Origin of the sequence: Bacillus paralicheniformis (assembly GCF_001042485.2) — a bacterium.
In the GTDB taxonomy this organism is placed as follows: domain Bacteria; phylum Bacillota; class Bacilli; order Bacillales; family Bacillaceae; genus Bacillus; species Bacillus paralicheniformis.
The window spans coordinates 1-57,671 of record NZ_LBMN02000035.1; the positions used below are offsets into that span (position 1 = coordinate 1).

General features: G+C 48.8%; 56 protein-coding genes, 1 riboswitch and 1 other annotated feature (1 of these 58 running past the window's edge). Of the genes, 54 read left to right on the plus strand and 2 right to left on the minus strand.

Annotated elements, in window-relative coordinates; all coding sequences use genetic code 11:
* The first annotated feature begins 166 nt into the window (after positions 1–166).
* The 35 genes from ACH97_RS16850 (at position 167) to ACH97_RS17015 (ending at position 37,041) form a co-directional block, all read left to right on the plus strand.
* Entirely contained in the window at positions 167–4,465 is a 4,299-nt protein-coding gene (locus tag ACH97_RS16850; protein WP_048350610.1) for a S8 family peptidase, read from the plus strand.
* Between the two features lie 184 nt (positions 4,466–4,649).
* Positions 4,650–5,579 (plus strand): sigma-E processing peptidase SpoIIGA, encoded by a 930-nt coding sequence (spoIIGA, locus tag ACH97_RS16855; RefSeq protein ID WP_020451312.1) that lies wholly within the window; start codon positions 4,650–4,652, stop codon positions 5,577–5,579.
* A gap of 59 nt (positions 5,580–5,638) precedes the next feature.
* Positions 5,639–6,358: an RNA polymerase sporulation sigma factor SigE gene (gene sigE, locus ACH97_RS16860; RefSeq protein ID WP_003181573.1), complete on the plus strand. Its 720-nt coding sequence runs from the start codon at positions 5,639–5,641 to the stop codon at positions 6,356–6,358.
* A gap of 139 nt (positions 6,359–6,497) precedes the next feature.
* A complete protein-coding gene (gene sigG, locus ACH97_RS16865) occupies positions 6,498–7,277 on the plus strand; it encodes an RNA polymerase sporulation sigma factor SigG (RefSeq protein ID WP_003181576.1) in 780 nt (259 codons plus the stop codon).
* 133 nt (positions 7,278–7,410) lie between these two features.
* The gene (locus ACH97_RS16870; protein ID WP_020451313.1) at positions 7,411–8,208 is read left to right on the plus strand and encodes an ABC transporter ATP-binding protein; all 798 of its coding nucleotides are present in this window, start codon (positions 7,411–7,413) and stop codon (positions 8,206–8,208) included.
* Between the two features lie 264 nt (positions 8,209–8,472).
* Entirely contained in the window at positions 8,473–9,360 is an 888-nt protein-coding gene (locus ACH97_RS16875; RefSeq protein ID WP_020451314.1) for a putative RNA methyltransferase, read from the plus strand.
* A gap of 83 nt (positions 9,361–9,443) precedes the next feature.
* Positions 9,444–9,677 (plus strand): YlmC/YmxH family sporulation protein, encoded by a 234-nt coding sequence (locus ACH97_RS16880; RefSeq protein WP_011197962.1) that lies wholly within the window; start codon positions 9,444–9,446, stop codon positions 9,675–9,677.
* A 222-nt stretch (positions 9,678–9,899) separates the two neighbouring features.
* The gene (gene pgeF, locus ACH97_RS16885; protein WP_020451315.1) at positions 9,900–10,739 is read left to right on the plus strand and encodes a peptidoglycan editing factor PgeF; all 840 of its coding nucleotides are present in this window, start codon (positions 9,900–9,902) and stop codon (positions 10,737–10,739) included.
* 7 nt (positions 10,740–10,746) lie between these two features.
* Positions 10,747–11,442 carry a YggS family pyridoxal phosphate-dependent enzyme gene (locus ACH97_RS16890; protein WP_020451316.1) on the plus strand — a complete coding sequence of 232 codons (696 nt, stop codon included), beginning with the start codon at positions 10,747–10,749 and terminating at the stop codon, positions 11,440–11,442.
* Positions 11,439–11,891 carry a cell division protein SepF gene (gene sepF / locus ACH97_RS16895; RefSeq protein ID WP_003181594.1) on the plus strand — a complete coding sequence of 151 codons (453 nt, stop codon included), beginning with the start codon at positions 11,439–11,441 and terminating at the stop codon, positions 11,889–11,891. Before ACH97_RS16890 ends, sepF begins: the two co-directional genes overlap by 4 nt.
* 10 nt (positions 11,892–11,901) lie before the next feature.
* Positions 11,902–12,168 carry a YggT family protein gene (locus tag ACH97_RS16900; RefSeq protein ID WP_025811370.1) on the plus strand — a complete coding sequence of 89 codons (267 nt, stop codon included), beginning with the start codon at positions 11,902–11,904 and terminating at the stop codon, positions 12,166–12,168.
* 134 nt (positions 12,169–12,302) lie between these two features.
* On the plus strand, positions 12,303–13,079 hold the full coding sequence (locus ACH97_RS16905; protein ID WP_020451318.1) for a YlmH family RNA-binding protein: 777 nt from the start codon (positions 12,303–12,305) through the stop codon (positions 13,077–13,079).
* Positions 13,080–13,175: 96 nt separating this feature from the next.
* A complete protein-coding gene (locus ACH97_RS16910) occupies positions 13,176–13,670 on the plus strand; it encodes a DivIVA domain-containing protein (protein ID WP_020451319.1) in 495 nt (164 codons plus the stop codon).
* Between the two features lie 62 nt (positions 13,671–13,732).
* Positions 13,733–13,962: a binding site (T-box leader), on the plus strand.
* Between the two features lie 51 nt (positions 13,963–14,013).
* Entirely contained in the window at positions 14,014–16,782 is a 2,769-nt protein-coding gene (gene ileS, locus ACH97_RS16915; protein ID WP_048350284.1) for an isoleucine--tRNA ligase, read from the plus strand.
* A gap of 223 nt (positions 16,783–17,005) precedes the next feature.
* Positions 17,006–17,371, plus strand: a complete 366-nt coding sequence (locus ACH97_RS16920; protein ID WP_023857244.1) for a TraR/DksA family transcriptional regulator — start codon at positions 17,006–17,008, stop codon at positions 17,369–17,371.
* Between the two features lie 44 nt (positions 17,372–17,415).
* The gene (gene lspA, locus ACH97_RS16925) at positions 17,416–17,955 is read left to right on the plus strand and encodes a signal peptidase II (RefSeq protein ID WP_020451322.1); all 540 of its coding nucleotides are present in this window, start codon (positions 17,416–17,418) and stop codon (positions 17,953–17,955) included.
* Position 17,956: 1 nt separating this feature from the next.
* Positions 17,957–18,871, plus strand: coding sequence for an RluA family pseudouridine synthase (locus ACH97_RS16930; protein ID WP_020451323.1), 915 nt, complete (start codon positions 17,957–17,959; stop codon positions 18,869–18,871).
* Positions 18,872–19,047: 176 nt separating this feature from the next.
* Positions 19,048–19,596 carry a bifunctional pyr operon transcriptional regulator/uracil phosphoribosyltransferase PyrR gene (pyrR, locus tag ACH97_RS16935; RefSeq protein ID WP_020451324.1) on the plus strand — a complete coding sequence of 183 codons (549 nt, stop codon included), beginning with the start codon at positions 19,048–19,050 and terminating at the stop codon, positions 19,594–19,596.
* A gap of 193 nt (positions 19,597–19,789) precedes the next feature.
* Positions 19,790–21,094 (plus strand): uracil permease PyrP, encoded by a 1,305-nt coding sequence (gene pyrP / locus ACH97_RS16940; RefSeq protein ID WP_020451325.1) that lies wholly within the window; start codon positions 19,790–19,792, stop codon positions 21,092–21,094.
* Between the two features lie 144 nt (positions 21,095–21,238).
* Positions 21,239–22,159 (plus strand): aspartate carbamoyltransferase catalytic subunit, encoded by a 921-nt coding sequence (locus ACH97_RS16945; RefSeq protein WP_020451326.1) that lies wholly within the window; start codon positions 21,239–21,241, stop codon positions 22,157–22,159.
* Positions 22,143–23,429, plus strand: a complete 1,287-nt coding sequence (locus ACH97_RS16950; RefSeq protein ID WP_020451327.1) for a dihydroorotase — start codon at positions 22,143–22,145, stop codon at positions 23,427–23,429. The genes ACH97_RS16945 and ACH97_RS16950 overlap by 17 nt, the downstream gene beginning before the upstream one ends.
* Positions 23,426–24,520: a carbamoyl phosphate synthase small subunit gene (locus tag ACH97_RS16955; RefSeq protein ID WP_043054306.1), complete on the plus strand. Its 1,095-nt coding sequence runs from the start codon at positions 23,426–23,428 to the stop codon at positions 24,518–24,520. Before ACH97_RS16950 ends, ACH97_RS16955 begins: the two co-directional genes overlap by 4 nt.
* Entirely contained in the window at positions 24,505–27,717 is a 3,213-nt protein-coding gene (gene carB / locus ACH97_RS16960) for a carbamoyl-phosphate synthase large subunit (RefSeq protein WP_020451329.1), read from the plus strand. The genes ACH97_RS16955 and carB overlap by 16 nt, the downstream gene beginning before the upstream one ends.
* Positions 27,714–28,484, plus strand: coding sequence for a dihydroorotate dehydrogenase electron transfer subunit (locus ACH97_RS16965; protein ID WP_023857236.1), 771 nt, complete (start codon positions 27,714–27,716; stop codon positions 28,482–28,484). The genes carB and ACH97_RS16965 overlap by 4 nt, the downstream gene beginning before the upstream one ends.
* Positions 28,484–29,419: a dihydroorotate dehydrogenase gene (locus ACH97_RS16970; RefSeq protein WP_023857235.1), complete on the plus strand. Its 936-nt coding sequence runs from the start codon at positions 28,484–28,486 to the stop codon at positions 29,417–29,419. The genes ACH97_RS16965 and ACH97_RS16970 overlap by 1 nt, the downstream gene beginning before the upstream one ends.
* Positions 29,388–30,107: an orotidine-5'-phosphate decarboxylase gene (gene pyrF / locus ACH97_RS16975; protein ID WP_020451332.1), complete on the plus strand. Its 720-nt coding sequence runs from the start codon at positions 29,388–29,390 to the stop codon at positions 30,105–30,107. The genes ACH97_RS16970 and pyrF overlap by 32 nt, the downstream gene beginning before the upstream one ends.
* Positions 30,104–30,733, plus strand: coding sequence for an orotate phosphoribosyltransferase (pyrE, locus tag ACH97_RS16980; protein ID WP_020451333.1), 630 nt, complete (start codon positions 30,104–30,106; stop codon positions 30,731–30,733). The genes pyrF and pyrE overlap by 4 nt, the downstream gene beginning before the upstream one ends.
* A 163-nt stretch (positions 30,734–30,896) precedes the next feature.
* A riboswitch (SAM riboswitch) is annotated at positions 30,897–31,003 on the plus strand.
* A 102-nt stretch (positions 31,004–31,105) separates the two neighbouring features.
* Positions 31,106–31,222: a YezD family protein gene (locus ACH97_RS23095; RefSeq protein ID WP_369878884.1), complete on the plus strand. Its 117-nt coding sequence runs from the start codon at positions 31,106–31,108 to the stop codon at positions 31,220–31,222.
* A gap of 85 nt (positions 31,223–31,307) precedes the next feature.
* On the plus strand, positions 31,308–32,009 hold the full coding sequence (locus tag ACH97_RS16985) for a phosphoadenylyl-sulfate reductase (protein ID WP_023857233.1): 702 nt from the start codon (positions 31,308–31,310) through the stop codon (positions 32,007–32,009).
* Positions 32,010–32,020: 11 nt separating this feature from the next.
* Positions 32,021–33,085: an inorganic phosphate transporter gene (locus ACH97_RS16990; protein ID WP_020451335.1), complete on the plus strand. Its 1,065-nt coding sequence runs from the start codon at positions 32,021–32,023 to the stop codon at positions 33,083–33,085.
* Positions 33,086–33,110: 25 nt separating this feature from the next.
* A complete protein-coding gene (sat, locus tag ACH97_RS16995; RefSeq protein ID WP_020451336.1) occupies positions 33,111–34,247 on the plus strand; it encodes a sulfate adenylyltransferase in 1,137 nt (378 codons plus the stop codon).
* 13 nt (positions 34,248–34,260) lie between these two features.
* Positions 34,261–34,854, plus strand: a complete 594-nt coding sequence (gene cysC, locus ACH97_RS17000; RefSeq protein WP_020451337.1) for an adenylyl-sulfate kinase — start codon at positions 34,261–34,263, stop codon at positions 34,852–34,854.
* A 151-nt stretch (positions 34,855–35,005) separates the two neighbouring features.
* Positions 35,006–35,779 (plus strand): uroporphyrinogen-III C-methyltransferase, encoded by a 774-nt coding sequence (gene cobA, locus ACH97_RS17005; protein WP_020451338.1) that lies wholly within the window; start codon positions 35,006–35,008, stop codon positions 35,777–35,779.
* Position 35,780: 1 nt separating this feature from the next.
* Complete coding sequence (locus ACH97_RS17010) at positions 35,781–36,566, plus strand: sirohydrochlorin chelatase (RefSeq protein ID WP_020451339.1); 786 nt, start codon at positions 35,781–35,783, stop codon at positions 36,564–36,566.
* Complete coding sequence (locus ACH97_RS17015; RefSeq protein ID WP_020451340.1) at positions 36,547–37,041, plus strand: precorrin-2 dehydrogenase/sirohydrochlorin ferrochelatase family protein; 495 nt, start codon at positions 36,547–36,549, stop codon at positions 37,039–37,041. The genes ACH97_RS17010 and ACH97_RS17015 overlap by 20 nt, the downstream gene beginning before the upstream one ends.
* 18 nt (positions 37,042–37,059) lie before the next feature.
* Here ACH97_RS17015 and ACH97_RS17020 read toward each other — a convergent pair whose 3' ends face one another.
* Positions 37,060–38,772: an Rqc2 family fibronectin-binding protein gene (locus ACH97_RS17020; protein ID WP_020451341.1), complete on the minus strand. Its 1,713-nt coding sequence runs from the start codon at positions 38,770–38,772 to the stop codon at positions 37,060–37,062.
* A 146-nt stretch (positions 38,773–38,918) separates the two neighbouring features.
* On the opposite strand from ACH97_RS17020, the gene ACH97_RS17025 reads away from it, so the two are divergent.
* From ACH97_RS17025 to spoVM, 17 genes are all read left to right on the plus strand, one after another.
* Positions 38,919–41,591 (plus strand): calcium-translocating P-type ATPase, SERCA-type, encoded by a 2,673-nt coding sequence (locus tag ACH97_RS17025; RefSeq protein ID WP_020451342.1) that lies wholly within the window; start codon positions 38,919–38,921, stop codon positions 41,589–41,591.
* A gap of 109 nt (positions 41,592–41,700) precedes the next feature.
* Positions 41,701–42,576: a YicC/YloC family endoribonuclease gene (locus tag ACH97_RS17030; protein ID WP_020451343.1), complete on the plus strand. Its 876-nt coding sequence runs from the start codon at positions 41,701–41,703 to the stop codon at positions 42,574–42,576.
* A 75-nt stretch (positions 42,577–42,651) separates the two neighbouring features.
* Positions 42,652–42,921: an extracellular matrix/biofilm regulator RemA gene (gene remA / locus ACH97_RS17035; protein ID WP_003181657.1), complete on the plus strand. Its 270-nt coding sequence runs from the start codon at positions 42,652–42,654 to the stop codon at positions 42,919–42,921.
* 7 nt (positions 42,922–42,928) lie between these two features.
* Complete coding sequence (gene gmk / locus ACH97_RS17040; RefSeq protein WP_003181659.1) at positions 42,929–43,543, plus strand: guanylate kinase; 615 nt, start codon at positions 42,929–42,931, stop codon at positions 43,541–43,543.
* Positions 43,544–43,545: 2 nt separating this feature from the next.
* Complete coding sequence (rpoZ, locus tag ACH97_RS17045; RefSeq protein WP_020451344.1) at positions 43,546–43,746, plus strand: DNA-directed RNA polymerase subunit omega; 201 nt, start codon at positions 43,546–43,548, stop codon at positions 43,744–43,746.
* Between the two features lie 81 nt (positions 43,747–43,827).
* Positions 43,828–45,045, plus strand: a complete 1,218-nt coding sequence (coaBC, locus tag ACH97_RS17050; RefSeq protein WP_020451345.1) for a bifunctional phosphopantothenoylcysteine decarboxylase/phosphopantothenate--cysteine ligase CoaBC — start codon at positions 43,828–43,830, stop codon at positions 45,043–45,045.
* Positions 45,042–47,459, plus strand: coding sequence for a primosomal protein N' (gene priA, locus ACH97_RS17055; RefSeq protein WP_020451346.1), 2,418 nt, complete (start codon positions 45,042–45,044; stop codon positions 47,457–47,459). Before coaBC ends, priA begins: the two co-directional genes overlap by 4 nt.
* 29 nt (positions 47,460–47,488) lie before the next feature.
* Positions 47,489–47,971: a peptide deformylase gene (gene def, locus ACH97_RS17060; protein WP_020451347.1), complete on the plus strand. Its 483-nt coding sequence runs from the start codon at positions 47,489–47,491 to the stop codon at positions 47,969–47,971.
* 4 nt (positions 47,972–47,975) lie between these two features.
* On the plus strand, positions 47,976–48,926 hold the full coding sequence (fmt, locus tag ACH97_RS17065) for a methionyl-tRNA formyltransferase (RefSeq protein WP_020451348.1): 951 nt from the start codon (positions 47,976–47,978) through the stop codon (positions 48,924–48,926).
* Positions 48,916–50,262, plus strand: a complete 1,347-nt coding sequence (gene rsmB, locus ACH97_RS17070) for a 16S rRNA (cytosine(967)-C(5))-methyltransferase RsmB (RefSeq protein ID WP_048350350.1) — start codon at positions 48,916–48,918, stop codon at positions 50,260–50,262. Before fmt ends, rsmB begins: the two co-directional genes overlap by 11 nt.
* Complete coding sequence (gene rlmN / locus ACH97_RS17075) at positions 50,262–51,347, plus strand: dual-specificity RNA methyltransferase RlmN (RefSeq protein WP_020451350.1); 1,086 nt, start codon at positions 50,262–50,264, stop codon at positions 51,345–51,347. Before rsmB ends, rlmN begins: the two co-directional genes overlap by 1 nt.
* Before the next feature lie 7 nt (positions 51,348–51,354).
* Positions 51,355–52,119, plus strand: a complete 765-nt coding sequence (locus ACH97_RS17080) for a Stp1/IreP family PP2C-type Ser/Thr phosphatase (RefSeq protein ID WP_020451351.1) — start codon at positions 51,355–51,357, stop codon at positions 52,117–52,119.
* On the plus strand, positions 52,113–54,086 hold the full coding sequence (gene pknB, locus ACH97_RS17085; protein WP_020451352.1) for a Stk1 family PASTA domain-containing Ser/Thr kinase: 1,974 nt from the start codon (positions 52,113–52,115) through the stop codon (positions 54,084–54,086). Before ACH97_RS17080 ends, pknB begins: the two co-directional genes overlap by 7 nt.
* Before the next feature lie 12 nt (positions 54,087–54,098).
* Positions 54,099–54,983 carry a ribosome small subunit-dependent GTPase A gene (gene rsgA / locus ACH97_RS17090; RefSeq protein ID WP_020451353.1) on the plus strand — a complete coding sequence of 295 codons (885 nt, stop codon included), beginning with the start codon at positions 54,099–54,101 and terminating at the stop codon, positions 54,981–54,983.
* A 3-nt stretch (positions 54,984–54,986) separates the two neighbouring features.
* Complete coding sequence (gene rpe / locus ACH97_RS17095) at positions 54,987–55,643, plus strand: ribulose-phosphate 3-epimerase (RefSeq protein WP_020451354.1); 657 nt, start codon at positions 54,987–54,989, stop codon at positions 55,641–55,643.
* 75 nt (positions 55,644–55,718) lie between these two features.
* On the plus strand, positions 55,719–56,363 hold the full coding sequence (locus tag ACH97_RS17100) for a thiamine diphosphokinase (protein WP_025811376.1): 645 nt from the start codon (positions 55,719–55,721) through the stop codon (positions 56,361–56,363).
* A gap of 85 nt (positions 56,364–56,448) precedes the next feature.
* Positions 56,449–56,529, plus strand: coding sequence for a stage V sporulation protein SpoVM (gene spoVM / locus ACH97_RS17105; RefSeq protein ID WP_003221545.1), 81 nt, complete (start codon positions 56,449–56,451; stop codon positions 56,527–56,529).
* A gap of 122 nt (positions 56,530–56,651) precedes the next feature.
* Here the strand turns inward: spoVM and rpmB are convergent, their stop codons facing one another.
* Positions 56,652–56,840, minus strand: a complete 189-nt coding sequence (gene rpmB / locus ACH97_RS17110) for a 50S ribosomal protein L28 (RefSeq protein ID WP_003181685.1) — start codon at positions 56,838–56,840, stop codon at positions 56,652–56,654.
* Positions 56,841–57,126: 286 nt separating this feature from the next.
* Here rpmB and ACH97_RS17115 point away from each other — a divergent pair, with 286 nt between their 5' ends.
* Together ACH97_RS17115 and ACH97_RS17120 are read left to right on the plus strand one after the other, a co-directional pair.
* Positions 57,127–57,489 carry an Asp23/Gls24 family envelope stress response protein gene (locus ACH97_RS17115; RefSeq protein ID WP_003181687.1) on the plus strand — a complete coding sequence of 121 codons (363 nt, stop codon included), beginning with the start codon at positions 57,127–57,129 and terminating at the stop codon, positions 57,487–57,489.
* Between the two features lie 17 nt (positions 57,490–57,506).
* Positions 57,507–57,671: the 5' portion of a DAK2 domain-containing protein gene (locus tag ACH97_RS17120; RefSeq protein WP_020451356.1), read on the plus strand. Its footprint extends 1,509 nt past the window's final position; 165 of the gene's 1,674 nt are visible here — the first part of the coding sequence; its start codon is at positions 57,507–57,509; its stop codon lies off the right edge, out of view.

The following is a 57,671-nucleotide window of genomic DNA, read 5'->3' on the forward strand; positions in this document are numbered from 1 at the left end:
GGTTTTGTCCTTTTTTATCTAATTTTAAACATGATCTTGACAAATACCGACAAAAAAATTAACCAGTTTTTACTATATTTAAGTTACATCAAGGTCAGACAAGGCATCCACAAGGAGAGGAGGACGGACAAGTCCAGCCAATTTCATCAAAAAGGGGGATGTTCATTTGAAAAGAAAGCTGAGAAAAAAGGCGTTTTCCACCATTTTAAGCGGTTTGTTAATCGGCTCGCTGTTCATGCCCGCCGTTTCAGATGCCGCGGCAAAGCCTGCGCTCACTTCGATGAAAGAACAAGCAGTTGCAGGGAAGGGAAAAATTTCGAAATCTCTTGTCAAACAGTTCAAAAAAGAAGATCAAGTCACATTCTTGATCAAACTGAAAGATCAAGTCGATACTCCAAAGGTGGCCAAGCAGGCGGAAAAGAATGCGAAGAAAAAGTCGCTGAGCGCGGCTAAAACAGAATATCAAAAGCGCTCGGCTGTCGTCTCCGCTTTAAGAGTCAAAGCGGATGAGACGCAAAGCGATTTGAAACGTTATTTGAAAAAGCAGGAAAAACAAGGGAAAGTAAAAAAAATCCGCTCCTATTATATTGTCAACGGGATGGCCGTCCATGCGACGAAAGAGGTCATGGAACAAGTAGCGGCTTTTCCGGAAGTAGAGAAAGTGCTCCCGAACGAAAAAAGGCAGCTGATCAAACCGGCTAAACAGTCTGTGAAAAAATCGGCAGCTAAGGATGAAAAAGAAATCGAATGGAATATCAATCGAGTCGACGCGCCAAAAGCCTGGAAATTGGGATATGACGGAACGGGCACGGTTGTCGCGTCAATTGATACGGGCGTGCAATGGGATCATCCGGCATTGAAAGAAAAATACCGCGGATATGACCCGCAGCATCCCGATCAGCCTGATCACGAATTCAGCTGGTATGATGCGGTTTCTGGCGCTTCTGAACCTTTTGACGACCTGGAGCACGGCACGCATGTAACCGGGACGATGGTCGGATCAGAGCCTGACGGCCAAAACCAAATCGGTGTGGCGCCGGGTGCAAAGTGGATTGCCGTGAAAGCTTTTTCGGATGACGGCGGAACGGACGAAGACCTCCTTGCAGCGGGTGAATGGATTTTGGCGCCGAAAGATAAAGATGGCAACCCGCACCCTGAAATGGCTCCGGATGTTGTCAATAACTCGTGGTCAGGGGGAGCCGGGATTGATGAGTTTTACAGGGATATCGTAAAAGCGTGGCGAGCTGCCGGCATCTTCCCTGAGTTCTCTGCGGGGAACGCTGATTTCACCAATCCGGGAGGACCTGCTTCGATTGCCAATCCGGCAAACTACCCCGAAGCGTTCGCGACCGGTGCGACAGACATCGATAATCGCTTAGCCGATTTTTCACTTCAAGGTCCTTCCCCGTATGATGAGACCAAGCCTGAAGTAACAGCACCTGGGGTCAACATTCGCTCTTCTGTCCCTGGAAGCGGCTATCAAGACGGCTGGGACGGCACTTCAATGGCAGGACCGCATGTCGCAGCCGCGGCCGCACTTATCAAGCAGGCCGATTCGTCGATCACCGTTGATGGGATCGAAAAGATTTTGATGGAAACCGCAACACCGCTCACAGACAGCAAATTTACCGAATCGCCGAACAACGGATACGGCCACGGGCTCGTGAACGTGTTTGACGCGGTGTCCGCCGTCACAGAAGGGTTGGGCAAAGCGGAAGGGCAAGTCGGAAAAGAAGGCGAAGACAAAAATCCGCCGGTCTTAAACCATCAAGAGATCAAGGAAATTTACTCAGGCTCAGAAACGCCTCTTTCAGTTGATGTGGAAGACGATGTCAGCATCATATCGGTCAAATTAAGCTATAAAACCGATGATTCCGATTGGGTGACGATCGCTGCCAAACAAACTTCCGGCGACTATAAAAAAGGAACGTACGAGGCGGCCGTATCCGTTTCTGAAGGGAAAACGCTTTCCTACAAATGGATTGTCACCGATTTCGGAGGAAACAAAACGGAATCCAAAGTGTACGAAATCCCGATTTCTCCGGCTGTGACCACAGGGTATAAACAAGATTTCGAGAATGCTGCCAACGGCTGGATCACATCAGGTGTGAAGAATTCATGGGAGCGCGGTATTCCTCAGTCAGGCCCGAATGCCGCAGCATCGGGAAAAAACGTATTCGCAACAAATCTGACAGGGCCGTATCAAAGTTCGGCCAATATGAATCTTCTTATGCCTCCTGTCAGCGTTCCAAAAAATCAAAAACTTTATCTCACATACAAATATTGGCACGATATTGAAGAGGACTTCGATTACGGTTTCGTTTACGTACAGCCTGAAGGGAAAGATGAATGGATCCCGGCTGCTGAGTACAGCGGCAGGACGTCAGAATGGAAAGACGGACAGATTGATTTGTCGGAGTACGGGGGACAGACGATTAAGATCATGTTCAACCTACAATCTGACGACAGCATTGAAGGTGACGGGCTTTATATCGATGATGTAGCGCTTGTGAAGGAAGTGAAGAGCGCAGGCACGAAAAAACGACTGGGCGTTGAAAAACAGCCGGCTAAAATGAAGGATAAGAAAACGAAGAAACAAACGATTGATCCGAAAAAAGCAAAACCGGCAGAAACCGTTCAAGAACATTCTGAGACGAAAAAAGCAGCTCCTGCAGTTCTTCCGGTGCGGGCTCAGGTCAGCGTGCTGGAGACGGGCAAATCGACATATTCCAACCAAGCAACAGGCGCATACAGTTTGGCTCATGCACCTGGAACGTATACGCTGAAAGCGGAAGCGTACGGATATGAATCAAATGCGCAAACCGTAAAAATCGAGGCCGACAAGACGACGACGGCAGACTTTGTCTTAAAGGAACTGAAGAAAGGGACGCTCACCGGAACGATAAAAAACAAAAAAACGGGCGAACCCGTCCGACATGCAAAGCTGTATATCGTTGAAGATGCATCCGTAAAACCGGTTCAGACGGACGGCGACGGAAGTTATTCATTAACGGCCTATGAAGGCTCGTATATGGTAAAGGTCTCTGCAAACGGATATTACAGCAGCGAGTTTTCCGTTGATTTAAAAGGAGATGTCTCGAAAGATATCGAGCTCGATCCTTTCATCGGCTATCCTGGGGAAATCGGCTATGATGACGGAACCGGGGAAAACGCCTGGGCTTTCTATGAATCCGGCAACGGGCTGGCCGTCAAAATGACGCTCGAAAACGGGCAGGAAAAAGCTATGCTGAAAGGCGGCTTGTTCAAATTCTGGGATACAGAATTCCCGGATCCGGGCGGCACTGATTTTGCAGTCGAGGTCTACGATGCGTCGGGTGAAAAAGGCTCTCCGGGCAAAAAACTCGCCGGCCCGTTCAAAGCTGAAGCGCTCCGCACAGGTGAATGGACGACCGTTGATTTGGGCGATGAAGGCATCCTCGTCGGAAAAGACTTTTACCTCGTGTACGTCCAGACAGAGGACCTGGCCAACTCACCTGGACTTGCTACAGATGAAGACGGGGAATATTCAGGCCGCAACTGGCAGTATACGGACGGCTCATGGTCGAAAGCGCCATCAGACCAAGGCAACTTCATGATCCGCGCTTTGGTCGACTATGAATTGGCGATGCCTGTGATTACGTCGCCTAAAGACGGATTCATTACCAACAAAAAGAATGCTGTCATCGAAGGGACATCGTCTCCGAACACGACCGTTCAGCTCTTTAACGGAGATGAAGAAGCCGGAACGGCGAAAACGGCGGGAGACGGCACTTTCTCAAAAGAGATTCCGCTGAATAAAGGTGAAAATGTGATCACCGCCAAATCGTCATCGGCTTCCGGAACGACGGATGCTTCAGACCCGGTCCGGATCGTCCTTGACCAGAAAAAGCCGAAGCTTACGATTGACACGCCGAAAAGCGGATCAAAACTCAATAAAGAGACTGTCACTGTGAAAGGAACAGTATCAGACGACCACTTAGAATCTGTTCATGTAAACGGCAAAAAAGCGGCTGTTGACAATGGCGAGTATTCTGCAAGGATTATGCTTGACAACGGCCAAAATGAAATCAAAGTAACGGCAGCGGATGCGGCAGGCAACAAAACGACCAAAAAAGTCACGGTGGATGTCAACTTTGAAGCGCCGCAAATCACCGGCTTGAAACCGGCTGAAGACCTCGAGCTCAAAACGGGAGAAACCGTGAAAATCGAGTTTGAAAGCGCCGCTGATTTGGATGCTGTCTTTGTGATCAGAATGCCACTTACCAATTTCAAAACGGCTGCCCAAAACGTAACAGAGCTGCCGATCAGAGAAGTCTCAAAAGGCAAGTATGAAGGATATTGGACCGCGACTTCAACCGCAAAAGCAAAAGGAGCGGAAATCGAGGTCATCGTCCGGGATGATTACGGCAATGAAACGAGACAAACGGCAAAAGGCAAACTGTACATCAATGAAAAGCTGAAATAAAGGTGAAAAGACGCTGTCTTTAATGGCAGCGTTTTTTTTCGTTTTATGATCGACAAATTCAGTACGAAAACTTCAAAAAATGTACGATTTGCGCAACATTAATTGACAGACTTTACCTTTGGGCTTGATTTATACTTAGGAAAACAAACAATATGGTCACCGAGTCCAAAGAAAGGGGAAGGATGTGGAAATCTATTTAGATGCGATATGGCTGTTAAACTTTTGTTTTGACTTGCTGCTTTTAATGATGACCGCATTTATTTTAAAGCGAAGGGTTAAAAAGCGGAGGCTGATCTTAGGGGCGTTTGTCGCGTCAAGCATCGTTCTGTTTATGTTTACACCTTTTTCGCCGTACGTCCTTCATCCTGCAGGCAAACTGTCGTTTTCGGTTGTGATCGTTCTTTTGACATTTGGTTTTAAGCGGTTCCGGTTTTTTTTGCAAAATTTGTTTTCTTTTTATTTTGCTACTTTTTTAATGGGAGGAGGGATTATTGGAGCGCATTCTTTACTTGAAACGGATTCGATCATGGAAAACGGCGTCTTTATGACGAATTGGTCCGGTTTTGGAGACCCGGTCAGCTGGCTGTTTGTCGGTGCAGGTTTTCCGGCTGTATGGCTGTTTTCAAAAAAGCGTTTTGAAGATGCTGAAGCGAAGAAAATTCAATATGAAGAACGCGTCCGCCTAGAGACCGGCATTGATGAACATACGCTTCATTTCACCGGATTGATTGACTCCGGAAACCAACTCTACGACCCGATCACAAAAACGCCCGTCATGATCGTCAATATTGAAAAATTGAAAAGTGTATTGGGAGAAGAAGCGAGTGTGATCATCAAGGAAATGAGCCCGCTTGATGCCGTCGGCAAACTTGATGAAACACTCCCGTATATCGGGCGGATCCGCCTGATTCCCTACCGCGGGGTCGGCCATCAGCATCAGTTTCTGCTCTGCCTAAAGCCGGATCATGTGCTCATTTTTTCGGAAAGGGAGGTGATTGAAGCGCCGAAATGCCTGATTGGAATAAGCACCTCACCGCTTTCCGCGGACGGCGAATTTGACGCCATCGTCCATCCGAAAATGCTCGCCGGAAACCCGGTCAAACACGTTTCTTAAACTCGAAGTCTGTTACATTATCATACTCCTGAAGACGTTTATTTAGAAGGGGGAGGAAGATGAAAAAACTAAAATTAAGGTTAACCTATCTGTGGTACAAACTTTTAATGAAACTGGGGCTGAAAAGCGACGAAATTTATTATATCGGCGGAAGCGAAGCGCTGCCCCCGCCATTGTCAAAAGATGAAGAGCAGGTGCTTCTCCATAAGCTGCCTGACGGTGATCAGGCGGCACGGGCGATTTTGATTGAACGAAATCTCAGGCTGGTCGTCTACATCGCGAGAAAATTTGAAAATACCGGCATCAATATCGAGGATTTAATCTCCATCGGCACGATCGGCCTTATCAAAGCGGTGAATACCTTTAATCCCGAGAAAAAAATCAAACTGGCTACATATGCTTCCAGATGTATTGAAAATGAAATTTTGATGTATTTAAGAAGAAACAATAAAATTCGCTCAGAGGTATCATTCGATGAACCGTTGAACATCGATTGGGACGGAAATGAACTTCTTCTCTCAGATGTGCTCGGAACAGAAAACGATATTATTACAAAAGATATCGAAGCAAACGTTGATAAGAAGCTGCTGAAAAAAGCGCTTGAACAGCTCAATGACAGAGAAAAACAGATCATGGAGCTCCGCTTCGGGCTTGTCGGAGGAGAAGAAAAAACGCAAAAAGACGTTGCCGATATGCTCGGCATCTCCCAGTCATATATTTCCCGGCTTGAAAAAAGAATTATTAAAAGGCTGCGAAAAGAATTCAACAAAATGGTTTAATTTTTTTATGAAATTTGAAGTGTTGACAGCCAAGGGTTTTCGACTTGATCTTCTTATTTTTGGAAATTAACGATGCATATTTTTCCCACCCGAGGAGATACTGAACTTTGTACAGCAGCTCCTGTAGGGAGGGAAAAAAGTGTCGAGAAATAAAGTTGAAATCTGCGGGGTTGATACATCAAAACTGCCCGTACTGAAGAACGAAGAGATGAGAAAGTTGTTCAAGCAAATGCAGGATGAAGGAGACACGACAGCAAGAGAAAAGCTTGTTAACGGTAATTTGCGCCTTGTCTTAAGCGTCATTCAAAGGTTTAACAACAGAGGAGAGTATGTTGATGACTTATTCCAAGTCGGCTGCATCGGACTAATGAAATCAATTGATAATTTTGATCTGAGCCACAATGTTAAGTTTTCAACATATGCTGTACCAATGATCATCGGAGAAATCCGCAGATATTTGCGCGATAACAACCCGATCCGCGTCTCACGGTCACTCAGGGATATCGCGTACAAGGCGCTGCAAGTGAGAGAACGGCTGATCAGTGAGACAAGCAGGGAGCCGACGGCTCAGGAGATCGCGAAAGAGCTTGAAGTGTCCCATGAAGAAATCGTTTTTGCGCTTGACGCTATTCAAGATCCCGTATCTTTGTTTGAGCCGATTTACAATGACGGAGGAGATCCGATTTATGTCATGGATCAAATCAGCGATGAGCGCAACAAGGATTCGCAATGGATCGAAGAGCTCGCCTTAAAAGAAGGTATGAGACGGCTGAATGAACGGGAAAAAATGATCCTCAGAAAACGCTTCTTCCAAGGCAAGACGCAAATGGAAGTCGCTGATGAGATCGGAATCTCCCAAGCCCAGGTGTCAAGGCTGGAAAAAGCCGCCATTAAACAAATGAATAAGAACATTCACTAAAGCCGCAGTCAATCTGCGGCTTTTCACATGCTAAAAATGGAAAATCTCTCATTCACTTTGTTATATAAATAAGCTATAATAAAAGAATTATATTTTAATTTATCAGAATATTTACATAAAAGGAGGACTTCAAATGGTTTTGCAGCTTGAGAATGCTTCACTAAAACGAAACGGAGAGTGGATATTAAAGGATATTGATTGGACGGTGGAAAAGGGGGAGCACTGGGCGTTATACGGATTGAACGGGGCCGGCAAAACCGCTCTGTTGAACATGCTGTGCGCTTATTATTTTCCGACAACAGGAAAAGTCACCGTGTTAGGGCGCGAATTTGGAAAAACGGAGCTGAACGAAAAGCTTCGCCAAAAAATCGGCCTTGTGTCAGCGGCCCTGCAGCAGAAGCTGTATCCTGAAGACAGTGCATTTGAAATTGTCTTAAGCGGCGCTTTCGCTTCGATCGGCCTTTATGAATCGCCTTCACAGTCTGTCAGGGAGAAAGCGATCGCCCTCCTGGAGGAATTCGGCTCCATCCGTTATGCGGACAGGAGATATGAAACGCTCTCTCAGGGAGAAAAACAAAAGGTGCTGATCTCAAGGGCCTTGATGGCCGATCCAGAGCTGCTCATTCTCGACGAGCCTGTAACCGGTCTTGATTTCATCGCGAGGGAGCAGGTGCTGGAGACGGTTGAACAAATTGCCAAAAAAGACAGTGCACCGTCCATGCTTTATGTTACTCACCATGCGGAAGAAATTCTCCCCGCTTTCAGCCAAACGCTGCTGCTGAAAAAAGGTGAAGTGTTTGCCTTGGGGAAGACAAGAGAGATGATGTCCGGCGAGGTTTTGTCCGAATTTTTCGATATGCCCGTCCAGGCGGTATGGACGGACGGCAGACCGTATTTGTCCAAGAAAAAGCCTCTAAACCTCAGCATTTAAAACGGCTGGTTCTTTGGCAGCCTCCTTGTTTGGAGGCTCTTTTTCAGCTTTCATCCTCTTAAAAAAGCTGGTAAGATAATAGAGAACGTCATGTTAAAGAGGGGTTCATCATTATGATCATTCAATTCATTCGCTACAGATAATGAAAGGTATAGACAAACGCTTAAACCATCCACACCTTCGTCTTTAAAAAATGCCGAAGGTGCGGGTTTATTTGTCTATGCCTTTTTCATTGATCTAAATGTGAATGAATGAGGTGTAACAATGATGAATAAAAAATTAAAAAGAGCATCGCTCATGAAAAGGCATGAAACGATGTTTCAGTGCCCGATATGCGCAACGAATATGGCGGTCACCGATTTAAAAAGCCTGATCTGTAAAAACGGACATACGTTTGATATCGCAAGAGGGGGATATGTCAATGTCACAACGCATGCTCCTTCTGTTAAATATGATAAAGAATTATTTGAAGCGAGAAGAATGTTAGCCGCCCGCGGCTTTTTTGAACCGCTTAGCGGCGCTTTGACAGATCGTCTCGAACAAGCAGGCCTCCCGTTTTGCAACTTTGTCAGCATCCTCGATGCCGGCTGCGGGGAAGGTTCGCATTTGGCGCGGATCGTTGAAAAGCTTCAAATGCGTTCCGGATCGCCTGTCCTTGGCGTCGGGCTTGATTTGGCGAAAGCCGGGATTGTGTCTGCGACTAAGCAAGAAAGAGAGGCGATCTGGTGTGTCGCCGATCTGGCTGCCGCGCCGTTTCGGAATCGTTCATTCGACGCGATCCTCAATATATTGTCGCCTTCTAATTACGCGGAATTCGAGCGGCTGTTATCGGATGACGGCATCGTTTTGAAAGTGATTCCGAAAAGCGGCTATCTGAAAGAACTGCGGGGATTTTTGTATGACGGCTTGGACAAACAAGCCTATACGAGCGAGGATGCGGCTGAGCGGTTCTCGTCTCATTTCGATCTGATCGACAGAACGGAGATCGCCTACAGCAAACGTTTAGACCAAAGCCTTCTCGCGCCGCTCATCAAGATGACGCCATTATCATGGCGCGCAGAAAAGGAGCGGATCAATGCCTTTTTAAAGAAAGAATCCGCTGTTACGACCGTCCATCTCGACATTTTAGCCGGCAGGAAAAAAACGAAATAAACCACTGAAAAGGCAGTCTAAATAAAGGACTGCCTTTCATATAATCTAAAAGGACATTTGATCAGAGGAGGCGTGCGGTGGACATGATGAACATTTCTGATTTCCAGATAAAAGATGTCGTTAACGTATCAAACGGGAAAAAGCTCGGCAGCATCGGCGATATCGATATTAATGTAACGACAGGCAAAATACAGGCGATTGTCATCGGAGGAACGGGGAAAGTTTTCGGATTTTTCGGAAAAGAAGAGGAAATCGTCATTCCGTGGCGAAATATTGTTAAAATTGGAGAAGATGTGATTCTTGTGCGTTTAAGCTGATCAAGCATATGAGATGATGCCTGATCAATCGGCGGGCCCTTATCCGCCTGCTTTTTCAACATTATTGTATACGGTGAGACCGTCTGCAAAAACGGCGATAAATGTTGCAAACAATACATTTCGTTTAGTTTTTTGAAACGAAACTAAACGAATGCATCAAGATGTGTTAAAATAGGAGCGATATGATGAAAGACTACGATGTTTGTCGAAAGGCTGATCACCATGAATACATATAACCCCTTTCGTCTTGATGCTCCGTCAATGCTTTTGATTGAGGAATGGAATCAGACGGCGGAAACCGGCGGAGCCGTCACAGCCGGATTTACGACAAAAAACGGCGGAGAAAGCGAACCGCCTTTTCACTCACTGAATACAGGGCTGCACGTTCAGGATCATGAACAGCATGTCATCAATAACAGAAAACAGATTGCCGACAACTTAAAAACCGATCTGCACGACTGGGTATTTGCCGATCAGACGCATGAAGACCGGATTCAAAAAGTGACGGATAGCGATCGCGCCAGCGGCGCTTTCCGATACGATACGGCGCTGAAGGCTACGGACGGACTTTATACAGACAGGCCAAACCTGTTTTTGGCGCTTTGCTTTGCCGACTGCGTTCCTGTTTATTTTTACGATCCGGTCCGCTCGCTGGCCGGAATCGCTCACGCGGGCTGGAAAGGCACCGCGCTCGGGATCGCAGCCAGCATGGTTGACACGTGGGTCAGCCGGGAAGGATCAAATCCCGCAGACATCCACGCCGTGATCGGGCCTGCGATCGGCTCGTGCTGCTACACTGTCGACGATCATGTAATAGACAAAATCAGGAATCTTCCTCTTCAGCAAGAAGACAAAGCCTTTTTGACGATAAAAGAAGGGGAGTACCGTCTCGAATTAAAAGAAGTGAACAGGCAGCTGCTTGTACACGCCGGAATTCCAAACGGCCAGATCAAGGTGAGTTCCCTTTGTACGAGCTGCGAGCATTCACTGTTTTTCTCCCATCGGAGAGACCGGGGAAAAACCGGACGGATGATGTCCTTCATCGGATTAAAGGAGGTATAGCTTACAGGTGGATGTGAAAAGCAATTTACGACATATAAATGACAGGATCAACGAAGCGTGTATCAAAGCGGGAAGAACGCCCGACGAAATATCCGTCATCGCTGTCACGAAATATGTTTCCCCGGAACGGGCGCAGGCAGCGCTTGATGCAGGAATCAGACATTTGGGAGAAAACCGCGATACCGGACTGCTTCACAAGCTCGACGCTCTGAAAGACAGCGAACCGGTATGGCATTTTATCGGAACCCTGCAGACGAGAAAGGTAAAAGCAATCATCGATCATGTCTCATATATCCATTCTTTAGACAGGCTTTCATTGGCCGACGAGATTCAGAAGAGGGCAAAAAAACCGATTGACTGTTTTGTTCAGGTCAACACATCTCTTGAATCTTCAAAACACGGTATGGCAAAAGAAGAGGTTCTTTCTTTTGTAAAAAAACTGTCTGCATATGAAAACATCCGGATTGCGGGATTAATGACGATGGCTCCTTTTACGGATGACGAGACGGCAATCAGAAGCTGTTTTCGCTTGCTGAGAGAGCTGCGCGACGAGGTTCGCGGGCTCGGTCAATGGAACGCCCCGTGCAGCGAGCTTTCGATGGGGATGTCTAACGACTATACGATCGCAGTCGAGGAAGGCGCGACATTCGTCAGAATCGGATCTTCCTTAGTCGGAAATGAAACTGGAGGTGGACAATCATGAGTTTGAAAAACAAATTTAAAAACTTTTTTTCCTTGGATGATGAGGAATACGAATACGAGTACATTGAAACAGACAGGGAGGAAATCCCTGAAGAGCATGAATCGAAAGACAGAACCGCCTACCAGTCTAAAGCGGCTGGGAAGCAGAATGTCGTAAGTTTGCAAAGCGTTCAGAAATCTTCTAAAGTAGTGTTAAGTGAGCCTCGGGTGTACGCGGAAGCCCAGGAAATCGCAGACCATATCAAAAACCGGCGCGCCGTCGTCGTGAACCTGCAGCGCATTCAGCACGATCAGGCGAAAAGAATCGTTGATTTCTTGAGCGGAACTGTATATGCTCTCGGCGGCGATATTCAGCGGATCGGAGCGGACATCTTTTTATGCACGCCTGAAAACGTCGATGTCTCCGGCACGATTTCCGAGCTCATAGAAGAAGAACATCAGAGGTGGTAAATCGCAGATGATCCTACTTTATCAAATTTTAAGCACGCTTATAACCGTCTATTCGTTTGCGCTCATTATTTACATTTTTATGTCTTGGGTGCCTAATGCAAGGGAGTCTTCATTCGGCCGGGTGCTTGCTTCACTTTGCGAGCCTTATCTCGAACCGTTCAGAAGGATTATTCCTCCGCTCGGGATGATTGATATTTCTCCGCTCGTGGCGATTTTCATCCTGCGGTTCGCAGATGCAGGGCTTCTTGCGGTTTTCAGAATGCTCGGCGCTTTTTAAAGACATTATGCCGATCTCCCGTAAGACTTACCGCAGGCAGCGGCGCCGTGGTTCAGGAGCGTGCCTTCAATCTTTGCGGGCCGAGTATCGGGCTTGGCTGTAGGCCAGGCCTCTTTACATAGAAAGGAAAGACAATGAGCGATATTTACCAGCATTTCAGAAAAGACGAAGAGCCGTTTATCGACCAGGCTCTTGAGTGGAAAAGAATCGTGGCGGAACAGTACCGGATGAAGCTGACCGATTTTTTGGACCCGCGGGAACAGGTGATCCTGCAATCTGTCATCGGTCAGTCGGACGAAGTGAGGCTTGAATTTTTCGGGGGCTTCCCTGAGGCCGAACGAAAGAGGGCTTTACTATTCCCTGAATATGCCGAGCCGTCTGCCGAAGATTTTCAGCTTCAGGGCTGGGAAGTCATCTATCCGCAAAAATTCGCCTCCATCGAGCATCGCGAGCTTCTCGGCTCATTGATGGGCATCGGATTGAGGCGCCAAAAGTTCGGCGACCTGATCTTTTCGGACGGGACATGGCAGTTTATCTGTTCGGAAGAAGTCGCTGATTTTGTTTTCACCCAGCTGACACAAATCGGCAAGGTGAAAGTTTCCCTTGAAAAAATTCCGCTTTCTAAGCTTAAAGTACCGGAGCAGGATGTCGAAATAAGGGATGATACGGTTTCATCTTTGAGGCTTGATGCGATTTGCTCGGCAATGAGCAGGCAATCCCGGCAAAAAGCACAGGTTCTCGTGAAAAATGGCCTCGTGAAAGTGAACTGGAAAGTCATTGAAGACCCTTCATATGAACTGGCGGAAGGGGATATGATTTCGATCCGGGGGTTTGGCCGGTTCAGGATGAAAAACATTGACGGCAAAACGAAGAAGGGCAAATGGAGATTGACGTTTGAAAAACAAAAATGACGCGTTTTAACAGTTTTTTCTCCGCCCGGTCGAATTTTGCTTTATAATGTTGACTAGGACAAGTGTACATAAAGAAAAATAATGGAGGTGGGCAGCATGCCTTTGACGCCAAATGACATTCATAATAAAACATTTACAAAAGCGTTCCGCGGCTATGACGAAGATGAAGTGAACGAGTTCCTGGCCCAGGTGAGAAAGGATTATGAGATCATTCTGCGCAAAAAAAATGAGCTTGAATCAAAGGTGAACGAGCTTGACGAGCGTCTCGGCCATTTTTCGACGATCGAAGAGACGTTGAATAAATCGATCCTTGTCGCACAGGAAGCAGCAGAAGACGTAAAGCGCAATTCCGAGAAAGAAGCGAAGCTCATCATTCGTGAAGCTGAGAAAAACGCTGACCGGATCATTAATGAATCTCTTTCAAAATCGAGAAAGATCGCGATGGAAATCGAAGAGCTGAAAAAGCAGTCAAAAGTGTTCAGAACCCGTTTCCAAATGCTGATCGAAGCGCAGCTTGACCTGTTGAAAAACGACGACTGGGATCATTTGCTTGAATACGAAGTAGACGCCGTCATGGATGAAAAAGAATAGAATTTCATTTGCGTTCTTGACATATCGTCATCCGTTCGCATATAATACGTTCATAAATTGAGTGAAAAACGTTTGAGAGGGACAGACATTGATTTCTGAAAACAATGAAAGCGACCCGGGGGCGGTGTAAGCCCGGGATTGTTGGAATCGTTGTGAATCAGCCCTCAAGTTTCCTTTCTGAACCGTCCAGTAGGAAAGGACGTCCCATCACGTTACGATGTTTGAGCGGATAAGCCGAATCGGCTTGTCTAAAAGGGTGGTACCGCGAGATCAAAGCCTTCTCGTCCCTTATGGGATGAAAAGGCTTTTTTTGTTTTAGAAAAGATGTTTTGGAGGAATGGTAATGGATTATAAAGATACGCTCTTAATGCCGAAAACAGATTTTCCGATGAGAGGAAACCTGCCGAACCGTGAACCTGAAATCCAGGGGAAATGGGAAGATATGGACATTTACAGCCTCGTTCAGAAACGAACCGAAGGCCGGCCGATGTTCGTGCTTCATGACGGACCTCCGTATGCGAACGGCGATATTCATATGGGCCATGCGCTCAACAAAGTACTGAAGGACTTCATCGTCCGTTCGAGATCGATGAGCGGCTATCATGCACCGTATGTTCCGGGCTGGGATACACACGGCCTGCCGATTGAAACAGCGCTCACGAAAAACAAAAAAGTGAAGCGCAAAGAAATGACGGTAGCCGAATTCCGCAAGCTTTGCGAAGAATACGCATGGCAGCAAATCGAAGGACAAAAAACGCAATTTAAGCGCCTCGGTGTCAGAGGAGATTGGGAAAACCCATACGTGACCCTTAAGCCGGAGTTTGAAGCGCAGCAAATTAAAGTATTCGGCGAAATGGCGAAAAAAGGCTATATTTACAAAGGGAAGAAGCCGGTTTACTGGTCCCCTTCAAGCGAATCCGCTCTGGCTGAAGCTGAAATCGAATACCATGATAAACGCTCGCCGTCTATCTATGTTGCATTCGATGTGAAAGATGGAAAAGGTGTATTAACAAACGGCGAAAAAATCGTCATTTGGACGACAACGCCGTGGACGATCCCGGCCAATCTCGGCATCGCCGTACACCCTGAATTGGAGTACAGCGTCGTTGCTGCCGGAGGCGCGCGCTATGTGATGGCAAGCGCATTGATTGAAAGCGTGGCAAAAGCGATCGGCTTTGAAGATCATGAAGTCGTTCAAACTGTTAAAGGAAAAGACCTGGAACATATCGTCGCGGTTCATCCTTTATACAGCAGAGATTCTCTTGTTATGCTCGGTGAACACGTAACTACAGATGCCGGTACAGGCTGTGTTCATACTGCTCCGGGACACGGTGAAGACGACTTTATCATCGGTCAGAAATACGGACTTGACGTGCTTTGCCCGGTTGATGAAAAAGGACATATGACGAGCGAAGCCCCTGGTTTTGAAGGACTGTTTTACGATCAGGCCAACAAACCGATTACAGAACAGCTCGAAGAAAAAGGCGCTTTGCTGAAGCTCGATTTCATCACCCACTCCTATCCGCACGACTGGAGAACGAAAAAACCGACCATTTTCCGCGCGACCTCCCAATGGTTCGCTTCTATCAAAGACTTTAGAGACGAGCTTCTTGACGCGGTGAAAGAAACAAAATGGGTGCCTGAATGGGGCGAAACGCGCCTCTACAATATGATCCGCGACCGCGGTGACTGGTGTATCTCAAGACAGCGCGCATGGGGCGTGCCGATTCCGGTATTTTATGCCGAAAATGGGGAGCCGATCATCACGGATGAAACGATCGACCACGTTTCTGAACTATTCAGGGAGCACGGTTCGAACATTTGGTTTGAAAAAGAAGCGAATGAACTGCTTCCGGAAGGCTTTACGCATCCGGGAAGTCCGAACGGCAAGTTCACAAAGGAACAGGACATCATGGATGTCTGGTTTGATTCAGGTTCGTCACATCAGGCCGTACTGGAAGAGCGCGATGATCTTGTAAGACCTGCGGACTTGTATCTGGAAGGATCTGACCAATACCGCGGCTGGTTTAACTCATCGATTTCGACAGCCGTTGCCGTAACGGGTAAAGCACCATATAAAGGCGTGCTGTCACACGGTTTTGCCCTTGACGGAGAAGGCCGCAAGATGAGCAAATCACTCGGCAATGTCGTTGTTCCGGCAAAAATCATGAATCAGTTCGGGGCCGATATTTTAAGACTGTGGGTCGCATCTGTCGACTATCAAGCAGATGTCCGCGTATCTGACGCGATCTTAAAGCAAGTCGCAGAAGTGTACCGGAAGATCCGCAACACGTTCCGTTTTCTTCACGGCAACATTGCTGATTTTGACCCGGCGAAAGATGCAATCGCTGTGGAAGAACTTCGCGAAGTCGATCAGTACATTTTGATCAAGCTGAACAGCCTTATTGAAAAAGTCAAAAAAGCATATGAAGAATATGATTTTGCGGTCATTTACCATGCTGTCCACAACTTCTGCGCGATCGAGCTCAGCTCATTCTATATGGATTTTGCCAAAGACGTCGTTTATATTGAACACGCCGATCATAAAGACCGCCGCAGCATGCAGACCGTTTTTTACGAAACGTTGCTCGGGCTTGTCAAGCTGATCGCGCCGATCCTGCCGCATACTGCTGACGAAATGTGGAGCCACTTCACATTCGTATCGGAAAAAAGCGTGCAGCTTACCGATATGCCGGAAACAAGAGACATTCCAAATGCAAAAGAGACGGAAGAGAAGTTCGACAGCTTCATGAAGCTTCGCGGCGATGTTCTTAAAGCGCTTGAAACAGCGCGTAATGAAAAGATCATCGGAAAATCTTCGGTTGCGAGCTTGACGCTGTATCCAAATGAAGAAGCAAAAGCGCTGCTTTCTTCGATCAAGGAAGACGTCAAACAGCTGTTCATCGTGTCAGAGCTTCTCATCGGCGGAACGGAAGCCGAAGCGCCTGAAGGTGCGCAGACGTTTGACACAGGAAAAATCGTCGTTGCTCAGGCAGAAGGCGAAACTTGTGAGCGGTGTCGCATGGTTTCCAAAGAAATCGGCCAGGATGCCGATCATCCGGAGCTTTGCCCTCGCTGTGCCGGAATTGTGAAGACGTATTATCAAAATTAACCACGAAGCGGTTCGGAGTTTTTCCGAACCGCTTTTAATATGCCGCCAAACCTTATCAGGCCTGCCCAGGCGTCCTGTCTGAACGCACATCCTGGGAAAGTCCGGAGAAAGGATGCCATTGCTGACATCGTTTTGTACGTCAGGAAAAATCTTTTGGGCTTGGATACCGGCTTTGTCGGTAACACTAAGGTCACAAACGATAAGAGCAGGAGTTGATGTAGGCGTGAACGATCAGCTGGCGGCAATTCATACCGAACTTCTTCAAATGAAGGAAGAACTGGAAGCAAGGCTTTTTGAATACTCCTTTTTTCAGCAGGATTCTCAAGGCATCAATTCGTATCAGCAGGTTACACTTATGTATCATGTCAAAGAAGAGCTTCAGGACGTGCTTTTGGCCCTTTCAAAAATCGAAAACGGAACATACGGCATTTGCGAAGAAACGAATCAGGCAATTCCGCTGGAAAAAATGGCTATTCTGCCGACGGCGCGCACCGCGAACGATTTTTTATATCATGCCCAGTTTGAAAAAAAGACGCTTCCTATTTGGGCTGAGACGGATGAGACGTTCAACCGGGCGCTCTACTCATAACATTCTGCAAGAGGGGAGGGCTTTTGCCCTCTTGCAGGATGTCAATGAATATTCCTTTACTCCTTTTCTTTTTCTTGTTAAAATGCTTAAATGAAGAGAAACAGAAACTGGAGGAACGGTTTGTGCCTTATTACATAATTGCAGTGCTCATTATCGGTATCGATCAATTTACAAAATGGCTGGTCGTCAGCAAAATGGAGTACGGTGAAAGCATTCTCGTCATCGACGGTTTCTTTCAAATTACGTCGCACAGAAATACAGGCGCAGCATGGGGCATTTTGGCCGGACAGATGTGGTTTTTTTACATCATTACCACGGCGGTTATCATCGGCATTGTTTACTACATTCAAAAACATGCCAAAGGACAAATCCTGCTCGGAACCGCTCTCGGATTGATGCTTGGCGGTGCTGTCGGCAATTTTATCGACCGCGTGTTCAGGCAAGAAGTTGTCGATTTTATACACGTGACGATCGTCAATTATCATTATCCGATTTTCAACATTGCCGATTCATCTTTATGCGTCGGTGTCCTGCTCTTATTTATACAAATGCTGTTAGACGGAAAGAAGAAGAAGGAGCTGTAACATGGAGCATTATGATATGACCGTTCATGAAGAACATAAAGGTGAACGGATTGACAAGTACTTGACCGCAGTTGAAGCGGATTGGTCGCGGACTCAGGTGCAGCAGTGGATTAAAGAAGACCGCGTGCTGGTTAACGGAAATGCGGTCAAAGCCAATTATAAAGTTCAGGATGGGGATGCGGTGTCAGTCCATGTTCCAGAACCGGAACCGCTTGATGTCATGGCTGAACCGATGGATCTTGATATTTATTATGAGGATCAGGACGTTCTTGTCGTCAACAAGCCGCGCGGAATGGTGGTTCATCCGGCTCCCGGCCATCTGACGGGGACGCTTGTCAACGGTTTGATGGCGCATTGTGACGATCTGTCAGGCATCAACGGCGTGATGAGGCCGGGCATCGTCCACCGGATTGATAAGGACACTTCAGGTCTGTTGATGGTTGCCAAAAACGACATGGCGCATGAATCGCTCGTGAATCAGCTTGTCAACAAAACGGTGACGAGAAAATACACCGCGCTTGTCCACGGCGTCATCCCGCATGACCACGGGACGATCGACGCGCCGATCGGCAGGGATAAAAAAGACAGGCAGAGTATGACGGTCACAAGGGAAAATGGAAAGCATGCCGTCACTCATTTTGAAGTGATCGAACGGTTCGACGATTTCACTGTTGTTGAATGCCAGCTTGAAACGGGGCGAACCCATCAAATTCGCGTGCATATGAAATATATCGGTTTTCCTCTGGCGGGAGATCCGAAATACGGCCCGAAAAAGACGGTCGATTTCAACGGCCAGGTGCTGCATGCGGGCGTATTGGGATTTGACCATCCGCGTACCGGAGAATATGTTGAATTTGAGGCGCCTCTGCCTGATGACATGAAAAATCTCCTCGACAAAATTCGAAATAAACGTTGACAGACGTTTTCTTTTTTGAAATAATAAATGCAGTTAAATCAGATTCTTTAACACAGTCCAGAGAGGCTGAGAAGGATACCGGACAAGCGAATCAATGAATTCGTTTCAAGACCCCTCTCTGCCTTTATGCAGAAGGGGTTTTTGTTTTATCCTTTAAAAGATGCGGGGTGCTGGCCATGCAGGAACAAGAAAAGGCTGTTGTGCTTGACGAACAGGCGATCAGAAGGGCGCTGACAAGAATCGCCCACGAAATGATTGAACGAAACAAAGGAATGAACAACTGTATCCTTGTCGGAATCAAAACGAGAGGCATCTATCTGGCCAAACGGCTTGCCGAACGGATTGAGCAAATCGAAGGAAACAAAGTCACCGTAGGAGAGCTCGACATTACCCTTTACAGGGATGATCTCTCCAAAAAAACGTCTAATGAAGAGCCGCTTGTCAAAGGAGCGGACATTCCGGCGGACATCACCGATCAAAAGGTGATCGTCGTCGATGATGTGCTTTACACGGGACGGACAGTCAGAGCGGCCATGGATGCGCTCGTCGATGTCGGGCGGCCTTCATCCATCCAGCTCGCGGTGCTTGTCGACCGCGGCCACAGAGAGCTGCCGATCAGAGCCGACTATATCGGGAAAAACATCCCGACATCGAAAACCGAAAAGGTCATGGTTCAATTGGAAGAAGTTGACGGACGCGACCTTGCGGCGATTTATAAAAAGTGAATGACAATCCTTTTTTAAATGCATTCCAGTGAGTTTGCAAAGAGGGATAGAACGAAAGATGCCGCCTCACCATGCGGCGGATCTTTGTCTGCCTCTTTGCGCAATTTAAGCAAAGAGGCTTTTTTAATGGGCACAATCTTTTCAGGATATAAAGACATCAAAGACAGTGAGTCAACCATCAGGAGGAAAAAATATGAGTCAGAAAAAAGTGAACCTTGGTGTCAGAGAAGTACCAAAACCTTTGAATTGGATAACTTTCAGCCTGCAGCATCTGTTTGCCATGTTCGGAGCGACGATCCTCGTGCCAAAGCTTGTAGGCTTAAGCCCAGGCGTGGCCCTTATAACGAGCGGGCTAGGAACGCTTGCATATCTCTTGATTACAAAAGGACAGATCCCGGCTTACTTAGGTTCATCCTTTGCATTTATTGCCCCGATTATCGCAGCAAAAGCCGCCGGAGGCCCTGGGGCGGCCATGATCGGCGCATTTATGGCAGGCATCGCCTACGGGCTGATCGCCCTGCTCATCCAGCAGCTGGGAACGGACTGGCTGATGAGGCTCCTGCCGCCTGTTGTCGTCGGTCCGGTCATTATCGTCATCGGACTCGGGCTGGCAAGCACGGCTGTCAATATGGCCATGTATGAAGATTCGGGAGCAAAAGTGCTCGTCTACAGCGCCAAACATTTTGGCGTTGCAGGATTCACACTCGCGCTCACCATAATCTGCGCGATTTTCTTAAGAGGATTTTTCAGCCTGATTCCTGTCTTGATCGGAATTATCGGCGGATACTTGTTCGCCCTGACCCAAGGCATCGTCGACTTCCAGATGGTCCTTGACGCCAAATGGTTTGCTGTTCCAGATTTCGTCATTCCGTTTGTCGACTATACGCCGAGCGCGGCGGCTGTCGGAATTGGAATCGCCATGGTGCCCGTTGCTTTCGTGACAATGTCAGAACATATCGGCCACCAAATGGTATTAAGCAAAGTCGTCGGTCAGGATTTCATTAAGAAGCCCGGGCTTCACCGCTCGATTTTCGGCGACAGTGTCGCAACGATGCTGGCATCATGCATCGGCGGACCGCCGACAACGACCTACGGAGAAAACATCGGCGTACTCGCCATCACAAGAGTATTCAGCGTATTTGTCATCGGCGGAGCGGCTGTTATTGCACTGTGCTTCGGGTTTATCGGCAAAATTTCGGCCCTGATCAGCTCTGTCCCTTCTGCAGTCATGGGAGGCGTTTCCTTCCTGCTGTTCGGTATCATCGCATCAAGCGGACTGCGCATGCTGATTGATAACAAAATTGACTTGGAAAATAAGCGAAACCTGATCATCTCATCCGTCATTCTCGTCATCGGAGTGGGCGGCGCATTTATCAAAATCTCAGGGTTCGAGCTGTCAAGCATGGCGCTTGCAGCGATCGTCGGAGTGATTTTAAACCTTGTCCTGCCTGAATCAAAGGGAGATCAGGACGGGATTGAAATAGAAGAGCATATTTAAAAACCTTTTAAATGAAGTCCAGAGAGGCTTGAAAGGGTTACGGAGAGAGAAGTGCAAAAAAGCGCATTCTCTGGTTCACTGTACCCCAAGCCGTTGTGGCTTGGGGTTTTTTCACAGGAAATTAAAGCCTGAGGGGGAGAAAAAATGAAACACTTGACCGCAATGAATGAGCTTAGTCTTGAGGATATTCACGAGCTGATTGAAGAGGCGAGAGAGCTGAAAAAAAGGAAATTCGATTCCGTCCTCTCCGGAAAGTTTGCTGCCAATCTGTTTTTTGAACCGAGCACAAGAACGCGCTTCAGCTTCGAAGTGGCTGAAAAGAAACTCGGCATGAATGTGCTGAACCTGGACGGTGTTTCAACAAGCGTACAAAAAGGAGAATCGTTGTACGATACCGTCAAGACACTCGAATCCATCGGCGCTGATGTATGTGTGATCAGACACTCTCAGGATCATTATTACGATGAACTTATCGGACATGTCGGCATTCCGGTGATCAATGCCGGAGACGGCTGCGGTCAGCATCCCACTCAATCTTTGCTCGATTTGCTGACGATTTACGAGGAATGGGGCGGATTTGCCGGACTGACGGTATCCATACACGGAGATATCAAACACAGCAGAGTGGCAAGATCGAATGCCGAAGTGCTGACAAGGCTCGGAGCAAAGGTTCTTTTCTCAGGTCCGGAAGAATGGCGGGATGACAACAATCCTTACGGGACATATGTGTCGCCTGATGAAGCGGTCGCAAGTTCGGATGTCGTGATGCTTCTCCGAATTCAGCACGAACGTCATGAGAAAAAGGCGGCAGAACGCGATTATCTTGAAACTTTTGGACTGTCGCTGAAGCGGGCGGAGCTCCTGAAAAAAGACGCGGTCATCATGCATCCTGCGCCTGTTAACAGAGGCGTCGAGATTGACAGTGCGCTGGTCGAATCCACTCAGTCGAGAATTTTCAAACAAATGGAAAACGGTGTATATATCAGAATGGCGGTTTTAAAAAGAGCGCTTCTAAACGGCGAAAACAAAAAAAGGGGAGATCAGGCTTATGTCTTATTTAATTAAAAACGGCTTCATACTCGACGAAAAAGGTGAAAAAGTACAGTGCGACATCAGGGTTGAAGGCGATGCAATCAGCGAAATCGGAAGCCTTGAGGCCGCTTTGGGAGAAACGGTCATCAATGCGGATGGGCTTTTCGTCTCGCCGGGGCTTGTTGACCTTCACGTTCACTTCAGAGAGCCGGGCGGCGAGAAGAAAGAAACGATCGAAACAGGTGCAAAAGCCGCGGCAAGAGGCGGGTTTACAACTGTCGCCGCAATGCCGAATACGCGGCCTGTCCCCGATACGAAAGAGCAGATGGAGTGGCTCGTCAACCGCATTGACGAAACGGCATCTGTCAGAGTGCTGCCGTACGCTTCCATCACCATCAGACAAACAGGTCAGGAAATGACCGACTTCGAAGGGCTGAAAGACGCAGGTGCGTTTGCGTTTACTGATGACGGCGTCGGCGTTCAAACGGCGGGGATGATGTATGAAGCGATGAAAAAAGCGGCTTCGATCGATAAAGCAATTGTTGCCCACTGTGAAGACAATTCACTGATCTACGGCGGCAGTGTCCACGATGGGAAATTTGCCAAAGCCAACGGTTTAAACGGGATTCCTTCGATATGCGAAGCCGTTCACATCGCAAGGGACGTTCTTCTGGCCGAAGCGGCAGGCTGCCATTACCATGTCTGTCATATCAGCACGAAGGAATCGGTCAGGGTCGTCCGCGACGCCAAAAAAGCGGGAATCCGTGTGACAGCGGAAGTGACGCCTCACCATCTGCTCCTTTCAGACAGCGACATTCCCGGTCTTGATACAAATTATAAAATGAATCCGCCGCTCAGAAGTCCGGAAGACAGAGAAGCGCTCCTTGAGGGGCTTACAGACGGAACAATCGATTTTATCGCTACGGATCATGCCCCTCATACAGAAGATGAAAAACAACAGACAATGAGCCTGGCGCCATTTGGGATTGTCGGCTTGGAGACGGCTTTTCCGCTTCTTTATACGCACTTTGTCAAAACGGGAAACTGGACGCTGAAACAGCTCCTCGATTATATGACGGTCAAACCTTGCGAGGCGTTCGGACTTCCTTACGGTAAGCTTGAAGCCGGGCGGTCCGCGGATATTACGCTGATAGATCTTGAACGCGAAGAAAAAATTGATAAAAACACCTTTCTTTCTAAAGGGAAAAACACGCCGTTTGACGGCATCAGCTGCTTCGGCTGGCCGGTTATGACAATGGCAAAGGGAAAACTCGTTTACCAAGAGGGGAGACTTGTAAAATGAAAAGACGTCTTGTACTAGAAAACGGAACAATTTTTGAAGGGGAAGCTTTCGGCAGCCTGGAAAACACCATGGGAGAAGTCGTCTTCAACACGGGGATGACAGGCTATCAAGAAATCCTCTCAGACCCGTCATACTGCGGACAAATTGTCACACTGACCTACCCGCTGATCGGGAACTACGGAATCAACAGAGACGACTTTGAATCTATCACCCCTTATGTGAAAGGGTTTATCGTAAAAGAGTTATGTCAACTTCCGTCAAACTGGCGCTCTGCTTATACCCTTGATGAATATTTAAAAATGAAAAACATCCCGGGACTCTCGGGAATTGACACGAGAAAGCTGACAAGAATGATCAGAACGGCAGGTACGCTGAAAGGGGTTTTTGCCGGCCCGAAAGAAGATGCTGAGGCTTTGGTTCAAAAGCTGAAAGAAACGAACCTTCCGACCGATCAGGTCAGCCAAGTTTCAACAAAAACGGCATATCCGAGCCCTGGGAGGGGGAAGCGAATCGTGCTTGTCGATTTCGGAATGAAGCACGGCATCTTAAGAGAGCTGAACAAGCGCAAATGCGATGTGATCGTCGTTCCTCACAATGTAACGGCAGAAGAAGTGATGCAGCTGAAGCCTGACGGCGTAATGCTGTCAAACGGACCCGGAGATCCAACGGACGTACCCGAAGCAATTGCCATGATTCAAAACATTCTCGGCAAGGTTCCATTGTTCGGCATCTGTCTCGGCCATCAGCTGTTTGCCCTCGCCTGCGGAGCAAAGACGGCGAAAATGAAATTCGGACACCGCGGTTCCAACCATCCGGTTAAAGAGCTTGCAACCGGAAGAGTATCAATTACGGCTCAAAACCACGGCTATACCGTATCGACCGTTGAAAACACGCCGCTTGAAGTGACGCATGTGGCGATTAATGACGACACAATCGAAGGGCTTAAACATAAACACGAACCGGCTTTCACGGTTCAATACCATCCGGAAGCTTCACCGGGACCGGAAGACGCCAACCATTTATTTGATCAATTTTTACACATGATTGAAACCACAGAGAAAGAAGGGGAAGCGGTATGCCTAAACGCGTAGATATCAAAAAGATTTTGGTGATCGGATCAGGGCCGATTATTATCGGGCAGGCGGCGGAATTTGATTATGCGGGTACACAGGCCTGCCTCGCTTTAAAAGAAGAAGGCTATGAAGTCATTCTCGTCAACTCGAATCCGGCGACGATCATGACGGATACGGAAATGGCCGACCGCGTATATATCGAACCGCTGACGCTTGAATTCTTAACACGTATCATCCGCAAAGAGCGGCCGGACGCCATTTTGCCGACATTGGGCGGGCAGACGGGCCTCAACTTGGCGGTCGAACTGTCCGAGCACGGCATCCTGGCTGAGTGCGGTGTTGAAGTGCTCGGCACGAAATTGGCTGCGATCCAACAAGCGGAGGACCGCGACTTGTTCAGAAGCCTGATGAATGAGTTGAATGAACCGGTTCCGGAAAGCGAGATTATCCACTCGCTCGAGGAAGCGCGCGAGTTCGTCGAGCGCATCGGCTTCCCCGTCATCGTCCGGCCGGCATACACGCTCGGCGGAACAGGCGGAGGCATCTGCTCAAACGAAGACGAGCTGAAGGAAATTGTTGAAAACGGCTTAAAAATGAGCCCGGTTCACCAATGTCTGCTTGAAAAGAGCATCGCCGGCTACAAAGAAATCGAGTATGAAGTCATGAGAGACTCGAGCGATCACGCGATCGTCGTCTGCAATATGGAAAACATCGATCCGGTCGGGATTCATACCGGGGACAGCATCGTTGTAGCGCCGAGCCAGACGCTGAGCGACCGCGAATACCAAATGCTTCGCAATGTATCGCTGAAAATCATCCGCGCGCTTGAAATCGAAGGCGGCTGTAATGTTCAGCTGGCGCTTGACCCGGACAGCTTTCAGTACTACATCATCGAGGTAAACCCGCGGGTCAGCCGTTCATCAGCGCTTGCCTCAAAAGCGACTGGCTATCCGATCGCAAAGCTTGCCGCTAAAATTGCCGTCGGTTTGTCTCTTGACGAAATGATGAATCCTGTGACAGGAAAAACGTACGCGTCTTTCGAACCTGCACTCGACTATGTCGTTTCAAAAATACCGCGCTGGCCGTTTGATAAATTCGAATCGGCAAACCGCAAGCTCGGCACGCAGATGAAAGCGACAGGCGAAGTGATGGCGATCGGAAGAACGTGGGAGGAATCTCTCCTGAAAGCGGTCCGTTCTCTTGAAGCGGATGTCTATCACCTGGAGCTGAAAGATGCCGGTGAGATCTCGAATGAAGTGCTTGAAAAACGGATTAAAAAAGCGGGAGACGAACGTCTCTTTTACTTGGCCGAAGCGTTTAGAAGAGGATACACGGTCAGCGATCTCCACGAATTTTCGGCAATTGACCTGTTCTTCCTGCACAAGCTTGAGGGAATCATTCGCTTTGAAGAAAAGCTGAAAGCCGGGCGCGGTGACCTGGGTCTTTTGAAAGAAGCGAAAGAGCTCGGTTTTTCAGACCGCTTCATCAGCCTTCTCTGGGAGATGCCTGAAAGAAAGCTTTATGATCTTAGAAAAGAAACAGGCATCACGCCTGTTTATAAAATGGTTGATACATGTGCGGCCGAATTTGAATCGGAGACACCTTATTTCTACAGCACATATGAAGAGGAAAACGAATCGGTCAGAACAGACAAAAACAGCGTTATCGTTCTTGGCTCCGGCCCGATCCGGATCGGCCAGGGGGTCGAATTCGATTATGCGACTGTGCATTCGGTTTGGGCGATCAAAGAAGCCGGCTATGAAGCAATCATTATTAACAACAATCCTGAGACGGTTTCAACAGACTTCAGCATCTCCGACAAGCTCTACTTTGAGCCGCTTACTGTTGAAGATGTCATGCATATCATCGATTTGGAGCAGCCGAAAGGCGTCGTCGTTCAGTTTGGCGGACAGACTGCGATCAACCTTGCCGACGAGCTCGCGGAGCGGGGCGTCGCCATTCTTGGAACATCCCTTGAGGATTTGGACCGCGCCGAGGACCGCGACAAGTTCGAACAGACGCTTGAAACGCTGCATGTGCCTCAGCCGCTCGGAAAAACGGCGACATCTGTGGAAGGCGCTGTTGAAATCGCAGCCAACATCGGCTATCCGGTGCTTGTCCGCCCATCGTATGTACTTGGGGGGCGTGCGATGGAGATCGTCTACCATGAAACAGAGCTTCTCCATTATATGAAGAATGCAGTGAAAATCAATCCGCAGCACCCTGTCTTGATCGATAAATATTTGACCGGAAAGGAAATTGAAGTGGATGCGATTTCTGACGGTGAAACGGTCGTCATTCCGGGGATTATGGAGCACATTGAACGGGCCGGCGTCCACTCAGGGGATTCGATTGCCGTTTACCCGCCGCAATCCCTTTCAGAGGACATCAAGAAAAAGATTGAAGCATACACGATTAAGCTTGCAAAAGGCTTAAACATCGTCGGCCTGCTCAACATTCAGTTTGTCCTTTCAAAAGATGAGGTTTACGTCCTTGAAGTCAACCCGAGATCGAGCCGCACGGTGCCGTTTCTCAGCAAAATCACCGGCATTCCGATGGCCAATCTCGCAACAAAAGTGATTCTCGGCGGGAAGCTTGCCGATATGGGCTATACTGAAGGCCTTCAAAAAGAGCAGGAAGGCGTATATGTGAAAGTGCCGGTCTTCTCGTTTGCAAAGCTGAGGAGAGTGGATATCACGCTCGGACCGGAAATGAAATCGACCGGGGAAGTCATGGGCAAAGACAGTACTTTGGAAAAAGCGCTGTACAAAGGACTGATCGCTTCAGGCATCCAAATTCCGAATTACGGCTCTGTTCTCCTGACAGTTGCTGATAAAGATAAAGAGGAAGGTCTATTGATCGCCAAGCGGTTCCATGCGATCGGCTATAAAATATTGGCTACGGAAGGAACGGCCGGCTATTTAAGAGACGCATCCGTACCTGTTAAAACCGTCGGGAAAATCGGCGAAGAAGGCACAAATCTCCTTGATGTCATTCGAAACGGGGAAGCGCAGTTCGTCGTCAATACGCTGACAAAAGGGAAGCAGCCGGCAAGGGACGGCTTCAGAATCAGACGCGAATCCGTTGAAAACGGCGTTGCCTGCCTGACATCCCTTGATACGGCGGAAGCGATTTTGCGGGTGCTTGAAAGCATGAGCTTCCGCGCCGATCATATGCCGGCGATTAGAATTGAGCAAAAGGCGGCCGTCAGATGAGAAAAGGGTATATGACAGTCCGTTCAAACAAGTGTATCGCGGATCATATTTATCAAATGGTACTGGAAGGGGAGATTGCCGAAGTTTGCGGCGCTCCCGGCCAGTTTCTTCACATCAAGGTCTCAGATTCCCTCACGCCGCTTTTGAGGCGGCCGATCAGCATCGCCGACATCAACAGAGCTGCCCGGCAGGTGACCATCATCTTTCGCAAGGATGGGGAAGGCACGAGTCTCCTGTCTTTAAAACAGGAAGGAGATCAGATCGATGTCCTTGGTCCGCTCGGCAACGGTTTTCCGGCTGAATCGCTTGAACCGGGGAAAACGGCTCTTCTTGTCGGAGGGGGGATCGGTGTTCCGCCGCTTTACGAGCTGAGCAAACAGCTGACAAATAGAGGGGTGCACGCGATCCATGTGTTAGGATTTGCTTCTGCAAAAGACGTCTTTTACGAACAGGAATTCAGCCGTTTCGGGCGTGTGTATGTGGCAACCGCAGACGGCACCCGAGGTTCAAAGGGATTTGTTACAGATGTCATTGAAAACGAGGGGCTTCAGTTTGACTGCATAATGGCCTGCGGACCGACGCCGATGCTGAAAGCTTTAAAACAGCGCTATCCGGATAAAGAGGTTTATCTGTCAATGGAAGAGCGCATGGGATGCGGGATCGGCGCTTGCTTTGCCTGTGTCTGCCATACGGAAGAAAGCGAAACATCTTATGTGAAGGTATGCCTTGACGGTCCTGTTTTCAAAGCCCAGGAGGTGCTGTTATGATGCTAGAAGTCAATTTGCCGGGCCTTCAATTGAAAAATCCGATCATGCCGGCTTCAGGCTGCTTCGGATTCGGGAGAGAATTTGCGAACTTTTACGATCTTTCACGTCTCGGTGCGATCATGATTAAAGCGACGACGAGCGAACCGCGCTTCGGGAATCCGACGCCGCGCGTCGCCGAGACGCAAGCCGGCATGCTTAATGCCATCGGTCTGCAAAATCCGGGTTTAGAGGCTGTCATGGAACACGAATTGCCGTGGCTCGAACAGTTCGATACACCGATTATCGCCAATGTCGCCGGCTCGCAGATCGACGATTATGTTGAAGTGGCTGAAGAAATCAGCAAAGCGCCGAATGTTCATGCGCTCGAGCTGAATATTTCCTGTCCTAACGTGAAAACGGGAGGGATCGCCTTCGGTACGCAGCCGGAAATGGCCAGTGAGCTGACGAAAGCGGTGAAAGAGGTTGCGAGCGTTCCCGTCTATGTGAAGCTGTCGCCGAATGTCGCGAATATTACCGACATCGCTCTTGCCATAGAAGAAGCGGGAGCGGACGGTTTGACGATGATCAACACCCTGATCGGGATGCGGCTCGACTTAAAAACGGGAAAGCCGATCTTGGCGAACAAAACCGGCGGATTATCAGGCCCTGCTGTTAAACCGGTGGCCATCAGAATGGTGCATGAAGTCAGCCAAAAAGTCAGCATTCCGATCATCGGCATGGGCGGTGTCCAGTCAGCGGAAGATGTGCTTGAGTTTTTGCTGGCGGGTGCGAGCGCAGTCGCCGTCGGCACCGCAAACTTTGTTAATCCGTTTGTTTGTCCCGAAATCATCGCCGATTTGCCGCGCGTTTTAGAAAAATACGGATACCGTTCGTTGAACGAGTGTATCGGAAGGAGCTGGAAGGATGAAACATACGCCGCCCATCATCGCGCTTGATTTTGCATCAGCACAGGAAACATATGCGTTTTTGGACCGGTTTCATGGAGAAGAGCTTTTCGTGAAGGTGGGCATGGAGCTTTTTTATCAGGAAGGGCCGGCCATCCTTGAAAAGTTACAGGAGCGCGGCTGCCGCATTTTCCTTGATCTAAAATGCCACGACATTCCAACGACCGTATACAAGGCGATGAAAAGGCTGGCGGGGTTTGGCGTCAGCCTTGTCAATGTGCACGCAGCAGGCGGAAAGCAAATGATGGAGTCGGCGCTTGAAGGCCTTGAAGCGGGGACTCCGGCAGGCCGAAAACGCCCTTCATTAATTGCTGTGACCCAGCTGACAAGCACGTCTTCAGAAATGCTTCAGCAAGAGCTGCTGATTGAAACGCCGCTTCTCGATACAGTTGTTCACTACAGCAAGTTGGCTAAAGAAAGCGGACTTGACGGTGTCGTCTGCTCCGTCCATGAAGCCGAACACATTTACCGGGCCGCGTCTTTAGATTTTCTGACCGTGACACCCGGAATTCGCATGGCGGATGACAAAAACAACGACCAGGTCCGGGTGGCGACGCCTGGCTACGCAAGGGAAAAAGGCGTGTCGGCGATCGTTGTCGGCCGTTCGATTACACAGGCGGAAGATCCTGTGTCAGCCTACAGAAGAATAGGACATGAGTGGGAGGGAACCAAGGCATGAAAACAGACATTGCAAACCATTTATTAAGAATCAAAGCGGTTTTCCTGCGCCCGAACGAGCCGTTTACATGGGCGAGCGGCATCTTGTCGCCCATCTACTGCGACAATCGTTTGACGCTTTCATATCCGGAAGTAAGGGATGATATAGCTTCAGGGCTTGCCGGACTGATTCAAGACAAGTTTCCCGGAGCCGAAATGATCGCCGGTACGGCAACTGCAGGAATCCCCCATGCCGCGCTTGCCGCCGACAGGCTGAGCCTGCCGATGTGCTACGTCAGAAGCAAACCGAAGGCGCACGGCAAAGGAAACCAAATTGAAGGCGCTGTTGTAAAAGGACAAAAAGTCGTTGTAATTGAAGATTTAATTTCAACGGGAGGAAGCGTCCTTGAAGCGGCAGCCGCTCTCACAGAGGCGGGATGTGAAGTGCTCGGTGTCGCCGCCATTTTCACTTACGGGCTTCCTAAAGCTGCCGCCGCCTTCAGCGAAGCGGGCGTTGAATACCGTACGCTGACTGATTACGATACATTGACAGAGGCTGCGCTTGCCGGCGGATATATCAGCGAACAGGATGCCGCCAAACTGAAAGAATGGAAGGCGGATCCTGAAAGCAAGTCTTGGATGGATTAATGATAAAAGCCGTATTCTCCTAATGGGAGAACGGCTTTTTTTGCGTCTTTTTACAGATTTAAAAATAGTAAAATCGGATTATTTTTATTTTTTATTAATCCTATAAAAAAAGTCGGGTTGACTTTTGTTCGAATTGTGCTAAAATTTTAAAATAACAAAAGCAAACTTATCAAGAGCGGTGGAGGGACTGGTCCGATGAAACCCGGCAACCTGCGTGTGAAGCGTAAGGTGCTACTTCCAGCAAAATGCCCTCATTTTGAGAGATAAGGAATAGCGGAGTTCCTCGTCTTTCTTTCAAATTTGGAAGAAAGATTTTAATTTTTAGGGGCAGAGGAGGAGCTAGAAGTGAAGACAGATGAACAGCTTGAAAAGGTGATCATCAAAATGAAAGACATGCTGAAAGACATGAATTACGGATCGATCACATTCGTTGTTCAGGACGGCAAAGTCATTCAAATCGAAAAAAATGAAAAAATAAGATTGAAATAGCTGACTAGACAAACTAGAGGCGGTTTTCACAGTTTTTTTCTGCTGGAAGCCGTTTTTTTGTTGGCGAAAAAAGGGGGAACCGAAAATTTTTACTTACAGCACATGGGAAGAACCAAATATCTCTTTTCAGGAAGATGACTCTTATAAAGGAGCGCTGTCCGTCTTGAAATGGGCATACGGACATTACGGAAATCAGCTTGTATATGCGTGCAGCTTCGGAATTGAGGGAATCGTCCTGATCGATTTGATTTATAAGGTGAAAAAAGATGCGGTCATCGTTTTCCTTGATACGGGATTTCATTTTAAAGAAACGTATGAAACGATCGACGCTGTCAAAGAACGATATCCAGGCCTTCAGATTATCATGAAAACACCGGAGCTTACCGTCGAAGAGCAGGCGAAAGAATATGGGGACGAACTATGGAAGACCGCTCCGAATTCCTGCTGTGAAATGAGGAAGGTCATTCCTCTCCGCGAGACGCTTTCAGGCTACCCGGCGTGGCTGTCGGGCCTGCGCCGCGAGCAATCGCCCGGGCGGAGCAAAACGAATTTTTTGAACAAAGATGAAAAATTCAAGTCTATCAAAGTTTGTCCGCTCATTCATTGGACGTGGAAGGATATTTGGAGATATGTGACAAAGCACGATCTCCCGTACAATCCGCTTCATGATCAAGGCTACCCGAGCATCGGCTGCGCTCCGTGCACCTCTCCGGCCTTTACAATGGATGATCTTCGATCAGGCCGCTGGAACGGATCGGCTAAAACAGAATGCGGATTACACGAGTAAGGAGATGAGTCATGGAACTTGCCGCCATTTTATTTAGCATGTTTTTTGCGATGAATATCGGAGCGAGCGGTGCAGCTGCTTCAATGGGAATCGCCTATGGATCTGAAGCCGTCAAAAAGAAGTTTCACGCACTAATAATCTGTGCAGCAGGCGTTCTCTCGGGCGCCGTCATCGGCGGAGGAAACGTCGTGAAAACGATCAGCTCAGGCATCATTCCCGAACGGGTGATTTCGCTTGAAATCGTCTGCATTATTATCGGCTCGGCGGCACTGTCGCTCTTTATCGCAAATGTACTCGGCATCCCGCTTTCGACAAGTGAAGTGACGGTCGGATCTGTTGTCGGAGTAGGTGTCGCTTACCAGGTTTTATATGTGAAATCTTTGCTTGTCATCGTCTCATTTTGGGTCGTTGTACCAATCGTCGCTTTTACCTTTACATTTGCGATGGCAAACATCATGAAAAAAACGATCAAACGTCCAGCCTCGGGAAAGAAAGCAAAGGTTTTGGCGGTCATTCTGTTGATCACCGGGTTTTTTGAAGCCTTCTCAGCAGGCATGAACAATGTCGCAAATGCTGTCGGACCTCTGGTGGCGGCGCATGTTTTGACAGTCGGGGAAGGAACGCTCTACGGCGGACTGTTTGTCGCGCTGGGCGCCCTTTTACTGGGCAGGCGCGTTCTTGAAACAAACGGCAAAAAAATAACGAAATTTTCAAAAGGAGAGGGGATCATCCTTTCCGGAACAGGAGCCGGGCTTGTCATCATCAGTTCGATTTTCGGTTTGCCGGTTCCGCTTGCGCAAGTCACATCATCTTCTATTATAGGGATGGGAATGGCAAAAAACGGCGGCAATGTCTTTCATAAACAAGTGGTCAAAACGATGCTGAAAGTATGGGTCGTCTCGCCGTTCCTTTCATTAAGCCTGTCTTATATGCTGGTCAGCCTTTTATTAAAAGGAGACTATTATGCTCTCATCGTCGTCACAAGCGTCCTTCTGGCATCTGTCGGGACGATCAGCCTGATGAGAGCAGTCAAAAAAGAGCACAGCTCCGTCCATGAACAAGGCGGAGGAATTTAAACACAAAGTAGGGGGAAACAAGTTTATGAGTTTAGCACCACACGGCGGTGTATTGGTTAACCGCGTCAATGAAGCATACGATTTTCAACATATCGCACAGGAAATAGAACTGGATTTAATGGCTTTTTCAGATTTGGAGCTGATCGGAATCGGTGCGTACAGCCCGATCCAAGGCTTTATGACAGAGAAAGACTATCTGTCCGTTGTCGAAAATATGAGACTGTCAAGCGGCGAAGTATGGACGCTTCCGATCGCTCTGCCTGTTGACGAGCAAAAAGCTTCAAGCTTAAAAGCGGGGGACACCGTCCGCCTCACCTATAATGGGGAAACATACGGCGTCATCGAGATCGAAGACATCTATACGCCGGACAAGAAAACGGAAGCCGTCAATATCTATAAAACCGACGAACTCGAGCATCCGGGCGTCAAAAAATTGTTTGACCGCGGCAGCGTTTATGTGGGCGGGCCGATCACTCTCATTAAACGGAGCGTAAAGCAATTCCCGGCCCACACATTCGAACCTTTGGAAACAAGAAAAAAATTCGCAGAACTCGGCTGGAAAACGATCGTCGGATTCCAGACGAGAAATCCGGTTCACAGAGCGCACGAATACATTCAAAAAACGGCGCTCGAGACAGTAGACGGTCTTTTCCTCAATCCGCTCGTCGGGGAAACAAAATCAGACGATATTCCGGCTGATGTCCGCATGGAAAGCTATCAGGTGCTGCTTGACGGCTACTATCCAAAAGACCGCGTCTTTCTCGGCGTTTTTCCGGCGGCGATGCGCTATGCGGGGCCGAAGGAAGCAATCTTCCATGCGCTTGTCAGAAAGAACTACGGATGTACGCATTTTATCGTCGGAAGAGACCATGCCGGAGTCGGCGATTACTACGGCACATATGAAGCGCAGGAACTGTTCGATCAGTTCGCGCCGGAAGAGATCGGCATTACGCCGCTGAAATTCGAACACAGCTTCTACTGCAATGTCTGCGGTTCAATGGCTACGGCGAAAACGTGCCCTCACAGCAAAGAACATCATGTCATTTTGTCCGGTACAAAGGTGAGGGGCATGCTGAGAAACGGCGAGTTCCCGCCGAGCACATTCAGCCGTCCAGAAGTCATTCAAACATTAATCAAAGGCTTAACGGCCGGGGTTTCTTAAGGGGGAGCATCTCTTGGTAAATAAAGATATTGTTTGGCATGAAGCGTCCATTACAAAACGGGAATATCATGAGAAAAATAAACATAAAAGCTCGATCGTTTGGCTGACGGGCTTGAGCGGTTCAGGAAAATCAACAATTGCCAATGCCGCAGCGCGTGAGTTGTTTGAACAAGGCTACCAGGTCACGGTGCTCGACGGCGACAACGTCAGGCACGGACTGAACAAGGACCTCGGGTTTTCCGATGAAGACCGGAAGGAAAACATCCGCCGGATCGGCGAGGTCGCGAAGCTCTTTGTCGAACAGGGGACGATCGTCATTACGGCGTTCATTTCCCCTTTTAAAGAAGACCGCGGGCTTGTCAGACAGCTCGTCGAGGAAGATGAGTTTCATGAAGTCTATGTGAAATGCGATTTGGCGACGTGCGAGGAGCGCGACCCGAAAGGCTTGTATAAAAAAGCGAGAAACGGAGAAATTCCATTTTTCACGGGGATCGATTCGCCTTATGAAGAGCCTGAAACGCCTGAGCTAGTCCTTGATACAGGCGCACATAATCGGGAAGAGTGCAAAAATCAGCTCGTCCAATACGTGAAAGATCAAACGAAATAAAATGCGGGTGAAATAGGAAAGTGCTGCACATGCACTTTCCTATTTCATAAAGAAAACGTTTGGTTTTTGTGATATTTTCAGGCACCAAACGCTTTCTTTATGATTTATAATGATTGAAGAAGACGTTGATCAGATCGGGGGGAGATCTAAGATGGGGAAAGTATATATCGTTGGGGCAGGTCCTGGAGACCCCGATTTACTGACGATCAAAGCTTTAAAAGCCATCCAGACAGCCGATGTCATTTTGTATGACAGGCTTGTGAATAAACAGATTTTACAGCACGCCAAGGAGGGAGCGGATCTCATCTACTGCGGAAAGCTTCCGGACTACCACATGATGAAGCAGGAAACGATCAATCATTTTCTCGTCAAGTATGCGAAAAAAGGGAAAATCGTTGTCAGGCTGAAAGGCGGCGATCCTTTCGTATTCGGCAGAGGCGGCGAGGAAGCGCAAACCCTCGCTGAACACGGAGTTGCTTATGAAATCGTGCCGGGAATCACCTCGGGGATTGCCGCCGCTGCTTATGCGGGCATTCCAGTGACACACCGGGAAGCGAGTTCAAACGTCGCTTTCGTGACAGGACATTATCAAAAAGATGAACATTTTGAAGAGAAGTGGAAAGCGCTAGCCACAGGGATCGATACGCTTGTCATTTATATGGGGATTAAAAACGTGAAGCAAATTGAAAGGCTTCTGATCGAAAACGGCAGAGATCCGTCTACCCCTGCCGCTTTCATTCATTGGGGAACGACGGACAAACAAAAAACGGTGCTTTGCACGGTTGAAACGCTTGCAGGTACAGTCGAAAGCGAAAAAATTGAAAACCCGAGCCTGATTGTCATCGGGGATGTCGTTCAATTCAGCTCACAGTTAAGCTGGTTTGAACCCGAGCTGAAAGATCCGGCATTAAGCGAGGCGCTTTAATATGAAACAAGCGATTTTATATATCGGCCACGGGAGCCGTCTGAAAAGAGCTCAAACAGAGGCAGCCGCTTTTTTGGAGAGCTGCAAAGAAACCATGTCCGCCCCCATTCAGGAAATTTCTTTTTTGGAACTGGCGGCACCGGATATCGAAACCGGTTTTAAAGCGTGTGTGGAAAAGGGCGCGACGCATATCGCGGCTGTGCCGCTTCTCCTCTTGACAGCCGCGCATGCCAAAAGGGACATCCCTGAGGAGCTTGCCCGCGTTTCTTCGCAGTATCCTTCCGTCAGCGTCGCTTACGGAAAGCCGATCGGCGTCGATCAGGAAGTCGTCAAAGCGGTTTTTACAAGGATCGAAGAAACGGGGACGCCATATGAACATGCAAGAGTCGTGGTGATCGGAAGGGGGAGCTCTGATCCGGATGTCAAACGGGATGTCAATGACATTTGCGAGCGGCTGAGAGACCTCGCGCCCGTTGACGAGGTCATTCCCTGCTTTATGACAGCCTGTGAACCGCACTATCAGGATGTGTTTAAACAGCTTAAAGAACGGGACGGAAAAACGACATTTATCGTACCGTATTTGCTGTTTACCGGTATGCTGATGAACGAGATTGAAAGGGAAACCGCCAAGCTGAAAGAAACCAATCCGGACGTCGTGCTGACGGATTACCTCGGCTTCCACCCTCATGTGAAAAATGCCTTTTTGCACCGCGTTGAGGAAGCGGTTATCAACAAAGCCGGCCGCTTTGATTTTACAGGAGCATCAGATGCTGCCGCTTCACATTAACATCAAAGGCAAATCCGCAGTCATTGCAGGCGGAGGGGAGATCGCGGCGCGGCGTCTGAAAACGGTGCTGGCAGAAGGTGCGTCTGCAACCGTCATCAGCCCCGAAGTATCAGAAGAGATGCTCGGATTGATCGAAGAGCACGGCATCGAATGGAAGAAGAAAAAAGCGGAACCCGGCGATTTCAAGGATGCATTTCTGATCATTCTCGCGACCGATGATCACGAGGTGAACAAGCGGATCGCCGCATCAGCTGCTCCTGATCAGCTTGTCAATGTTGCGAGTGAAGCGGAGCTTGGAAATGTATATGTTCCGAAAATAATCAACAGAGGAAACATCACCATATCCGTCTCGACAAACGGAGCCAGCCCGCGTCACACGATCAAACTGGCCGGACAGATTGATGATTTGATCGATGATGAGCTTGTCCAAGAGATCGACGAGCTTCTCCGTAAAAGAAGAGGCCTGAACCAGTGAGGTTCAGGCCTTTTAGCATTATTTTTTCAGCTTGATGATCAAGTCTTCGTCAGGTGTTACAAAAACGGTTTGCTGGCTGTCGTAGGTGACAAAACCGGGCTTTGCGCCATTCGGCTTTTTGACATGGCGTATTTTTGTATAGTCGACAGGAACCGAAGCCGAGTTTTTCGCTTTGCTGTAATAGGCAGCGATCTGCGCTGCTTCAAGGATGGTTTGCTCGTCCGGATCGCTCGATTGGATGACGACGTGCGACCCCGGAATATCTTTCGTGTGAAGCCAGATGTGGTCGCGGGCGGCAAGTTTCATCGTCAAATATTCGTTCTGCTTGTTGTTTTTGCCGACGAGAATCGTTTCTCCTGCGCTGGATTCGTATGTTTCGAGCGTCGGCGCCTGTTTCTTCTGTTTTTTCTGGCCTCCTTGCTGTTTGGCCCGCAAATACTTTCCTTCGGCGAGCTCTTCGCGGATTTCGGTTATATCTTTCGGAGAGGCAGACGAAAGCTGCTGAATCAGCTGGTCGAAATAAGCGATTTCCTCTTCTGCTAATCTGATCTGCTCCTTCACGACTTCCACCGAATTTTTCGCTTTTTGATATTTTGTAAAATAGCTTTGCGCGTTTTCGGAAGGCGTTTTATTCGGATTGAGCGGTATCGTGATTTCTCCGCCGTTTTCATCATAGTAGTTGATGACTCTCGCCGCTTTGTCTCCTTTTTTCAGCTGGTACAGGTTCGCTGTCAACAGCTCTCCGTACAGCTGAAAATCCTTCGCGTGTTCGGACTGCTCAAGCGTTTTTTTCAGCTTTTTGATTTTGTTTTCGTTCTTTTTCTTTTCGTTTGCCGCGAAACGCTCTAAATCATGAGCCTGCTGTTTGACGCGGTCTCGCTCCGCTTTTCCGAAATAGTAGCGGTCAAGAAGTTCGCTCAGCGTATGAAAGGGTTTGTTATCGCCTTTTATATGGGTCAGCTCAAGAAGGTAAAAATATTCTTTTCCATCTTCTGTCGTGATAAGCTGGGGCTGAAAACGCCGGTTTTTGATTTCGCTGAACATCTCTGTCAAGACGTTTGGCAGTGTCGCCCTGTTGGCAAGGCCCGCGCGAAAGACGGCTTCTTTCGCAAACAGAGGCGAGACGCCGGAAAAGGTATCGACGATCTGCCTGTCCAGTTTGCCTTCCTGGAAATTCAAATGGCGGAGAATATCTTCAGTTTCCGCTTCCAGCGGTGACAATTTGTTCTGGGCGGGAGGGAGAATGTAATCGTATCCCGGAAGCACGGTGCGGTAGCTGTTCACCGAAGGTGACAGGTGCTTCAAACTGTCGATGATGACATCTTTTTCTCCGTCGGTTAACACGATGTTGCTGTGCCTTCCCATGATTTCAACCATCAGCTTTCTTGTCAGCGTGTCGCCGATTTCGTTCCGGCTCCTGATATGAAAGACCATCATTCTGTCCATGCCGACTTGCTCGACTCGGTCGATAAAGCCGCCTTCCAGATGCTTCCGGAGGAGCATGCAGAACATCGGAGGGGTGCTCGGGTTGTCATAGGTTTCGTTTGTCAGGTGAACCCGCGCATAACTCGGGTGGGCGGAGAGCAGCAATTTGCGGTTCTGCCCGTTCGCTCTGATATGAAACACCAGCTCGTGCTTAAACGGCTGGTGGATTTTTGCAATTCGTCCGCCTCGAATCGTTTCATTTAATTCTTCGATCATTCCGTATGTAAAAATGCCGTCAAAAGACATATGAAAAACTCCCTTTTCTCGTTAATCCTCTTCGTAAAGCGTCTATTCAATAATTATAGCATGATTTGGGACGAGTCTGAATAAATTGACTTATAGAGATGGATATACCAAGAGCAACCTTTAGGGCAGGAGGAGTGGACGATTCAATGAAATGGCACGAGATGGGACAAACCGAATTGTTAAACATAACAAAAACGTCCATCGGCAAAGGTTTAACAGAAAAAGAGGCCGAAAAGCGGCTGGAAAGACACGGAACAAACGAACTTCAGGAAGGGGAAAAAACATCGGCGATCGCACTGTTTTTTTCTCAATTCAAGGACTTCATGGTTCTTGTTTTGCTTGCGGCCACGTTGATCTCTGGTTTCCTCGGGGAGTATATTGACGCCATCGCGATCATTGCGATCATCTTTGTAAACGGCATTCTCGGCTTCTTTCAGGAGAGACGGGCGGAAAGATCGCTCGAGGCTTTGAAGGAACTGTCGGCTCCTCAAGTGGCTGTGCTCCGGGAGGGGGAATGGGTAAAGATCCCTTCCAAAGAGCTCGTTCCGGGAGATGTTGTCCGTTTTGCAAGCGGAGACAGAATCGGCGCCGATCTCAGGCTTGTCGAGACAAAGAGCCTTGAAATAGAAGAATCGGCTCTTACGGGTGAATCGCTTCCCGTGTCTAAACAGGCAGAAGCTTTTCAGGCGTCCGACGTATCGCTGGGCGATCTGAAGAATATGGCTTTCATGGGAACGTTGGTCACAAGGGGGAGCGGCACCGGCGTCGTTATCGGCACGGGAATGAACTCTGCGATGGGAAAAATCGCCGATATGCTCGAATCTGCCGGGAATACGGCGACCCCGCTGCAAAGAAGGCTTGAAGAGCTCGGCAAAATTTTGATTGTCGCCGCTTTGTTCCTGACGCTGCTTGTCGTTGCTGCCGGAGTCATCCAGGGGCATGACCTATACAGCATGTTTTTAGCGGGCGTTTCCCTTGCCGTCGCTGCCATACCTGAAGGGCTGCCGGCCATTGTCACGGTCGCTCTGTCTCTCGGCGTACAGCGGATGATCAGGCAAAAGTCGATCGTCAGAAAGCTCCCCGCGGTTGAGACGCTCGGCTGCGCGTCCATAATTTGCTCCGATAAAACCGGGACGATGACGCAGAACAAAATGACGGTCACCCATGTCTGGTCAGGCGGGAAAACGTGGAACGTGTCAGGGATCGGCTACGAACCCGAAGGCTCCTTCACCATGAACGGGCGCGACGTGCAAGCCAGGCATCATAAACCGCTCCAACAGGTCCTTCTGTTCGGCGCATTATGCAATTCATCTTCGATTATCGAAAAAGACGGGGAGTTTCGTCTTGACGGCGATCCCACCGAAGGCGCTTTGCTGACGGCAGCACGAAAAGCGGGTTTTACGGACAGATATGTTGACGAACATTTTAAAATCATCGAGGAGTTTCCGTTTGATTCGACGCGGAAAATGATGTCTGTCATTGCGGAAGATAAGAGCGGCAAGCGCTTTGTCATCACAAAGGGCGCGCCTGATGTATTGATGAAGCGTTCGTCGCATACGCTGACGGACGAAAAGCGCGAAATCTTCACAAAGGCAAGACTCGCCGAAACAAGCGCGGCGCTGGAAACGCTTGCGTCCCAAGCGCTGAGGACGATTGCTGTCGCGTATAAACCGATCAAAGAAACAGAAAATCTCTCGCTCGAAAAAGCGGAGTCAGGCTTAACTTTCATCGGGCTGTTAGGGATGATCGATCCGCCGCGGCCCGAAGTGAAAACAGCGATTAAAGAGTGCCGGGAAGCGGGGATCAAAACAGTGATGATCACCGGCGATCATGTGATAACGGCAACAGCCATCGCAAAAGATCTCGGGTTATTGCCGCCGCGCGGAAAGGTCGTGGACGGCCAGATGCTGAACGAGCTCTCGCAGGAAGAATTGGCGGAAATTGTTGACGATGTTTACGTGTTTGCAAGGGTGTCGCCCGAACATAAGCTGAAGATCGTGACCGCCTACCAGGAAAACGGCCACATCGTCGCCATGACTGGAGACGGAGTCAATGATGCCCCTGCGATTAAACAGGCGGATATCGGCATTTCGATGGGGATTACGGGAACGGATGTTGCCAAGGAGGCATCATCGCTCATTCTTGTCGATGATAATTTTGCGACGATTAAATCGGCCATCAAGGAAGGACGCAATATCTATGAAAATATTAGAAAGTTCATCAGATATTTGCTCGCATCCAATGTCGGCGAAATTTTGGTCATGCTGTTTGCGATGCTGCTCGCTCTGCCGCTGCCGCTTGTTCCGATACAGATTCTATGGGTCAACCTTGTGACGGACGGCCTGCCTGCCATGGCGCTCGGCATGGATCAGCCTGAAGACGATGTGATGCAGAGGAAGCCGCGAAGTCCGAAAGAAGGCGTGTTTGCAAGGGGGCTCGGCTGGAAGGTCGTATCGCGCGGCTTTTTAATCGGAATTGCCACACTCGGGGCGTTTATGTTCATTTACAATCGCAACCCGGAAGCGCTTGAGTATGCTCAGACGGTCGCTTTTGCAACGCTCGTCCTTGCACAGCTGATCCATGTGTTCGACTGCCGGAGCGAGCGGTCTATCTTTGACCGCAATCCGTTTGAAAACATTTATTTGCTCGGCGCAGTATTGTCTTCGATTCTTTTAATGCTTGTCGTTATTTATTATCCGCCGCTGCAGCCGATTTTCCATACGGTTCCGATTTTAATGGCAGACTGGCTCCTGATTGTCGGAATGTCGGCGATTCCAACTTTTTTATTGGCCGGGTCACTTTTGACAAGAAAAAAATAGGCTTGTATGATATAATCTTAAAGGTAATAGAGGTTTCTATTGCCTTTTCATCTTGCGTAAATTTAAATCAAAGAAGTCTTTTTCACTTATACGGAATTGGGTGTGTTTTATGATACGGAGTATGACCGGTTTCGGCAGCGCGAGCAAAACGAAGGATGGGCTGACAGCAGCTGTTGAGCTGAAATCTGTCAACTATCGGTTTAAAGAAGTAAACGCACGCATGCCAAGACCTTTGCTCTATTTAGAAGACAAAATAAAGCAAACGATTTTTAAACATATACAAAGGGGGCGGCTGGAGCTGTTCGTGTCCGTTGACGACGAGGCTCTGGTCACCCGGAAAATCCAGGTTGACTGGCCGCTGCTTGAGGAGTACCAGAAAGCCGCGCGCGAAATGAAAGAGCGCTGCCGGCTTTCAGGAGAGATCACGCTTCAAGACGCCTTTCAGTTTGACCATGTCATCCAAGTTGAAGAAGAGACGATCCAAAACGACAAGCTTGAAGAAGTCCTTCTTGAAGCGGTCGAGGCTGCCGTTCTTGAATTATGCAGCATGCGCGAAGCAGAAGGGCTGAGGCTGAAGGATGACTGCCTTCAGCATATTGAAAGGCTTGAAAAGCTGACAGACGACATTGCAGAGCTTGCTCCCAAGGTCGTCGGCCACTATCGGGAACGCCTTGAGGCGCGCCTTGAAGAATGGTCAACAGACGGTCTCGATGAAAGCCGTCTGCTGACGGAAGTCGCACTGTTTGCAGACCGATCGGATATCACGGAAGAAGTGACGAGGCTGAAAAGCCATTTCCGCCAGTTCCGCGATATTTGCGAAGCGGGTGGGGCCGCGGGGAGAAAGCTCGACTTCCTCGTCCAGGAGCTGAACCGTGAAGCGAACACGATCGGTTCAAAAGCGAATGATCACCAGATCACAAAACATGTGGTCGAAATGAAAAGCTCTATTGAAAAAATAAAAGAACAAGTGCAAAATATAGAATAGCGATTGTGCGTATTGTTTACGGATGTTCTCTGCAGGTTAAACTAGAGACGTCCAAGTACAGGGGGAACGTATAGGATGACGATTAAACTGATCAATATCGGCTTTGGTAATATCATATCCGCGAATCGGCTGATCTCGATTGTGAGTCCGGAGTCCGCGCCTATTAAGCGGATGATCCAGGATGCCAGAGACCGTGGCATGCTTATAGATGCTACATATGGAAGAAGAACCCGTGCGGTTGTCATTATGGACAGTGACCATATCATCTTATCTGCCGTCCAGCCTGAGACAGTAGCACAAAGGCTTTCCGTTAAAGAAGAAATTATGGATGAAGGGCAGGGATAAGAGCTTTATGAAAGAAAGAGGTTTATTAATCGTTCTCTCCGGCCCTTCCGGCGTCGGAAAAGGAACAGTCAGGCAGGCGCTGTTTGCTCAGGAGGACACAAAATTTGAATATTCGATTTCGGTGACGACAAGAAAACCGCGGCAAGGCGAAAGAGACGGTGTCGACTACTTTTTTAAGACGCGCGAAGAGTTCGAAGAGATGATCGAGAACAACAAGCTGCTCGAATGGGCCGAATATGTCGGCAACTATTACGGAACACCCGTTGACTACGTCGAACAGACCCTTGAAAGCGGCAGGGACGTTTTTCTCGAAATTGAAGTCCAAGGTGCGCTGCAAGTCAGAAAGGCATTTCCTGAAGGCCTGTTTATCTTTTTGGCGCCTCCGAGTCTCGCCGAATTGAAAAACCGGATTGTCACAAGAGGGACAGAAACAGAAGCCCTGATCGAAAACCGGATGAAAGCGGCGAAGGAAGAAATCGAACTGATGGACGCCTACGATTATGTTGTCGAAAATGACAGCATTGAGCTTGCGTGCGAAAGAATCAAAGCAATCGTTCTCGCCGAACATTTACGGCGCGACCGCGTTGCTCCAAGATATAAGAAAATGCTGGAGGTTGAATAATTATGCTAGATCCGTCAATTGACTCTTTAATGAATAAACTGGATTCAAAATACACGCTCGTTACCGTATCGGCCCGACGCGCCCGCGAAATGCAGATCAACAAAGACGCGCAGATCGAAAATCCGAAGTCGCATAAATTTGTAGGCAAAGCGCTGGAAGAAATTGATGCCGGACTGCTTACATTCGAAAAGGAAAATCGCTAATAGCCTTAAAAATAGCAACCTATACACTAGGTTGTTATTTTTTTCAGGCCGGCGAACAGAACATAAGGGGGAGAAAAAACGATGCTGAAAAATCGCAACATCCTGCTGGGAGTAAGCGGAGGAATCGCAGTATACAAAGCGGCCGCCTTGACGAGCAAGCTCGTACAGGCAGGAGCCAATGTGAAAGTCATCATGACAAAATCCGCCTGTGAATTTGTGTCTCCGCTCACCTTTCAAGCGCTTTCGCGCAATGAAGTATATACCAACACGTTCGAAGAACCGAATCCCCGTGTCATCGCCCATATCGATGCCGCGGATTGGGCGGATCTTGTGATCGTTGCTCCGGCAACGGCCAATGTGATCGGAAAACTCGCTTCAGGCATTGCCGATGACATGCTGACGACGACGCTTTTAGCGACGACTGCGCCGGTTTGGATCGCTCCGGCCATGAACGTCCATATGTACGACCACCCGGCTGTTCAGCGGAACATCAGCGTTCTTTACAAAGACGGCTGCCGGTTTATCGAGCCGAGTGAAGGCTACCTTGCGTGCGGCTATATCGGCAAAGGCAGACTTGAAGAGCCCGAACGGATCGTCCAGTTGGCCGAGTCGTATTTTTTAAACGAAAACAGCGGTTTGCTTGAAGGAAAGCGTGTCTTAATTACAGCGGGCCCGACAAGAGAACAAATCGATCCCGTCCGCTTTTTCTCCAACCGTTCGACAGGGAAAATGGGCTATGCTTTCGCTGAGGAAGCGGCGAAAATGGGAGCGTGCGTAACGCTGATTGCCGGCCCGACATCGCTTGATGATCCCGCAGGAGTTGACGTTATTCATGTTCAGTCTGCAGAAGATATGTATCAAGCGGCTTTATCTGTTTTCGATGAGAGCGACATCGTCATCAAAACGGCAGCTGTCGCTGATTACAGGCCAAAGCATATTCACGATCAAAAAATGAAGAAAAAGGACGGCGGTCTCGTCATTGAGCTTGAGCGGACGAAGGATATTTTAAAAGCGCTGGGAGAACGGAAAACAAAGCAAGTCTTGGTCGGCTTTGCAGCTGAAACGCAGCACGTCGAAGACTATGCCAAACAAAAGCTGGAGAAAAAAAATCTCGATCTGATTGTCGCCAACAATATCACGGCCGAAGGCGCCGGTTTTGGAACGGAAACCAACATCGTGACGGTGTTTCACCGAGACGGTAAAAAGACGGCGCACCCTCTGATGTCAAAACGGGAGGTTGCCGCCGAAGTCTTGAAGGAAGCCGCTGAGCTTGCCGGCCGGAGCGGAACGTCCTCATGAATTTCGCTGAAGTGATCGTCGATGTTACAACCAAAAATATCGACAGACCGTTTGACTACCGCATTCCTGACAAATTCAAAGGGATGATTAAAAAAGGGATGCGCGTGATTGTTCCGTTCGGCGCCCGCAAAATTCAGGGATTTGTCACCGGCGTGAAAGAATCGTCTGAGCTCGCCGGCCGTTCGGTTAAGGATATCGAGGATATCCTTGATCTGACGCCCGTTTTGACGGAGGAGCTGCTTGAGCTGTCAGATTGGCTGACAGAAAAAACACTTTCTTTTAAAATTACGGCTCTTCAGGCGATGCTCCCCGCGGCTATGAAAGCAAAATACGGCAAAGAAATCAAGGTGATCGGTGATAAGCCGCTTCCCGAACCGCTTAAAACCCTGTTCTTGCAAAAAGAAACACTTTCTTATTCCGATATAGATGACCATGGGACATTAAAGCTGATTCAGCGCCAGGTTCAAGAGGGCAACCTTGAAGTGGCCTATAAAGTAAAGCAGAAAACAAACAAAAAAACGCGGAGAATGATCGCTCCCCTTTGTGCGAAAGAACATTTAAAAGAAGCGCTTGACAGCCTCTCCCCGCAAGCTGTCAAACAAAAAGCGGTCCTTCAGTTTTTCATCGACCGCAAAGAATCCGGCGCTGTTCCGGCAAAAGAGCTGATCGGCAAAACGGGAGGCTCTTCCGCGTCCGTAAAAGCGCTGATCGACAAGGGGCTGTTAAAGGAAAGTGAAGAGGAGGTTTACAGGGATCCTTATCAGGACAGAATGTTCAAAAAAACCGAACCGCTTCCGCTGACTGAAGAGCAGGCGCAGGCCTATGAGGCGATAGCAGAGGCGATCGAAGACAAGCGGCACGATGTGTTTCTTCTTCACGGAGTGACCGGAAGCGGAAAAACGGAAGTCTATCTGCAATCGATCGAAAAGGTGCTGGAAGCCGGCAAAGAAGCGATCGTTCTCGTTCCGGAAATTTCGCTGACGCCGCAGATGGTCAACCGCTTTAAAGGCCGCTTTGGCTCACAGGTAGCCGTCCTGCACAGCGGGCTTTCAACAGGAGAAAAATATGATGAATGGCGGAAAATCCACCGCAAAGAAGTCCGGCTTGTCGTCGGGGCGCGCTCGGCGATTTTCGCGCCGTTTGAAAATCTCGGCATGATTATTATCGATGAAGAGCACGAAACATCGTACAAGCAGGAAGAGATGCCGAGATACCATGCGAAAGAAGCGGCGATTCAAAGGGCCGAATACCACCGCTGTCCTGTCGTCCTCGGCAGTGCGACGCCGACGCTCGAATCGTTCGCAAGGGCGAAAAAAGGCGTGTACAAGCTTCTTTCCCTCAAGCACCGCGTCAATCACCAAGTCATGCCTGACGTGTCTCTCGTCGATATGAGGGAGGAACTGCGCAGCGGAAACCGCTCGATGTTTTCCAAAGACTTAATGGCCGGACTTGAGGAAACCCTTGAAAAAGGAGAGCAGGCCGTTCTGTTTTTAAACAAAAGGGGATATTCCTCATTTGTCATGTGCAGGGACTGCGGATATGTCATCCAGTGCCCTCATTGCGAAATCTCGTTGACGTACCACAGGTATGGACAGCGTCTGAAGTGCCATTACTGCGGCTATGAAACCGGCATGCCGTCAAGCTGCCCCGAATGCGGAAGCGAGCATATCCGCTACTTTGGCACAGGCACACAGCGGGTCGAAGAAGAATTGACGAAGGTACTGCCGGCTGCAAGGGTGATCCGCATGGACGTCGATACAACCTCGAGAAAAGGAGCGCATGAAAAGCTGCTCACATCCTTTGGCAAAGGTGAAGCCGATATTCTGCTCGGAACACAGATGATCGCCAAAGGGCTCGATTTTGAAAACGTCACGCTCGTCGGTGTTTTGAGCGCGGATACGATGCTGCACATCCCCGATTTCAGAGCCGCTGAAAAAACGTTCCAGCTGATGACACAGGTGAGCGGAAGAGCGGGGCGCCACGAAAAGCCGGGCAAGGTGATCATTCAGACGTACACCCCGTCCCATTACAGCATTCAGCTCACGAAAACGCACGATTATGAAACGTTCTTCCGGCAGGAGATGCTGCACAGAAGGGAACAGGCCTATCCTCCCTATTATTATTTGGCGCTCGTCAGCGTATCGCACGAAGAAGTGACGAAGGCGGCGCTCGTGACTGAAAAAATCGCCAACTATTTAAAAAAGAACATTTCAAGCGAGGCGAAGATTCTCGGCCCAGTCGCATCGCCGATCGCCAGGATCAAAGATAGATATCGCTATCAATGCGTGATAAAATACAAACAGGAAAACCAGCTTACATCGTTGCTTAAAAACATTATGGATCATTACAAACGAGATATTGAACAAAAGCAATTGATGATTTCGATCGACATGAATCCATATATGATGATGTAAAAATAACAGTGTGATGGAGGGCTTCTAGATTGGCAGTAAAACCGATCGTAACGTATCCGGCGGAGGTTCTTGAAACCCCTGCCGAACCCGTTGCGTCTTTTGATAAATCATTAAAGAAACTGCTCGACAATATGTATGATACGATGCTTGAGCTGGACGGAGTCGGGCTTGCCGCCCCGCAAATCGGCGTTTTAAAAAGAGCGGCAGTCGTCGATATCGGCGATGACACGGGCAGAATTGAACTGGTCAACCCGGAGGTCATCGAAGAGAGCGGCGAACAGACGGGCCCTGAAGGCTGTTTGAGCTTTCCCGATCTATACGGTGAAGTGAAGCGTTCGGATTATGTAAAGGTCAAGGCGTTCGACCGCCGCGGAAAACCGTTCACGATTGAAGCTGAAGGCTTTTTGGCGCGGGCGCTGCTGCATGAAATCGACCATTTGGACGGTATTTTATTCACATCAAAAGTTACGCGCTATTATGATGCGGAAGAACTTGAGGAAATGGAAGGATGATTGGATGACAAGGATCGTTTTTATGGGAACGCCGGATTTTTCCGTCCCGGTGCTCAGCACATTGATTGATGACGGCTATGAGGTGGTGGGTGTCGTCACCCAGCCTGACCGCCCGAAAGGAAGAAAAAAAGTGATGACCCCTCCGCCTGTCAAGGAGGAAGCGCTGCGCCGCGGCATTCCCGTGCTCCAGCCTGAAAAAGTGAGGGAAGATGCGGAGACGGACAGGATTTTGGCGCTTGAACCCGATCTAATTGTAACCGCGGCATTCGGGCAGATCCTGCCGAAAAAGCTCCTCGATTATCCGAAATACGGCTGTATCAATGTCCATGCCTCTCTTCTGCCCGAGCTGCGCGGAGGAGCTCCGATCCATTACGCCATTCTGGAAGGCAAAGAGAAAACGGGCGTGACGATCATGTACATGGTCGAAAAATTGGATGCAGGCGATATGCTTGCCAAAGTCGAAGTTGACATCGAAGAAACCGATAATGTCGGCACGCTCCACGACAAGCTGAGCAAGGCCGGGGCTGAGCTTCTTTCCGAAACGGTTCCGAAGGTCATTGACGGTTCGGCAACCCCTGAAAAACAGGATGAACGGGAAGCGACATATGCGCCGAACATTAAACGCGAACAGGAACTGATCGACTGGTCAAAGCCCGGCGAAGTCCTGTACAACCAAGTCAGGGGCTTGAATCCTTGGCCTGTCGCATACACGGTTTTAAGCGGCCAGACGCTGAAAGTATGGGCTGCGAAAAAATGCGAAGCCTTAAAACAGGCAGAGCCGGGAGAAATCGTCTCCGTTGAAAAAGACGGCATTGTCGTCGCTACCGGAAATGGCACCGCGTTAAAATTAACGGAAGTGCAGCCTGCGGGCAAAAAAAGAATGAAGGCCGAAGATTTTGTCAGGGGAGCGGGTCTTCAAGCCGGAATGAAATTGGGTCATAGCGATGAAAAATAATGTGAGGGAAGTCGCGCTTGATGCACTGATTAAGCTTGACCAGAATCAGGCATACAGCAATCTTTTGCTTCAGTCTGTCATGAAAGCGAACGATTTAAGCGACAAAGACAGAGGCCTTTTGACAGAACTCGTTTACGGCACCCTTCAAAACAAGCTGGCGCTCGATTATATGCTGAAGCCGTTTATTAAAAAACCGGAAAAAGTGAAAGACTGGGTCATCCATCTGTTGAGAATGTCGCTGTACCAGATGGAATACCTGGAGAAAATCCCTGACCGGGCCGCCCTTTTTGAAGCTGTTGAAATCGCTAAAAAACGCGGGCATAAAGGAATTTCTTCATTTGTTAACGGCGTTCTGCGCTCTGTTCAGAGAGAAGGCGTGCCTTCTTTTGCTGATATTGCCGACCCGGTTGAACGCCTTGCGGTTGAGACAAGCCATCCGGAATGGCTTGTCAGGGAATGGACCGATGCCTACGGGTTCGAAGCGGCAGAACAAATCTGCCGGATTCACATGATCCCGCCGAAGCAGACGATCCGCGTAAACAGGCTGAAACACGACCGGGATACGCTTCTTTCCCGCCTGAATGAAGCGGGGATTGATGCGGAAGAAGGCGACTTGTCCGAAGACGCTGTCAAACTGCAAAAAGGAACGATTGCGTCCACTCCTTTTTTCAAAGAAGGCGAAGTCACCATACAAGATGAAAGCTCAATGCTGGTAGCGCGAGCCCTCGGTCCTGAGCGGGGAGAAACGGTGCTGGACGCCTGCGCAGCGCCGGGAGGAAAATCCACTCATATCGGCGAACTGCTCGAAGATACGGGAAAGATCATTTCCCTTGACCTTCATCAGCATAAAGTAAAGCTGATCAAAGAAGCGGCAGGCCGGATCGGGCTTTCCAACATTGAAGCAAGGGCGCTGGATGCCAGAAAAGCCGGCGAAGCCTTCGAACCGGAGCAGTTTGACCGGATTCTCGTCGACGCTCCGTGTTCGGGCTTCGGTGTCATCCGCAGAAAACCGGATCTCAAATACAGCAAAACGCCCGAAGACAGCGCGCGTCTCGCTGGGATTCAGCTGGCGATTTTAAACGAAATCGCACCTTTATTGAAAACAGACGGGACATTGGTCTACAGCACATGCACAATGGACCCGACCGAAAATGAACAAGTCATGCATGCTTTTTTGAAAGAACACGATGAATTTGAAGCAGACCCCACCCTCGCCGAGCGGCTGCCCGAAAAAGCGGCGCCGTATGTCAAGGATGGAAGCATTCAAATCCTTCCCCACTACTTCGGAACGGACGGCTTCTTTATTTGCAGCATGAGAAAGAAGGGATCACAATAATGGAATCGAAACAAAAAGTAAGAAAAGAATTGCGGACAGAAAGACCGTCCATCTATTCTTTTGAAATAGAAGAACTGAAAAGCTGGCTTTCGGAAAACGGCGAAAAACCTTTCCGCGCCGCGCAAATATTCGAATGGCTTTACGAAAAGAGAGTCACGTCATTTGAAAAGATGACAAACCTTTCAAAAGAGCTGCGGACAAAGTTGAACGAGCATTTCGTATTAACGACGCTGAAAACGGCCGTCAAGCAGACTTCACAAGATGGAACGATGAAGTTTTTATTTGAGCTTCATGACGGCTACACGATCGAAACCGTATTAATGCGGCACGAATATGGCAATTCTGTTTGTGTAACGACACAGGTGGGCTGCCGAATCGGCTGTACGTTTTGCGCGTCGACCCTCGGCGGCTTAAAGCGGAACCTGGAAGCCGGAGAGATCGTCGCCCAGGTTGTCAAAGTGCAGCAGGCGCTTGATGAAACAGATGAACGCGTCAGTTCCATCGTCATTATGGGAATCGGCGAGCCGTTCGATAATTTTCAGGAAATGCTTGCATTCCTGAAAATCGTCAACCATGATAAAGGGCTGAATATCGGGGCGCGCCATATCACCGTATCAACGAGCGGGATCATTCCGAAAATCTATGAGTTTGCAGACGAGAAGCTGCAGATCAACTTTGCGATTTCTCTGCACGCCCCGAACACTGAGATCAGAAGCCGGCTGATGCCGATCAACAGAGCCTACAAGCTGCCGGAGCTGATGAAAGCGGTCGATTACTACATTAAGAAAACCGGCAGAAGGGTTACGTTTGAATACGGGCTTTTCGGCGGTGTTAACGATCAGGTTGAACACGCGGAAGAGCTGGCTGAATTGCTAAAAGGAATCAAATGCCACGTCAACTTGATTCCGGTCAACTATGTACCTGAACGAGACTATGTCAGAACACCGAAAGAACAGATTTTCGCCTTTGAAAAAACATTAAAGTCTCATGGAGTAAATGTCACGATCAGAAGAGAGCAAGGCCATGATATTGACGCTGCCTGCGGACAGCTTCGTGCAAAGGAGCGCCAGGAAGAGACGAGGTGAATCAAGGTTGAAAACAGCCTTAAAAACGGACAGGGGAAAAATACGCCAGCACAATGAAGACGATGCCGGCATTTTCACAGAAAAAAACGGACTGGTTTTAGCTGTTGTCTGCGATGGAATGGGAGGTCATCTGGCCGGCGACGTTGCCAGCAGGATGGCCGTCTCAGCCCTTCGGGATATCTGGGAGGAAACCGAAGAAGTCCCGGCTTCGCCGGCTGAATGCGAAGCTTGGCTGAAAGAGCAGATTTCAGCCGTCAACCAAAAACTTTTCGACCATGCGAGGGCGCATGAAGAGTGCCAGGGAATGGGAACAACGGTCGTCTGCGCTTTATACACGGGAAAAACGCTGACAGTCGCCCATATCGGAGACAGCCGCTGCTATCTCCTGCAAGGCGGCCATTTCATACAGCTGACGGAAGATCACTCGCTTGTCAATGAACTCGTGCGGACAGGGGGGATTTCGAAGGAAGATGCCGAACACCATCCGCGGAAGAACGTGCTGACAAAAGCGCTTGGCACTGATCCGGAAGTGAAGGTTGAAGCCCATACTTTTGAAATCGAACCGGGCGATCAAGTTCTATTATGCTCTGACGGGCTGACGAATAAAGTAGAAGATGAGTCACTGAAGGATATGCTTACAGCTCTTTCTTCTGCGGAGGAGAAAGCGGAACAGCTCGTTCAGCTGGCCAATGACAACGGTGGCGAGGACAATATCACCGTCGCGCTATTGGAACTTCCTTCTCAAATAGAAGAAGGTGAAGACAAGTGTTAATCGGCAGACGGATCAGCGGACGTTACGAAATCCTGCGCGCCATCGGCGGCGGGGGGATGGCGAACGTTTATTTAGCGCTGGACATCATCCTCGACCGTGAAGTCGCGATAAAAGTGCTGCGGTTTGACTTCGTTCACGATGCCGATTTTATCAGGCGGTTCAGAAGGGAAGCGCAGTCCGCTGCAAGCCTCGACCACCCGAATATCGTCAGCATTTATGATGTCGGAGAAGAAGATGACATCTATTATATCGTGATGGAGTATGTCGAGGGGATGACCCTGAAAGAATACATAAACCGAACAGGCCCGCTTCATCCAAAAGAAGCGGTCCAAATCATGGAGCAGATCGTATCCGCCATCGCACACGCTCATGATAACCAGATTGTTCACCGGGATATTAAGCCCCACAACATTTTGATCGACCATATGGGCCACATTAAAGTGACCGATTTCGGCATCGCCATGGCGCTCAGTTCGACGACCATCACGCACACCAACTCGGTTTTGGGCTCTGTCCATTATTTGTCGCCCGAACAGGCGAGAGGCGGATTGTCTACGAAAAAATCCGATATCTACTCGCTCGGCATCGTGCTTTTCGAGCTGCTGACGGCGCGTATGCCGTTTGAAGGAGAATCGGCGGTCAGCATCGCGCTGAAGCATCTGCAATCAGAAACGCCGTCGGTGAAAAGGTGGAACCCGGCTGTGCCGCAAAGCATAGAAAACATCGTCCTGAAAGCGATGGCAAAAGATCCATTCCACCGCTATGAAGCGGCCGAAGAGATGGAATCCGATTTAAAAACGGCTTTCGACCCGGACAGGCTCAACGAAAAGCGATTCACGATTCCAGCTGATGATGAGATGACGAAAGCTGTTCCGATCATCAAAAACCTGCCGGAAGACAAGAGCGGTGACAAGTCCGGCGACGGAGAAGCGGAAGCGGCTCCGTTATCAAAGAAAGAAAAGAAGAAGCAGGCAAAAGCAAACAAGAAGAAAAAAAGAAAGAAATGGCCGCTTATATTGCTGACGGTGTTTTTCGTTCTCGTTGTGTCAGCCGTCTTGGCTTTGACGGTGTTTCCGTCGCTCTTTATTCCAAAAGATGTAGCCGTTCCCGATGTAGCAGGCCTTGAGTATGAAGAAGCCGTCATCAAGCTTGAAGACGAAGGGTTTGAAGTGGATCCGAATGCTGAAGACATTGCCGACGATAAAATTGAAGAAGGGCTGATCGTGAAAACGGACCCTGCAGCCGGCGATATCGTAAAGGAAGGCTCAACTGTCAAGCTTTATAAAAGCTCAGGCAAAGAGAAAACAGAAGTGGAAGATGTGGTCGGCCAGAAAGTCGACGCCGCCAAAAAGCTTCTCGAGCAAAAGGGCTTTAAAAACATCAAGACAGAAGAAGTGCACCATGAAGAAGAAGCGGGTACCATCATCGAACAGGACCCCGCAGCCGGCACCGAAATCGTTGCCGCCGACGACGAGATCAAATTAACGGTCAGCCTCGGTCCGGAAGCCATTACTTTAAGGGATTTAAAAACATACAGCAAACAGGCGGCTTCGGGCTATTTGGACGACCATCAGCTTGTCCTTGTCGAAAAGGAGGCGCATTCTGAAGATGTGCCGGAAGGTCAGGTCATCAAACAAAAGCCGGGGGCGGGGGCATCCGTCAAGCCGGGAGACAAAGTCGAGGTTACGTTTTCGCTCGGACCTGAGAAAAAACCCGTCAAAACGGTGACCGAGAAAATTGATATCCCTTATGAACCGGGAGCGGAGGGCGAAGAACAAAACGTCCAAATTTCGATCGATGATGAAGAACACAGCATTTCCGACGTCTATGAAAATTTTAAAATCACGGCGCCGGCAGAGCGGACGATCAAATTCAGGATTGCGCCCGGGCAAAAAGGGTATTATCAAGTAACGATCAACGATAAAGTAGTCAGGTCAAAAACGATTGAATATCCTGAGGATGAATAAGGGAGGTGCGATATGCCTGAGGGCAAAATCATTAAAGCATTAAGCGGATTTTACTATGTTTTGGATGGTGATCAGATCATTCAGTGCAGGGGAAGAGGGGTTTTCAGAAAAAATAAAATCACCCCTCTCGTCGGCGACGATGTCGTCTACCAGGCCGATAACGATAAAGAAGGCTACATTCTCGAGATTAAAGACAGATTCAATGAATTGGTCAGACCTCCGATCAGCAACGTGGATCAGGCGGTTCTCGTGTTTTCGGCAAAAGAGCCGACATTCAGCACGTCGCTATTGGATCGTTTTTTAGTGTTGGTTGAGGCGGGTGGCATCAGGCCGATCATATGCATTACGAAAATGGACCTCGTGGATGATGACGCGCTCAAAGAGCGGATTCACCATTATGCCGAAGACTACCGGAACATCGGGTACTGCGTCTATACGACATCGATGAAAAACGGAAGCGGCATCGAAGACATCGTCTCCCATTTTCAAGACAAAATCACCGTATTCGCCGGCCAGTCCGGCGTGGGCAAATCTTCGCTTTTAAATGCGATCAGCCCCGAGCTTGAACTGAAAACCGCCGGGATTTCCGCTCACTTGGGAAGGGGAAAGCATACGACCCGCCATGTGGAGCTGATCGATATAAACGGCGGGCTCGTCGCGGACACCCCGGGCTTCAGCTCGCTTGAGTTTGCCGGTATTGAAGCTGAAGATTTAGGGTCTGCGTTTTTGGAAATCAGCGAAAAAAGCGCCGAATGCAAGTTCCGCGGGTGCCTGCATATGAAAGAGCCGAACTGCGCCGTCAAACGCGCCGTGGAAAACGGTGAAATCGCCCAGTATCGCTACGACCATTATGTTGAATTTTTAACAGAGATCAAAGACAGAAAGCCGAGGTATTAAGATATGGTATATGTTGCTCCTTCGATTCTTTCAGCCGATTTTGCCCGTCTAGGGGAAGAGATTCGGGATGTTGAACAAGGCGGCGCCGATTTCATCCACATCGATGTGATGGACGGCCATTTCGTTCCCAACCTGACCATCGGGCCGCTTGTAGTGGAAGCCGTCCGCCCGATCACAGAACTTCCGCTCGACGTTCATTTAATGATTGAAGCGCCTGACCGCTATATACCTGCTTTTGCAAAAGCGGGCGCCGATATTTTGTCCGTCCATGTTGAAGCGTGCCCGCACCTTCACAGGACGATCCAGCTCATCAAAGAGCAAGGAGTCAAAGCGGGTGTTGTCTTGAATCCGCATACCCCTGTGCGGCAGATCGAGCATGTGCTTGAAGACCTTGATCTCGTACTATTGATGACAGTGAATCCGGGCTTCGGCGGACAGTCGTTTATTTCCTCAGTCCTGCCGAAAATCAGGCAGGTCAAGGAGATGGCCGAGCAAAAAGGGCTCGCCGACCTGCTGATTGAAGTGGACGGCGGCGTCAACAAAATGACGGCAAGACAGTGTATCGAAGCAGGGGCAAATCTGCTTGTTGCGGGCTCTGCCGTTTATAACGAAAAAGACCGCAAAAAAGCCATTTCCGATATAAAAGGTGCGCTTGGGTAAGGTTTCCCGATGAAAAAGAGCCGGCTTTCTCAAGCTGAGCTCTTTTTTTACGGCGTTTACAGAAAGGACAATGCGATGAAAACGATCAATATTGTAGCGGGAGGTCCCGATCATCTCATTCCCGACTTGCTGCAGTATCAGGACGGCGATGCGCTTTGGGTCGGGGTTGACAGAGGCGCTGTAACCCTTTTGGCAGCGGGGATCGTGCCTGATGAAGCGTTCGGGGATTTTGACAGCATCACAGACGAGCAAAAAAAGGCTATTGAAAAGGCGGCTCCCCGCCTCCATATTTATCAGGCGGAAAAAGATCAGACGGATTTGGACCTTGCGTTGAGCTGGGCGGTCGGACAGCGGCCTTCATGCATTAGAATGTTCGGCATTTCGGGAGGCAGAGCAGACCATTTTCTCGGGAATCTGCATCTCCTTTACACCGCGATGAAGCAAAATGTCAAGACCGTCATGATCGACCGCCAAAATACGATCAGCATGCACCCCCAAGGCTCTTACACCGTCATGCGTGATCAAACAAAACCGTACATTTCATTCCTGCCGTTTACGGAGACGGTAAAAAACCTTTCCCTCGAAGGATTTAAGTATTCTTTAAATAAGTGTCATATTGCTCTAGGTTCGACACTATGTATTAGTAACGAACTCATCCATTCACAAGGTGCTTTTTCGTTTTCTGAAGGCATATTAATAATGATAAGAAGCACTGATTAAATATCCTGGCGCTTCCGCTCGCTTTGTGTTTGGGATCCGATGTTGAAGGTGGATGCGGTTGCGGACTCTTTGAGGAGGGAAGGGAATGAAATTTTACACCATTAAATTACCGAAGTTTTTAGGGGGAATCGTCCGGGCGATGCTTGGCTCGTTTCGCAAAGACTAAGAAGCGCCGGGTGCGCTTTTTTTGCGGAGCGGGTCAAAGGGCTCTCCCCGGATGGCAAGCAAAAGAACGAAAAAACGCCTGCCTAAAGCGTACAGTCGCTCTTGGCAGGCGTTTATTTTTTCTTATACACGCTCAACTTTTCCAGATTTCAAAGCTCGAGCAGATACATATACTTTTTTAGGCTTGCCGTTCACAAGGATGCGCACTTTTTGAACGTTAGCGCCCCATGTGCGTTTAGAAGCGTTCATCGCGTGAGAACGAGAGTTGCCAGAACGTGATTTTCTGCCTGTAATAACGCATTTACGTGCCATTTGTTTCCCTCCTAACTATCAAAAAAAACATCATCATTCATTATCAGTTGATCACCTGTGATGCTTCAGATACTTTAATAATTTACCACAGCTGAAAACCGTTTGCAACTATTGATTGCTCTGCTTTCAAGAAAAATCCCTTGACATCTTGAAAAAATGAACGCGCTGTAGTATAAGTAGGGTTAGGTTTGGAGAGAAGCCTGCCTGTTCTTTTAAAAAGAAGGTCCTTATAGTAGAATGATGTTAACCAGAGGTCAGAAGCGAGACTCGAAAAGGAGGAACCAACGTGTCCATTGAATTCCGAACAAAATACGGACAGATTGATATATCAAACGAAGTGGTCGCCATGGTTGCGGGAGGCGCAGCGATCGACTGCTACGGGATCGTAGGTATGGCATCCAAGAACCAAATTAAAGACGGACTGACTGAAATCCTCAGAAAAGAAAACTTTGCAAGAGGCGTCATCGTCCGCCAAGAAGAAGATCGTATTCATATTGACATGTACATCATTGTCAGCTACGGAACAAAAATTTCAGAAGTGGCACATAATGTTCAAACAAAAGTCAAATATACGCTCGACCATACAGTGGGTCTTGCAGTGGATTCCGTAAATATTTACGTTCAAGGAGTACGAGTGACGAACCCGTAGTTAGGAGGAAAACAAGAGTGTCTATACGAAATCTGGATGGAAAAGCTTTTGCAGAAATGGTTCTGTACGGCGCACGCCATCTGTCTCAAAACGCAAATGTAGTTGATGCGTTAAATGTATTTCCGGTTCCGGACGGAGATACAGGAACGAACATGAATCTGTCGATGACATCCGGTGCAAAA

Coding starts and splice junctions, on each gene's coding strand:
- sigE (WP_003181573.1), top strand. CDS start 5,639: ATGAAAAAACTAAAATTAAGGTTAACCTATCTGTGGTACAAACTTTTA.
- ACH97_RS16870 (WP_020451313.1), top strand. CDS start 7,411: ATGGTTTTGCAGCTTGAGAATGCTTCACTAAAACGAAACGGAGAGTGG.
- ACH97_RS16875 (WP_020451314.1), top strand. CDS start 8,473: ATGATGAATAAAAAATTAAAAAGAGCATCGCTCATGAAAAGGCATGAA.
- ACH97_RS16880 (WP_011197962.1), top strand. CDS start 9,444: ATGATGAACATTTCTGATTTCCAGATAAAAGATGTCGTTAACGTATCA.
- pgeF (WP_020451315.1), top strand. CDS start 9,900: ATGAATACATATAACCCCTTTCGTCTTGATGCTCCGTCAATGCTTTTG.
- sepF (WP_003181594.1), top strand. CDS start 11,439: ATGAGTTTGAAAAACAAATTTAAAAACTTTTTTTCCTTGGATGATGAG.
- ACH97_RS16905 (WP_020451318.1), top strand. CDS start 12,303: ATGAGCGATATTTACCAGCATTTCAGAAAAGACGAAGAGCCGTTTATC.
- ACH97_RS16910 (WP_020451319.1), top strand. CDS start 13,176: ATGCCTTTGACGCCAAATGACATTCATAATAAAACATTTACAAAAGCG.
- ileS (WP_048350284.1), top strand. CDS start 14,014: ATGGATTATAAAGATACGCTCTTAATGCCGAAAACAGATTTTCCGATG.
- lspA (WP_020451322.1), top strand. CDS start 17,416: ATGAATATTCCTTTACTCCTTTTCTTTTTCTTGTTAAAATGCTTAAAT.
- ACH97_RS16930 (WP_020451323.1), top strand. CDS start 17,957: ATGGAGCATTATGATATGACCGTTCATGAAGAACATAAAGGTGAACGG.
- pyrR (WP_020451324.1), top strand. CDS start 19,048: ATGCAGGAACAAGAAAAGGCTGTTGTGCTTGACGAACAGGCGATCAGA.
- pyrP (WP_020451325.1), top strand. CDS start 19,790: ATGAGTCAGAAAAAAGTGAACCTTGGTGTCAGAGAAGTACCAAAACCT.
- ACH97_RS16945 (WP_020451326.1), top strand. CDS start 21,239: ATGAAACACTTGACCGCAATGAATGAGCTTAGTCTTGAGGATATTCAC.
- ACH97_RS16950 (WP_020451327.1), top strand. CDS start 22,143: ATGTCTTATTTAATTAAAAACGGCTTCATACTCGACGAAAAAGGTGAA.
- ACH97_RS16955 (WP_043054306.1), top strand. CDS start 23,426: ATGAAAAGACGTCTTGTACTAGAAAACGGAACAATTTTTGAAGGGGAA.
- carB (WP_020451329.1), top strand. CDS start 24,505: ATGCCTAAACGCGTAGATATCAAAAAGATTTTGGTGATCGGATCAGGG.
- ACH97_RS16965 (WP_023857236.1), top strand. CDS start 27,714: ATGAGAAAAGGGTATATGACAGTCCGTTCAAACAAGTGTATCGCGGAT.
- ACH97_RS16970 (WP_023857235.1), top strand. CDS start 28,484: ATGCTAGAAGTCAATTTGCCGGGCCTTCAATTGAAAAATCCGATCATG.
- pyrF (WP_020451332.1), top strand. CDS start 29,388: ATGAAACATACGCCGCCCATCATCGCGCTTGATTTTGCATCAGCACAG.
- pyrE (WP_020451333.1), top strand. CDS start 30,104: ATGAAAACAGACATTGCAAACCATTTATTAAGAATCAAAGCGGTTTTC.
- ACH97_RS16990 (WP_020451335.1), top strand. CDS start 32,021: ATGGAACTTGCCGCCATTTTATTTAGCATGTTTTTTGCGATGAATATC.
- sat (WP_020451336.1), top strand. CDS start 33,111: ATGAGTTTAGCACCACACGGCGGTGTATTGGTTAACCGCGTCAATGAA.
- cobA (WP_020451338.1), top strand. CDS start 35,006: ATGGGGAAAGTATATATCGTTGGGGCAGGTCCTGGAGACCCCGATTTA.
- ACH97_RS17010 (WP_020451339.1), top strand. CDS start 35,781: ATGAAACAAGCGATTTTATATATCGGCCACGGGAGCCGTCTGAAAAGA.
- ACH97_RS17015 (WP_020451340.1), top strand. CDS start 36,547: ATGCTGCCGCTTCACATTAACATCAAAGGCAAATCCGCAGTCATTGCA.
- ACH97_RS17020 (WP_020451341.1), bottom strand. CDS start 38,772: ATGTCTTTTGACGGCATTTTTACATACGGAATGATCGAAGAATTAAAT.
- ACH97_RS17025 (WP_020451342.1), top strand. CDS start 38,919: ATGAAATGGCACGAGATGGGACAAACCGAATTGTTAAACATAACAAAA.
- ACH97_RS17030 (WP_020451343.1), top strand. CDS start 41,701: ATGATACGGAGTATGACCGGTTTCGGCAGCGCGAGCAAAACGAAGGAT.
- remA (WP_003181657.1), top strand. CDS start 42,652: ATGACGATTAAACTGATCAATATCGGCTTTGGTAATATCATATCCGCG.
- gmk (WP_003181659.1), top strand. CDS start 42,929: ATGAAAGAAAGAGGTTTATTAATCGTTCTCTCCGGCCCTTCCGGCGTC.
- rpoZ (WP_020451344.1), top strand. CDS start 43,546: ATGCTAGATCCGTCAATTGACTCTTTAATGAATAAACTGGATTCAAAA.
- coaBC (WP_020451345.1), top strand. CDS start 43,828: ATGCTGAAAAATCGCAACATCCTGCTGGGAGTAAGCGGAGGAATCGCA.
- priA (WP_020451346.1), top strand. CDS start 45,042: ATGAATTTCGCTGAAGTGATCGTCGATGTTACAACCAAAAATATCGAC.
- fmt (WP_020451348.1), top strand. CDS start 47,976: ATGACAAGGATCGTTTTTATGGGAACGCCGGATTTTTCCGTCCCGGTG.
- rsmB (WP_048350350.1), top strand. CDS start 48,916: ATGAAAAATAATGTGAGGGAAGTCGCGCTTGATGCACTGATTAAGCTT.
- rlmN (WP_020451350.1), top strand. CDS start 50,262: ATGGAATCGAAACAAAAAGTAAGAAAAGAATTGCGGACAGAAAGACCG.
- rsgA (WP_020451353.1), top strand. CDS start 54,099: ATGCCTGAGGGCAAAATCATTAAAGCATTAAGCGGATTTTACTATGTT.
- rpe (WP_020451354.1), top strand. CDS start 54,987: ATGGTATATGTTGCTCCTTCGATTCTTTCAGCCGATTTTGCCCGTCTA.
- ACH97_RS17100 (WP_025811376.1), top strand. CDS start 55,719: ATGAAAACGATCAATATTGTAGCGGGAGGTCCCGATCATCTCATTCCC.
- spoVM (WP_003221545.1), top strand. CDS start 56,449: ATGAAATTTTACACCATTAAATTACCGAAGTTTTTAGGGGGAATCGTC.
- rpmB (WP_003181685.1), bottom strand. CDS start 56,840: ATGGCACGTAAATGCGTTATTACAGGCAGAAAATCACGTTCTGGCAAC.